This window comes from Marinagarivorans sp. (assembly GCF_982758155.1).
In genome coordinates this window covers 6,274-63,944 of record NZ_CEXWTU010000004.1, presented here as the reverse complement: position 1 = coordinate 63,944, position 57,671 = coordinate 6,274, and the positions used below count along the sequence as shown (strand labels likewise).

The following is a 57,671-nucleotide window of genomic DNA, read 5'->3' as shown; positions in this document are numbered from 1 at the left end:
ACCAATACCTATGCCGGCGTCAGCATCGGTGGCATTGCCAGCCAAATGAACCTCAACGATACCGACACCGGCTCTGTTGCAGGCTCCGATTACGGCAACGGTAGTAAAACCGCGGCCTCCATATTGCCCAATACTGCAAGCGGCGGATCGATTAACTTTACCCTCACTCTGCCCGACGGCTATTCAGCCTCCAGCACCGGTGCTAGCGCGCGCTTAGTCTTAGAATCAAATTCTGGCGACGACATTACCATCAGCCGAGGCCAAACAGGGCAACTCGCCGACCTCAGTAATTTGGGCCTGCAAAGCATGGGCAAGCCGGGGGTTATTGAAGGTGCCGGTATTACCGCACCAGAAACCGCTTGGGGAAGCGGCGACATAAGCATTAACAGCATCGAAATCGACCACAACAACACCGATAGCCTCAAAGGGAAAATCGACGCCATAAATGCCGCAAGCGCCCAAACCGGCGTAACAGCAGAAGCTTACGCCAACGCCACACTCATCATGGACGGGTTCGACTTCGATCACTGGTCAACCACCAACTATGGTGATTTCGGCATTAACGGCACCACCATAGTCGGAATTGGGGATGATACTAGCGCCCAAGAAATGGCCGATACGCTAAACAGCTTTAGCGACCAAACGGGTGTAAGCGCAAGTATTCTTGGGACAGATATTTTACTTGAGGCTAATCGCGGCATCACCTTTCATGATGTTCCCACTATCGGCCCAGATGCCGCCACCGCCTTTGGCCGCGCCGACCTCGGGAATGCCTTACTCCTAAATTCAAGCAGCGATGCTAGCAACGGCGCCTCGGCAGCCGTAGAAGACAGAAGCCACGTTAATGCAGGTATTGTATTACGTGCAGAAGGCGGTAACCGTATTGCACTGGATGTTGGTGATGCCGCATTCAGCACTACCGGCTGGAAAAACACCAACAGCAGCCAAAGTAACGGAATTAGTGGCGCTGCAATCAATCAGCTCGATGTCTCTACGCAAGGCTCGGCACAACGTGCAATTACCATCGTCGACAACGCCTTAGAAACCATTAACGACACGCGCTCACAGCTGGGCGCAGTCAGCAATCGTTTAGACTTCACCATTTCAAGCTTAACCAACATACTCGAAAACAGTAGCAGTGCCCGCGCTCGGATTTTAGATGCCGATTACGCAATGGAAACTGCACGTCTCAGCTCTGCTCAAATCATGCAGCAAGCCGCCTCGGCCATGCTCGCACAAGCCAACGCCCGACCTCAGCAAGTATTAAGTTTACTTCAATAGTCTACACATCAAACCATAAGTACTCGAAACTCCTAACAACCCTTTATCGGTTAAAAGCAAAATTGTTACAAAATATTTTTGTAACAATTATTATGGCGCCCCAAATGTGCACCAGAAGAACCTCGCCCTCTGCCTACATCAAAATAAAATGGAGGGGTTGCTCCGCTGAGGTGTTATTCAATCACAACACACAATTTCCTGCGTTAAACACGACCCGATACAAGAGAGCACTCTACTTATGTTTCAAAAAACAATGGCAACTTGGAAAAGCTCGTCATCTTCATCTAAACCGATGCGCAAATTCGCGCTCATCTTATTAACAGCAACCGCACTGATTGGCTGCGGTAGTAATAGCGATCGCATCTCAAGCGATACTCAAACTGGGAATAGCGTTGACTATCTCGCACCCGACATCTCAGCACTCAATAGTCAGTACGTTGAAATAAGCATCTTGAATGTGAATACCGGCACCTTCCAATGGCAACAAACCGCAGGCCAAAAAGCCACCATCATCGATGGCGAGAACAGCGCTTCACTGCGTATGTTAACGCCATCAAACGTGGTGAACGGCGAGCAATTAACTTTTCATGTTGAGCACAGCGAAGCCGGCACAGTCACTACTGGCGCTATCAACATCAAACTGAATGCCTGCGACGCAGGCCCAGACGATTTATTTATCGACTGTGTCGCCCCTACCTATGGCGCACTGCGTAGCTATGAAGCCGAAAGTGACCACCCCGACGGCGTTGTCGACGGTATTCATTTTAACGGTAACGGTTACCGCCACATTAATTGGGAAATGGTCGACACTGGAGACCCAGCACACAATACTGTGATTCAAGTTCATTTCGGCGCAAACGATCCACTCAACGAAATAAATACAAACGGCTGGTTTGGCATAGGTACACCAGACGACTTAGGGCCGCCATCGGTAAAGCGTATAGATTTATCCCACTACCAAGACGGTGCAATCAGTTTTGATGTTCGCCAAACCGATGCTGAAGACGGAATCATTAGTTTAGGTTTAGAGTGTGGCTGGCCGTGCACTAGCGAGCAAAAAATAATTACAACCACCTATGACTGGCAAACGGTTACCGTCGCTTTGGCAGACTTTGTTGAAAGTGGTGTTGACCTTAGCCAATTGGATGTCGCTTTTATGTTTCGCGAACCTTGGTGGGCACAAGATGCACATACCTACCAAATCGATAACATCCGAATGAGCCAATCCTATAGCCGTCCGGTCATCAACGAACCGCCACGCCCAGACTCAGCAGAAACAATTAATCTTTTACAGGCGAGTGAATCACTTGAAATTGGTAAAGGCATGGGGATTACACTGAGTAATATAGACTCGGGCATTCAAGCCGATTTCGCGAGCAATGGTGGTTACTCATGGCTTTACACTCAGTTTACTGATCCATCTAACAATTTTTCATCCTTTAAAAATTTATCTGATTATTTTCATGGTGAAGTAGTTTTAAATTACAGCGTTAACTCATGGGGCGAAGATACTACAGGGGGATTCATTGTTGACGCCGACTGTGGTCGAGCTTGCAATTTATTTCCAAGCATAGCATTACCGCGCATAGCCGCTGGCACAACAACAGAAGTAAGAATTCCCATCAAAGAAATGGTCGCAAGGGGGTTAGTGTTGGAAAATGTTAGTCGAATATTCCAATTAAAACTCTTTAACAGCCAACCTAACGGTATCTCCATAACTATCCACGATTTATATCTCGAGCTGCCCTAAAACGTAAAAAGGGGCGCAGGCCCCTTTTTTATCGATGTGTGAATTATAACTTCGCTCGGTAAACCCTCAAACCAAAAATCCCTAGCAACATCCATAAATAATTCAACGAGAAAAACCCCGCTTTCACCGGTTCCGCCGGCGTAGTCGTTTCCTGCGTTCGTACTTGAAGGCTTTCGCTTACCGCAACACCCGCCTCGTTCTGCGCTTCAACCCAGAAACGATATTCTGTATTCGGTATTAATACGTCCGTCATCCACTGAGTATTAGCCGCACTTAACATAACAGCGGGATTATTCGGCTTTACACCATCCGCTGAAAAGTAAACCGCATAGGTCGTAGCCCTATTATTCGCGCTACCACCCTCAAACCATTTAAGTGTAACGGTATTTTCACCGACCAGTGCCGCGGTTAAATTAACGGGTGCAGACGGTGCACTCACCACCGGCTCAGAAATGCTATTAATCGGTGAAGCCGAAAATAGCACAGGCGCAACCTCTGTTGTGAAATACGCTACTGGCACCAGCGAAGCATTGGCATCAATGGAAATTTCACGGGACGACCACCCGGTACCCGTCAGTGAAAACATTTTCAAACCCGGTTGTGAACCAAAAACAGGCATCGCACCATCACCCGCATTGGTCCAATTATTTGGCCCTAATACCAGTTTCCCAGGCCAGCTATCGCTAGGGTTTGCGCCATCATGGGTGCGTGTAACTGCATGCTCGAATTGGGCATACCCCGGGGTGGTGAACATCGCAACATTAATAGCATTCATGCCCGCCATATGATCCAACACGCTAACCGCACCTCTCGCATAGGTTGCGGCAGCATCCGCATTACTGCGTGCCGATTCCACTTCAGCCGCCGCCATTAATAGGCGAGCATCATTTAAAGCCATGCGATTCGAACCCCAGCGCACGTTATTATCGACAGTATCTTGATCACCCGTATTCCACTTCGTTGAATTCGGGTCCCAAGTCACGCCCGGATACCCTACCGACTGAAAGCCCAAAATAGAATCCGCTTTGGATAGCAAATCGTTTTTGAAGGCTTCCAGATTAATGCCATGTAACGTTTCATTGGCTAACAAGGAAAGTCCACCCTCCATAGCAACAGCGCCCCACCAATAAGACGACACTTCGTTAAAACGTCGATGATTCATTACCTGTGTTTTGTAAGTAGCAGCATCAGCAGAATTATTTAACTTTTCAGCCGCTAGATACACCTCCACCAATGCCGAGTATTGGTCGTCCTCAGTATTATCTTCGTGTGCAATACAATTATCATTATTCGATTTCGGATCACGAATTAAGCTCGTATTATCATTATCCGGGTAAAAACCTCCCTCACCGCCAAAAGCATCAGCTTGGTTGCACACAACAGGATTATTCATGGCTCCGTTTAATGCCGTCAACGCTTGTTGGTACGCAATATTTGCATCTTGAATACTGCCATAATCCACGTGCAAACGAGCCATTGCCGCAAGTGTACGCGCTGTAGCGTAAGTCGCTTTGGTTTCCGGTTCGGCAATACAAGTTCCGCTAATGTACGGCGCGCAAGCGGCCCAAGTGGCATTAACATTGGTGTGAAACTTAGGAATAGCCAAATGACCATTGTGATTTAACACATATCGAAATTGATCCGTTAAAACCAACAATTGCTCATAAACCGTTTTTGCCCCGGCCATATTTTCACTGTAATACGTATTAATAGCGGGATAAGTTTCCAATATATTGATTAATGCCCAAGACGCTTCTGCCGTATTGGTTGGATAAGCCCCGTTGTCGCCAGCATCTTTAACATAGGAAAAAGTTAAACTTAAACCCTCCTGCCAATTATTTTTAGCATTACTAAAAGTGGCGCTTGTTTCGTGATCTTGAAAGTAGTCAAAAAATTCGTATTTGATATTACCGTAAGGGTCTGGAGAAATATCAAACGGCGCCGACTGATCCGCACCCACAGTCAACCTTAAACCCACGCCCATCTCGGTACATTGTGAAAAATCGATACGGTAAAAGCTATCGTCCGAACTTTTATCGTTGGCGACAAAAGTATCTTCGCTACCGCTGCAGCTAGCCCCCGCTAAAGACCAAGAAATAGGTCCGCTGTTATCACCGGTTAAATACAATGCCGTTTTACTGGCTTGTGGTAAATAGCCTGCAAAGTTAAGCCTAAATTTATCGTTCATTTGGCTGCCATCATCAACAGCCAATACCACATTAGGGATAAAAAATGCAGCCGCGGCCGCCTGAGTAAACACCTGTTTCATATTCATGATTAAGCCTGTGATCTTTAAGATCTTATAATTTTTGTAAAGGCATCCATACCGTATACGCTATAAATAATAGCATCCCGATACTAGCACTTGCCCCTAAACTTATGCTGCGAACCATGCCCTAAAAAAGACACCAATAATTAACGCGTTCCACTTAAGCCATCAACCCCTTACGCCAGAACATCGCTGAATTAGGCTATTCAAACTAAAGAATCAAAGCAACGCCGAGCGTACTCTATAAATGCGTTAAAAAATGAGCATATTACAACGAACCAATGGGCAATCCGCAATCCATCAAGTTCAGGCGCCTTGCCAAGTCCAATAACTACACCGCGCCCTTGCGATGAGTTTTATCGTTACTTTAACGATAAATCACGACTAAGCCTCGATTGGCCTCTGTGAATGTGCGAAACTTCAACTTTGAACAAAATTCACCATAAAACGACTGAATTACTCCATTACGGCATCACAAACCATGCCTGTCTTCACTCGAACAGAGCCATCTATGCCGACAAAATCCCTCCCAAACCTTATTATTTTGACGGCAATTGTGGCCGTCGGAATAATGGCCTTGCTTAGGCCCACCACTAAAACGGCTTCACATATTGAATGGACATTCCAAACATCGGCCGCTGCGGGCGATGACTTTTTTGCCATCGAGCAACAGTGGGCTGACGATGTAAAACGACGCTCTAATGGTGAGATTGTTATTCACCTACTGCCAGCAGGTGCCGTAGTGCAATACAACGAAACCCTCGACGCCGTGGGTGCAGGCATTCTCGATGGTCATATTGGAGACCCTTCATATTTCTCGGGTAAAGACCCTGCTTTTGCGATGCTTGGCAATCTCGTGGGCGCCTGGAGCGCACCAGATCAGATGTTAGATTTTATCGATAACGGAGGAGGATATGAGCTGTACAACACCCTGATTAATCCCTATGGGCTGCAATTTATTGGCGCTTCTGCCACTGGCTTAGAATCTTTTTTAAGCAATAAACGTTTAACGGGCGTAGCCGATTTAAAAGGCTTAAAGCTTCGCGCCCCCGAAGGTATGGTACAAGAAATTTTCGCCGCTGCTGGCGCAAGCCCTGTTAACTTACCAGGGTCAGAAGTTTATACCGCCTTAGAAAAAGGCGTCATTGATGCCGCCGACTACACCGTCTTTGCCAGCAATCACAGCCAGGGCATGCACCGCTTTGCACGCTACCCCATCTACCCAGGGTTTCACTCGATGCCCATGGTCGAAATCTCGATGAACCGAGAAATATGGCTATCCTTATCCGACAAAAATAAAACATTATTAATACAATCGGTTAAGTTGTTAGCCATCAACATGGTGCAAGAACTTGAGGAGAAAGACCGCGTTGCCGTGGCACAAGCGCAGCAAGACCCTAACATTGAGGTTATTAACTGGTCACCCGAAGAACGCAAAGCCTTTCGCGATATAGCACAATCCCAATGGCAAAACTGGGCAGGCAGAAGCCCTATGGCCCAGCAGGTGTTCACCACAGTTACCGCTTATTTACGTGCGAACGGTTTACTGACTGGTGAGGCGCAACAATGAAAGATTCGCTCATAAAAAATAATTATTTAGGCTATTTCACCGGCTTTAGCGGGGCCTTATTTTTTCTGGCGTTTGCTGCCAGCGTTTGGGAAATTATTGCGCGCCATGTTTTTCACCAACCCACCCTTTGGGTGCACGAGAGTGTTATTGCCTTGGTAGCCAGCGGTTATTTGTTAGGTGGCATTCAAGTTTTCATTCGCCAACAACATATTTCAATTCAACTACCTATAACACAAGAACCCAAAGCACTCGCTAAATTGCAGCTCTTCGCCAGTGTTGTTACCGCCCTATTTTTAGCCGCGATGATTATCGCAAGCTTGCCCGCTGCCATAAATAGCTGGGTAACGCCCAGTGGCTTTTGGCGTATTGAAGGCACTGGCAGCGCATGGAACCCTGCAACACCCGCCATTATTAAAACCCTACTTTGCATTACCTTTGCCATACTCTTTACCGTGGCAATGCGCCAGTGCTGGCAACGGCTACGGATTTACTTAACTCACAGTTCACTGTTAACCGGAACAACCAAAAACGAAGCGATTCTACCGGCACTACTTATAGCCATTACACTCCTCGTAGCGGGCGCTGTGTTTTTTTGGGGCGAGCAACTCGGTTTAGGCTTAGGTTCTTTTTTGTTCGTCTCATTGATTATGCTGTTTGCATTGTGCGGTGTTCCGTTAGCCTTTGCCACCGGCGCAACGGCGCTACTGGTTACACTGGGCTGGTATGATTGGCACGCTGCACCACTACTTACCAGCCGTGTATTCAGCTTTATAAATGAATATATTTTAGTCGCAGTGCCGATGTTTGTTTTTATGGCGTCGCTATTAGACCGCACAGGCTTAGCAGCAGAGCTGTACAACGCCATGCGCGCAAGCACGCCTAAATTAGCCGGTGGTTTAGCACTGCAAACATTACTCGCCGGTTTATGCTTAGCCGCAGTGTCAGGCATTATCGGGGGTGAAATTGTTCTGCTCGGGTTAATCGCCCTGCCGCAAATGTTACGCATGGGTTACAGCCAAAGTATTGCGATAGGCACCGTTTGCGCAGGCGGCTCACTGGGCACCATGATACCGCCCAGCATTGTATTAATTGTGTATGGCCTAACCAGCCATACGCCCATTAACGACCTATTTATTGCAGCTATTATTCCCGGTATGCTGTTGGCCGGAGCTTACCTTGTTTATATTTATTGCCAATGCCGCTTCAACCCCAAACACCGCCCAAAAACGCCAGCTCACGAAAAATTTTCGATGTCTACAGCCGATAAATTAAAAGGGTTTATCGGACCTTTGTTGGTGATGGGATTAGTTTTAGGCAGTATTTATAAGGGCATAGCCTCCATAACAGAAGCAGCCTGTTTAGGTGTTGCTGCAGTAATGCTTGTTGCCCTAATGCGCCGCCGCTTAAAGTGGGCAGATATTCAAAGTGCGCTAAAGCAAACCCTTGAGGCTTGCGGCATGATCATTTGGGTCGGTATCGGCGCAAGTTTACTGGTGGGTATTTATAACTTAATCGGCGGCAGCTTATTTATTCAGGATTTAATTTTAGGCATAGATGCCCCTCCCATTGTTATCATTATCACAATGATGGCCGTCTTATTAGTGCTAGGGTTATTTATGGACTGGATCGGCATTGCCTTATTATGCATGCCTATCTTTGTCCCTATCGTGGTGACGCTAGGCTACAACCCCGTCTGGTTTGGTGTTTTATTTGCAGTGAACATGCAGATGTCTTACCTTACGCCGCCCTTTGGTCCCGCCGCCTTTTACTTAAAGAGTGTCGCGCCCGACTCAATTTCCTTAGGCACAATTTACCGATCAGTGTGGCCCTTTGTGATCATTCAATTAATCGTTTTAACCTTATTGATCGCATTCCCCAATTTGGTTTGGCTACCCAACAAAGGTTAATCATCATGCGCAAAGACCATCGCCCCTTTTGGCTCAAAAAATTACTTGCACGCGTGAATCGCTGGTATAGCCATTACCATGTTCGCCCTCACTTTGACCAACTCGGTAAAGGCGCGCGTTTTTTAGCCCCACGAACACTGCAAGTAAACGGCCCGTTTATTAAAGCCGGTCGTTTCTTACACCTGATTAGTTCGGCCAACAAACCCGTTAAACTCACCACCTGGGGCGACAAATCCCACCAGGGTAAAATTACTATGGGTGACTACTGCTTAATTGCCCCCGGCGTAGAAATTACATCGATGGTTCAAATCGATATCGGTGATAATTGTATGCTGGCCACTGAAGTTTTAATTCACGATTCAGACTGGCACGGCCTTTATAATCGTTTACGCCCGTTTCGCTGTAACGCCGCCGTAACACTGGGCGATAACGTATGGATTGGAGCCCGCGCAATAATTACAAAAGGTGTTAGCATTGGGGAAAATAGCGTAATTGGTGCTGGCTCAGTCGTCACTAAAGACATCCCTGCCAACTGCGTCGCCGCAGGCAACCCTGCCAAAGTCGTCAAACAACTCAATCCCAAACGCCGCATGTTAACGCGCGCATTTCTCTTCAAAAATGGCGACCAGTATTGGCAGCAGCAAAGCGAGATTGATGCCTACTTCACGTTGGATAATTCTACAGCGCATTGGTTACGAAGTTTGATTAAACCAACGATGAAGGACTAAAAGGCGAAGTTAGGAACCAATCAAAAATTTATCCCTTAGCTAAAAGGGCCTGCAAGGAAGTCGATTATTTAAATAACCACAATATGGATGGAAATTTTCAGAAAGATGCATATTTTATATTTAGCATTAACCGTGGCTCGGATAGACTGTAAGCAAGAGGGTTATTATCAAATTCCAAATAACGTGTTTGTGATTCCCCCGTGATATTACTCAAATCAAGCGATACCGACACCGAAGAGCTCAGCTTCCTTTTTATACGAGCATCCCATCGGCCGAAGCTATTTTGGTGATTTGCAAAATCATAGGTTTCCCGCGAGGAGCCCGACTCTTGAGGTGAGTACCGTATAGATCGCAAAGTATTCTGTGGCGAGAGATACGCTGAAACCCAAGAATACGCCAAGCGCACACTCCAATCCGAATTTTCATAAATCCCGACAAAGTTGAGTACTTCATCTGATATACCGGGCAAAGGAAGATCCTTTTCGCTGAAGCTTGAAAGCTTTGTTTTAGAGTCAGATAGCGTAAAATTAGAATGGATACCGAAGCCAGTGGACCACATTTTTTGTAACGCTAGTTCCAAACCGACCACCCGACCACCCTGCTGATTTTCCGGTTCAGTAATATTTGCCCCCGCATTACCAAAACCTTCGCCCATAAGCACTTTTTCTCTTGAATAGATTAGAGATTTAATATCTTTATAAAAAGCTCCTGCAATAAAATAATTCGCTGGATCACCATAAAATTCGTACCCCACATCAGCCTGAGTAATAAGATACGGCATAAGCTCAGAGTTCCCCTGTGCTCCATTCGAAACAGAGGAGTTAAGGCCACCCCAATCCTCAGGTGAAATACTCAATTGTACTGCCGGACTATTCTCCCAGGAATTTACAGTCAAGCCACGACCTAAATCCTGCAAACGAGGTCGAGACATGACTTTAGCTGCACTTAGACGCACCCGACTTTTACCGTCAAGATCCCAAATCACATTAACTGCCGGAAGATGATTCCAATAATCCCTACGCTTTACCTCCTTATGCCAAGAAAGTAAAACGCCATTAGAGCCGAATTCTTCACTGGTAATACGCCAGCTCTTAGTCGTTGAATCCACAACATTTTTTTCAATAGAAAGCTGCGTTCTGACAGAGCGCACACCAAGATTTATTTCGAGGGGGTAGTCAGCCAAACTAAAATCACCTTCAATGTAAAATGCTTTAGTTTTTTGATTTACTATCCACGAATCGAGCGGCGCCAAAAAATGTGTTGTCGGGGCCCCTGGTGTAACGGCGTCTATCCAGGCTGGTATATTAGATGACACACGATTAAGGTCCGGCAATGTAATGTTCTGTAAATATCCTCCAGAAGGGAAAAAATTTGACTCCTTGCGAGTACGCCCTTCTTGCTCCGTATAAGTATGCTTTGCGGTAAAAGATGGGGAATTCATAGTGCCGACTCGAGCAAGATCTTCACCGTATAAAACTTCTGCCAATGATAAGCCGCTCGATGTACTTAGATTAACAGCGGCAAGCCACCCAAGGTAGGCTGTGTTGTAGCCGTACGGTCCAATCGGATGGTTATCATCTAAACCGTCGCCATCAATATCACAGATATTACCCGCCAATAGCCCCCCGTTATTACATAAATCCAAGTAATTTGCTTCCCGAACGGCACCGTTATAATTACTCAAATCTGGCGCTGCCAGACGATTAAAATCTGACAGAGTTACAATTCCCCCATTCATATCATAAAGGTTCGGCGAAGCGGCACCTACCGTTTGGCTGTAGTCGGTCAAATAGCGAATTTTGTCATATTGAGCATCATCTTCCTCAAGCCGTAGACCAAATTTAATAGAGTGAGTCCAAGCATACCCTTGCGGCACATATTTCATATCATAACGAAAAGAATAAAGTCTTTCTGACGACTCGGCACCATGTGCAAAATTATTGTTAAAATCCAAATAACGTGGATCTTGAAGCCATTCAGAATTCACATAACTTAATGAGGGCCGCCTCCCCGACTGATAATGAAAATCACGTGAAGTTGCATCATCTTCTGTATTCTCTCTATTCCATAACCACCCTGTAGGGCTTGTCATTTCAAAGCCAAATGGTGTACCGGTACTATCGCCAATCCACTTCGATACAAAATAGGGCGAAAAAATTGATGTTATACCACCAACACTCTGGTGAAGTGACGAATCAAGTACCTGCATTTTTGCATCGATATGCCACTGATCACCCAAGGCCGCATCTAAGCGTAAAGTAATGTTGTTCGCTGAGACTTCGTTATTCTCTGCACTCGAGTCGATAGTTGCGTCAGTAGGGGTAAACCTCCCGCTCGCAAGAACACCTAGCGGACCACTGTAATCAATTATGGGCTGATCATCCTCAGACACCGTAAAGTGATGATTAATTTTGTCCTGATGGACGACGTAATTAGAGTGCAATCCAACCCAATCAAGATTAACCGTCGCTCTCTCGCTGAACTTATAACCTAAGTTCAGCACAACCCCCAACTTATTTACCTCTTGCTGAGCACTAGCAACTTCAGCATGCGTTGGCAAAAGAAATTGCTGCCCAGCCACATTCGAATCTTTAATACTAGCGTGCCCGCCAGGTGAAAATAAAGCGATGTGGTCCGTATTTGATACGCGACTGTCATAAGCAACAGAGAATATGCCTGCGACTTTATCATTCCAATTATTTCCCAGCATAAAAAAAACAGACGGACTCGTCTTACTAGAATACTTCCCGTAATCGCCCCCCAACTCGGATACAACAAGAAAATCATCAAGATCAAGACCACTTCGACTCACAAGATTAATTGTTCCGCCAACGGCGCCTTCTATACCAGAAGCCACCGGCGTTTTATGTACTTCAACCCGGGTGAGTATATCGATAGGTATACTTTCAAATGAACCTTCATAATTCCCCCCTCCCGACTGAAACAACTCCAAGCCCGTTAGGAAACTTTGCCCATTGAATAATATTTTATTTTGATTGAAACCACGAACACGAACAATACTACCTTCGCCACCTCGACGCTCCAATTGCAAGCCAGGCAATCGCTGTAAAGCCTCTGCGACATTATTATCTGGCAACTTACCAATATCTTCCTCAGAGACCACTTCAACAATATTGGCTGCCTCTTGCTTAAGTTGTGTCGAGACAACAAAAGCGTTACGGATACCCTCCACCAACAACTCTTCATATAAAACCTCAGGCGACGAGTAATACTCGGGTAAAACGGTGTCTAGACTCGCCAACTGATAGGCTTCCGCCTTTGATAACTTAAGTCGACCTTCAGCTGTAACGCGCGCTTCCAACCCAGAGCCATCCAATGCAATTTTAAACGCTTCATCGACACTATAACGACCAACAATAGGCCTGGACTGCAGCCCCTCAAGTATTTGCATCGGTAAAAATAGGGTTAACCCAGAGACACTGGCAATTTGAATTAGCGTAACGTGCAGCGCATCCTGCCGAACCTCAAAATCAAAATACTGATCACCGAATTTTTGACTGACACTATTTAAGCTTGAAGCAACACCGTCTTGAGGCAGGCTTGCTGCCAGCCCCACTGGTGTACCGAAAGCGTCAGCAGCCGAAGAGAAAGGGGAGTAGCATAGAGCGGTGACAATAAATATTTTGACAGCAGCCCATCTAAGAATAAGACGGCGCCAGCACATTCGGCCATCCATTCGACCTAGAATAACATTCAGACAGGAAACGAGTTTTTTACAGATAGCACTTATATAAAAAACAGATAATTGACACGAAACCATAAATCTCTATAAATATCAAATGAATCGTCAATGACGTTTATTAGAGCTGGGAGGTTCAATGAAACCAAGAGAAACACCAAGGGTCACTTTGTGAATTTTAATTCAAGGAGGTATCTATCCACCGCGCCAACTCAATCGGCAGCGATCCTATACAACTAAAAACATAATTGAAAGTAAAAACAGTAGCGATCAGCCGATATTGATCACTAGTTCTTAATTACAATTTTATAATACGCTACTCACATCGCCCACCCGATTATAAAACTTAATTTTTTTCTAGGCGTATATTCGTTCGGCTTAGAAAGATATTACGAACACCCAAATTTTCGTCGATAGATGCCAAAAAACCGTCGACATCACCTGCTTGAAACACCCCGACAACCCTCACATTTTTAAGTTTATCATTCGAAACCTCAAACCGCACAGGCGTATACCGCTCAATTTCAACCAAAACATCTTGTAGGGTTTCACCCGTAAAAACCAAATTCCCTTGCATCCACGAGAGTGTTCGGTTTACATCAGAAATACTCAGCGATTGCCTATCGTGACGATCCCCGTCAATAACCGCAACATCCCCACGACGCAAGGAAAGGTCATCGATATTTTCATACTCACTATTCAGTCGAATGGCTTCATCAAAGTCAATGTCTTGCCCGCTAACAATGACTACGCCATCTGAAACCGTAACCTCCAGCGTATCCGAGGTTCGCAAACGCACATTAAAAGCTGTACCAACTGCTCGCACCCAATTGTCACCCGCAAAAACAAAAAGGGGGCGACCTTCATCATGAGCCACTTCAATATGCAACTCACCCTTCAGTAATTTTATTTTCCTTATTGATGGCTCGAATGAAATTGAAACGTCAGAATCGGTATTAACAGTTAAAACGGAACCATCCGGTAGTGGCGCAGACAAGTGTTCGCCAACACCAGTACTAAATTCGGCAGCATAGTGCCCCGCCTCGCCGTTTGAATATTCGTGACCTAGCCCATCACGAAACAAACCAAAAAAACAAGTCAACATCATTAATAGAGCTGAAGCCGCTACCGGTAAAATCAAGAATTTTGAAACGCGAATCTCGTTAACATTTCTTTTAATCAGTGGTTTATTTTTTGCTAACTTACTTAGTACGTCAGACTCATCCCAGTAACTCGCCACGCCATAGAAAATCGTATTATGTGTTGGCGTTGTATTTAACCAAACCAAGAAACCCTGCTCTTCCTCTGAATTCAGGCCGCGATCCAGACGCGCAACCCATGCGCAGGCTTCGTCTTCAATACTAGAATACGACAATAATTCTTCGTTATTCATTTACCACCGCCTAACGTAGAAATTTTATTACTAACCACAACATTTTCTTCACAATCTATCGCTTTCATATAATCGCGAGACCGCTTCAGCCCAGTAGCAACGTGCTTTTCGACAGCGCTTTCGCTAATATTTAGACGTTTGGCGATTTCTTTCTGGCTGTAACCATAGACTTTTTTAAGTACAAAAACTTTCCGACATTGCTCCGGCAGCTCTTTTACAGCGCCGCAAAAGTGAGCAAAGCGCTCGCGTGAAACGCATTCGGCCAGGGTTACATCATTACTTATGAGCGTTGTACTCAATAAATCAGCCGTCTCATCGTCAATTGAATCACACAAACGATTATCCGCACGCTTAACATGATCAAGCGCCAGATTACGAGCAATTGTCACCAAGAACGAACGTGGCTGATAAACCTCATAATCGGTTTGGCACGCACGAATATAGGTATCCTGAACAACATCCTCAACATCCTTATGCGGTACAACCCTAGACACCAGCCTCATTAAGAGGCGACGACAGCCGACAAACTCCCGGCTTAGAACCTCAGTACTCGACATCTATTATTTCCCATACAACAAACGTAATTCGCACAAACAGTGAATCCGTACCGAAGAAGCTCAACGGCAACGTGGTAAAGTATTTAGCCAATACACTACTACCCACTCTTTGAGGCGCCCTAGAACTCAATTACCCACTAACACATAAAGACGATTGAGCAAAAAATTTCCTCAGTACGATCAAAAAAATCCCCACCCTTTCAACACAAACATGTAAATAAGGACGCGGCAATACTTGATCATTGTAGCGGTAACACTAGATCTGTTCACTCTAAGACAGGGTGCTTTTTATTAAAGGCCACATAGGCGTCGTGCTGCTCAGGAGCAAGTGAAAAGCGCTTCAATGTGGCAGCCAGAACCTGTCGCAACTCCACATCCAAACTAGCATCAGCCATACGAGCCACGAGCACATCCCGTAAAACTACTGAAGATACTGGACTCTCATATAAAGCAAAAGCAGCATCGATAGCATTTGGACCGTCTAAATTTGCTAGCACTGGCTCCAACCCCTCCATCGTCTTAGCCATGCGACCAAAAGCTCGAAGGCTTTCTGCGCGAACCCCCTCATCTTCGTGCACCAGCATTTGACTCATAACCTCCAAAGTCTCACCCTGATCCTGAAGACTCATTGGGGCTTCCGTAAAGCCAGTTAACGCAGCAATAACGACCTCAGCATCCTCAGCGTGCATAAGGATTGCGTTACGTCCGACATAAGTAGACCCAGAATCTACACCATTTTGCTGCTGTAATATCTCCAACCCCATCAGCAACTCGTTTCGATCCAAAGACTGAGCCAATGCTATGGCCATATCCTCGACATGAGGACTTGATACGCGCTGCAACACAGCTTTTAATGATTGCCCCATATCACCAGCGGGGTCAGCCAAAAACAAATCAATCACCTCTGCTTGTAATGCCCCGTTATTTTCTAACTCGCCCACTAAACGCTCTTTTAATTCATATATCGCATTACTTGTTATAAAATTAAGCTCATCACCCTGCAATAAAGCAGTCAGCTCTTCAAGCGCCGTTAAGGTTAAGGGTGCCGGCAAACTTTGTGCTGAAAGCGTTGAGGCATTCAACACAGACAATGGTATTGATGCGCGCCCAGCCCCAACCTTCGCAAGATCTTCAGAATAGTCCGCTACAGCCCCCCCAGAGATCGGTGACCCAGCAACGGGCGCATCCAACTGTGAAGCACAGGCGCTCTCAGCGGGATTTAAAGCGTTTGTCGACGCCACACTCACTGACGGAGAGTCGACATCATTGGCATACTTTAGCCATAAACATGCATTGACCACTACAGCCAATAAAATAGAAAAAATCCAAGTAGGTTTCATAAGTCTCAATCATTGTTTAGATTTAAACGCCGTCCAGCTGGCCACTTAGCGCAACCACTTGTAAACTAAAATGCGATTACACATAAATAATCGCAAGCTAGTTCATCGTCAATGATCAGCATTCCATTTTCATAATATTCTCTAATTTTTTCTACACATGGATCATACTTTTAATTGAAGCCTTTAACATCACACACAACATTGCATGATGGCGCCACTCGCTTCGAAAACTGCCAACTTTTGGGTCGCTTATCAAAACCATATTCAACTCTAAACGTGGCCCCGCCAGTTTTACAAAGACTAACTTCTTGAGCCGGAGAAAAAGAAAACCTATCATAAATAGCGCTATTTAAAGCATATTTATCGATAGCCTCTTTACATTTCTTTTCACGATCAACAAATATATTACCCGATTGCTTCCAACCAGGCAGAGTAAATGACTGACTAGAACCCGTTAAAAAAATAGTAGCATGGCAAGTCCAGTCCCGCGCTGAAGCAAATTGACTAGCGACCAATAACGAACCTGCAAGAGCTATCTTCGGTAACATTTTCATAAAAACACCTAATGGATAAATTAATTTTAATTTTGTATTTTTTTGACAAACAAATACGACTTCCCAATAAAAGCCATCATTCATTGCGTGTCGACTATTAAAGACGCCTGACAAGAAAAAATCCTCAGCAAGCGAAAATTTTAGCTTTAGATAATGAGTTAAATATTAAGAAAAAAGTTACAACGAGAATAATGGTGGCAGGGGTATAGAAAAGAAAACGAGGGAAGTCAAAAGCACAATTTACAATACAAAGACGATCCTCACCCACTTAGCTAAGTTCAAGTCAGAGTAATTATCAGTGGCGCAACAAAACCCGATTGAGTCTTGAACATTCCCTTTCCACAGCGACTAAATCAACAGTTAATTCGAACCGATACTCGCTAGCCCTACAACACTCACGGGATTAATTATTTCACCAGAATTGGCTAGCGATACACCAAAACGAAAGTGCGGTCGATGACATGGCGCGATTTGATTTATGACTAACGCAACAAAATTCAGATCTCATCGCCCCACTTACATCCCGCACCGCTTTTTTAGGCAGTCAACTAGCGATCGCTTACGACGTAAACATGCCGAACGATCCCCTCTTTATGCAAGGACAACAAGATCACCTCGACAACCATCGCGCTAATCTACACACCCACCTAGGCAACTTAGGCTTGGGGCCAAGGCGAAGCACTAAACCTACCGTACGCGGAAAACACTTTAGACAAAGTATTTTATGCCAGAGTATTCCATCACCCGGTGCCGGCATTCAAAATAATTGTCTCATTTTGCCCTCGCTAGTTTCGCTAACGGAGGCCCAAAAGCTGGAGTAATACCACCTTACCGTGGACGGCTGCAATCAACTGTTTGAAGCTACACCTCACACCTCACCCCACCCCCCCTATCTTCCATAACACTTGACCCACATGAAGTAACACGCGCAATTCACTGTGACCCAGTCTCCATATTGTGCACTTATATTATTTGTCTATTGACTCTCACCACCGTCACACGTAAATTATTTACTGCATATGTTTATATTTACACCATATACAGAATATAATTTCAAATAAGAATAAACATCGCCAGCCAGCAGAGCTGAAAAGGGTCAATCATGAAGCTTAAATCCATGCTTATCGGCTGTAGCGCATTGCTATTAGTCGCTTGTGTTGCAGAACCAGAAGGCAACACCTCCAGCAACACTACCTCTAGCGCTACACCCGAGCCATCAAGCAGCATGCCCTCATCCAAGGACGCGCACTCTTCAGTACCGCAAAGCTTGGATGGTAAAAGCCTCTATGAAATGACCTGTGCTGGCATTTGCCACTCAACCGAAGGGACGGGTAGCTTATTCCCGCTTAAGCATGACCAACTGAGTGTCGCGCAAATGATTGCCGTGATTCGCGATGAAATGCCCGACGGCAAACCCGAAGATTGCGGCCAAGCCTGCGCCGAAGCGGTGACCGATTACATCAAGAATAGTTTGTTTAAAAATACGCCAAGCAGTGCCAGCTCAAGCAGCCAAAGTGATGAATCCTCTTCAAGCGAAGCGCCCGTTGTAGGCACAATTATTGAGCGTGGGGAAACCTTATATTTTCGCGATACCGCTGCAGGTTCTTGTGCTTCATGCCATGGCGATGACGGCGAAGGTATTGCCAACAAAGGTGGCGCCTTAATAGAGCGCGAAGGTGATGCCTTTGAATCCTGCTCCAGTTGCGGCTCTATTGGCGGTTTAACGCAGTATATCGATACCAAAATGCCCAATGGCGGCGCGCATTTATGCCAAGGCCAATGCGCCGAAGATATTGGCGCCTACATAATGGAAACCTTTAACGGAGGCTACCAAGCTGCCAACTGCAACGACCCGATCCAAAAAGCATCCCCTATGCGCCGATTAAATAAAATTGAAATAGCCAATGCCGTCGATGATGTTTTTGGCACAGGTGCGATGGCGATAATCAACGCACTGCCAGAAGAAACCGAAGTCATTGGCGGTTTTGCCACCGTGGGCAGCGCGTTAAGTACCTCCGAAGATTGGACCAACGCATTACTCGAAGGCGCGTTGACTGCTGCCGAAACCATTGTAAATACAGGCAGTTTTCCCGCCTGTAACGATGCCGTAGCCCTCATCGAACCACAACCCATTCTGGGCGAATGCACCACAACCAATCACTGCCGAGAAAGATACGCTGAAGCAACCGACTGCAACAACAGCGCTGGCGGTGTGTGTTATTGCGGTACGGATTTATGCAACGCCAATCCCCACCCCACGCCCAGCAATTGTTTTGAAAGCGCCACAAAATCTGCTGCGCAATTAATGTTCCGTCGCGATTTAAGTAACGCCGAATTCCAGCGCTTTGACGATTTACGCCGTCAGGTGAGTAATAAAACCGGCAACGATAACGACGGTTTCAAAGCCGTAATTTCTTCAATGATTAGCTCACCGCGCTTTATGTTTGCTTTAGTCGCCGACAATAAAACATTAGCGCGCGATTTAACCCCTGCGGAATTGGCCGATCGATTGGCCATGGCCCTGTGGGGTTCCATTCCCGATACCACACTATTAAATGCTGCAAAAAATAATCAGCTAAGCGGGCCACAACTTGACCAACAAATTAATCGCATGATGACCGACACCAAGTTTAATCGGTTTGCCAATGTGTTTGTCGATTCATGGATTGGCTTTGGAGGCTATAAACAAGAAGGCTCAGACCTCAATATAACCGACTCTGCTTGGCAACAATTATTAGACGACATGCAAACGGAAACACGCTTATTCGTTAGCCATATCATTCAAAACAATTTACCGATCAACGAACTTTACACCGCTAAATATTCGTTTTTGAATGGCCGCCTACAACAACATTACGGCTTAGCGGTAACCACAAATAACAACACCTTTATACAAACAAACTTCCCAGTCGGCAGTAGCCGACGAGGCTTGATGACCCACGCTTCTGTTTTAGCAAAAGCTTTTGACGGCGGAAAAACATCGGTTGTTGTTCGCGGTGTTATTCCGTTAGAAGCTTTTACTTGCACAGCACCCGAGCCCCCCTTAGATAATCCTGCTGTAGAAGATGCAGTAAACCAACAAGCTAACTCCAACCTTTCAGAAAAAGAAAAAGTTGAAGATCGCGCCAGCCGCGATGCCTGTAAAACCTGCCATGCCGAAATAGATCCTATTGGTTGGGTATTTACTGAATTTGGCCTAGCAGGACAAACCGTTAATTTTGACCCAGACGGTGACCCACTTAGCGTACACGGCGAGCTTTACGGTAAAAGCTTTGGCAATGCCTCTGAAATGATTAGCGTAATTGCAGAAAAAGATCATTTCGCACCCTGCTTCGCAACGAAATTTTTAATCCATGCCATTGGACGTAAGGTTCAGCCAACACGCAGCACCGAGGATCAGTGCGCAATTGATACTGCCGTGGATATAGCGACCATTGATGGCGAGGTCGGCGCTCGGGATTTGCTAAAAGCTATTCTCACCAGTAAGACAAGCACCTATACCGGAACTATCCAATAACAATATCCGTCGATACAGGAGCCATACCATGAAAATAACATTAAACCGCCGGACATTTTTACGCAGTAGCACCACGGGCATTAGCACTGCCGTGGGCTTGCCGTTATTAGAAGGCATGTTTCATTCACCAAATGCTTTCGCCGATGCGCCAAACGCCTTCCCACGCTTTTTTGCCATGTACGTACCTAACGGCATTATTGAGGAAAAGTGGTTCCCCGAAAGCGGCACCAAAACCGATTTTGACCTAAGTAATTGTTCGTTGCGAGAATTCGATCGCTTAGGTTTAAAAAATGACATTAGCCTTTACCGCGGAATGGATAACGCTTGCGACAAAGAAGGTAGTAATGGCAATACACATATGATTGCTATTTCTAGCTGGCTAACAGGCGTCGGTATTAAAAACGACGAAAGCCAAACACACCGCCCTTCGCTAGACCAAGAGGTGGCCGAAGCCCATAACGCCCTTGCCCGCACCAAAGTGCATTCACTGCAATTAGCCGGAAATTCCCAGCTCGACAAGCCCAACAACAACCGTTACTACAACCCCCTTAAAAATGCACTTAACTGGGGAACTAACAATCGCCTACTACCTTTGCGCTCGGCTCTAAGGGATGAATTCGACAAACTCTATGCCGGCGCAGATGCAATACCTGGCGCAGGGCTAGATCGCCGCAGTCAAATGAAGCTCAGCATATTGGATGACATAAAAGAAGATAGGCTTCGCCTTAGTAATCAACTGGGGGCAGATGATCGCGCACGCTTGGAAGATTATTTTGATCGACTGAATAATTTAGAGCAAAGCTTAATCGCGCTGGAAAATAACAATAACGACTCACAGTTTTGCCCAAAACCCAACGTTAACAATATTCCAAACCCAAATAACGGCAGCTTAAATGTTTCTATTGGCGATCATGCGCGCATTGCCGCAAAAATAGCGGCGCAGGCATTTGAGTGTGGACTAACGCACGCCATTACTTATTGCGCTGGTGGAGAAGCCGCCGGATGTGAATATCGAGATATTGGAATAGGCACACACTTCCACAACTCAATTAGTCATAACCGTGCCGGACGCTATAACGACTGGGTAAAAATTGATACTTTCCACGCCGAGCTATGCGCAAATTTCATGCGCGAAATGAAAGATACGCCTCACGGCAACGGCACCCTGCTCGATGGCACCGCTGTATTATTTGGCTCTGGTGTTGGTAATGGCGATAGCCACAAACAAACCGATATTGCCTTAATGGTTGGGGGCAATTTCGGCAACTGGAAACATGGACGCTACCATCGTTTTAATGGACGTAACCACGGCGACCTTATCGATACCCTGCGACAAGAAATGGGGCTCCCCAACAACTTAGGACGAAACACAGTACCTATTGCCTAGTTTTTATTAAGGGGCACAACTTCAATACGTCGATCCCGCTGCCCCCTAGGCGCTATAGACCCCAAACCATAAACCTTAAAGGAATAATCTTTTAAGGTGCTTTTTAGTACGGACAACAAAGCTTGAGCATCACGCAATGAATGCGACTCTTGCTCAGACAAAGAATACCTCAACACTTCATTATGTCCCACAACAGCATACTCGCGATGCGGCCGAGCATCGAGCCAGCGCAATAGTAACTCAATATCTTCTGTAGAAATTGCATCTGCGCCTTTAGCTTCACTCAAGTCTAATGTCTGAGAAGGCAATAGTGCAAAACCTTGATTTTCCCAGATAAGCAAAGTGCTTTTAGCTAAAGCATCCAGTGGCGCCTCATCGGTTAAGGACAATTCCAGCCACTGCAAATACACCCTGCGATTTCCACGCTCAACAATAAAAGCACTGTACCAAGCATTTTTAGTCTGCCAAACCCAATAGCGCTGACTACTATCGATCCCATGCAAAGCCTTATTGTTGAATATTTCACTCCAACCATAACTTCTACCGCACGCTAAACCCTCACAGCCAAAAACCGTTTTCCATTGTTTATTTAAACTAAGCTGGTCAATTTTTTCAGTTAACGACTTTCGGTCAACACCATTAAACTCATAAGTTTGCTTGAACATATCCCCTTGAGTTTTTGCACTTTCATCATAGCGCCAACGGCCGTTGATTTTTTTAATTGACGATAACGTCCACTGTAACTCAGCATTTTCTTTATATTGATTGAATACCAAACGGTGATCACTGGGTAAAAACGGAGTAATAGCCGATTCGCCACCACCGGAAAAAGCCGGTAAGGCATAAAAAACACTAACGAAAATAAAAACTCTCAACATTATCAATCTTTCATCCTTTCAACATCGTTTAACCATTGAGCAATGGCATCGGCTTGAACACTCATATGACAATGGTGATCACCCACCAAATATTGCTGCTCCCACAAAGGGTGTTTAGCCAAAAGAGCCTGCACCCCAGCATCGCCATGAATGATGCCCTTATCGGCAACAAATAACATCAAAGGACATTTTATAGCCGCTGCAAAAGCCGTTAACTGCAGTAAGGTTAATCGTAATTCTGAAGGCGCACCTACCTTAGTGTCATACCGCCAAGCATAGCCTTCTTTAGACTTAATTACGGCACGCTTGGCAAAAGAGATGGCATCTTCCTGCAATAAAGGGAACATTCCGTTTTGCCTTGCGGCAACGGCAGCATCAAATGTAGGGTAATGATGGGCTGATCGCGCCATCTGTTTTCTAACACCATTAATCGAATTGAATAGTTGTTCCGGTGCTTTTTCTGGCTCAGAAATTAATGGGAAAATGCCATCCAAGCAATACAGGTGCTCTACACGTTTAGGAAAAGTTGCTGCCAAAATAAACGCAATCGCTGCACCCCGTGAATGCCCCAGCAACTCAAATGTTTTCCAACCAAGCTGATCGGCAACGGCTAAAATTTCCGGTACATCCAACCAAACATTATACGCACCCAAGTGCTGCCTAAATCCCGACAACCCATGGCCAGCCAGATCCAAACATAAAATATCGGCATTTAGTTTTTCAGCGATGCCATCGAAGCTTGCACAATTATCTAACCAACCATGCAAAGCAATTATTCGACGAGGAGTCTTTTGCGCAGACGTTTCTTGCGAGAATTCAGACGACCAAAGTTTTGCTTTTAACGTTACGCCTGCTACATCATACGAACATTCCTTCATTGATCTAGCCGAGCATTTACCCTCCATTATCGCCATGCACTACACACTAGACTGATGCAACCATTGCAGCTCACCAAGCCCAGGCGCGATTAACGGCAAAGAAACAGCGGCGATGTTCGCGGTGCCCATGAAATAGCGTCCCGACTCACAGCCACACAGTGATTCTAATAAGCCACCCACAAAAGGTTGATGGGTAACCAGTAATAAACGTTTTGCATCGCTTTGTTCTAACTTACGAATAACAACATCAATCTGCCCATCAGGCGTAATGGCAGATTCTGTGGAGACAATCGGTGAGCAGGACAATAGCGCTTTCGCTTCATGCCATGTTTGTTGCGCGCGAAGATACGGGCTGACCCACACTGCATCTAAAGATGCCAACGCTTCTTTGGATGCCACAACGGTATTACGAACCTCTTGACGCCCACGAACAGATAGCTCGCGAAGGGCATCACTTTGAGCATAAGCATTTGCATCGCCATGTCGCAGAAGATAAAGCTCCATTACGTATCCTGCGAAGGTTTTCCGATCGAATTATCGCCCGGTTTTTCGACCTCATCACTAGAGCTTTCGGTAATTTCCGCAGTTTCAGGCTCTGTAACCTGCTCGGCAGTATCTGCAACCGGCTCAATGGGCTCAGTAGCAGAAATATCATCATCAACTGCGTCCGCCTGTGGCCAATCCGCAAACGGGAAAGGCTTGTCTTCGGACTTACAGGTTACAAAATTAAAGATAGTGAATATGTATTTGGCCAAACTGCCACCAAAGCTCACCAACCGATCATTCGGCCGAGCCGTGACTAGCGTAAAAATTATCTGCGCAAGAGCAATTAATAAAATCAGAGTTCCAGCAATTTTAGCGCACAGTAAAAAAAACAGACTATAAACAGCACGAAACCAATACTCTGCACTCGATAAGTTTTTCTTTAACTGTGAGTCCATATAACTCTCCTATTTACAATATTCATCTTTGAAAAAAACAATATGAGTGCAATTGCGTTAATAATTTTTTTCTAGGAAGTCTTGCGCCAACTTCGCCGCAGAAGAACCGGATGAAACCACTGCCGTTAGCTGCTTTTTAGCTTCGTCCAAGTCACCCTGCAAAAACAGAACCTTAGCCAACTTAAATTTAGCTTCAGGCGTTTTCTGATGACTGGGGTGCTCACGAACCAAAACGTCAAACCATTGGTGCGCATTATCTAAATCATCACGCTGTAAATACACTTGACCCAACCAATATTTGGCATTAGCCGCATAAACACCGGTAGGGAAATCACGTAAATATGCATCAAAGGACTCTATACCTTTGTCGTAATCACGCTGCTTTAGCACCGCGTCAATACCGGCTCGGTACAAGGCTAGCTCATTTTCAGCCTCACCTTGCACTACCGTATTTTGAGCTGGTATTGATATAACAGGCTCAGAGGGCCTAGAAGATAGCGGTTTAACAATACTGCCATTACTCGCCGCTTGTGTAAGGCCGCTAACTCGACGATCTAAATCCAAATAATCATCAAGCCGTTGCTGTTTGAGTTTTTTCAATTGGTAACTTTGCTCTTCCACAATACCGCGCAGTGTTTGCACTTCTTGTTGCAGTGTTTGCAATTGAAAATAAAATTCCGTCATGCTGGCAGGTGTTGGCTTGGCCGCACGAGGAGTATAACCACCATCGTTAGGATTTACGCTATTGACATTTTGATCACCGGGGAACCGTGTCGACGGCACTTCGAGATCAACCACTTCAACCTGAGCATAGACGGGGGCTATTACTGAAAATGAAACTGCCGCCATAAAGGCGGCAGTTAAAGCATTAAACTTATGCATAAGTTTAATGCTTATTTAAGCTCTACACGACGGTTTTTAGACCATACCATTTCGCCAGAACCCATTTGGGCAGCGCGCTCTTCACCGTAGCTCACTGTTTCAATAGAAGCAGCGCTTACGCCTTGAAGAACAAGGTAATCACGAACAGCATTAGCACGTCGCTCGCCCAAAGCCATGTTGTACTCACGGCTACCGCGCTCATCAGCGTGACCTTCTAAACGAACTGAACGAGGGCTAGCAGACAATTGCTCTGCGTGAAGCATTAAAGCGGCACGTGCGGCAGTTGTTAAAGTCGCTGAATCGAATTCAAAGTAAAAGGTTGTAACAATAACAACCGCTTCTTCAATTACTGTCTCTACTGTTTCAGCTTCTACTGGCGCTACCACTTCAGGAGTAACAGTTTCAGTGGGCTGATTTGACGAACAACCCGTCATTAAGCCGAAAGCAGCAGCAAATGCGATGGCGGAATACATTTTTTTCATGGATTTACTCCCAAATGGTATTTATAAAACTAAAGATGTTCAAAAAATAAACAGAAATTAAAAATACGGCGCCCAAGCCGGCTCTCTCACATCACCTTGACTAGACGGTAGGCGGAATTTAACGCCAGCATCCATAGAGACCGCACCAAGTACGCCCTTTCCATTATGCTGCGTAGCATACAACAACATTGCTCCGTTGGGTGCAATACTTGGTGATTCATCTAGCCAAGTTTCAGTCAGTATCCGCATATTACCCGATGCAATATCTTGTGAGGCAATATGAAACACCCCATTTTGCCGATGAACCATCACAAGGCTTTTACCGTCGGGGCTCACGCGGGGGCGAGCGTTATAGTCGCCCTCAAAGGTTAAACGCTCTGGACGGCCACTTTTTAAATTAACTTGATAAATTTGTGGGCTCCCTCCCCGATTAGAGGTAAAGATTACACCAGAACCATCGACCGACCAATTCGGCTCGGTGTCGATATAACTATCGTTGGTGATACGCTGCAAGCGTTTGTTTTGAATATTCATTACATAAATATCAGGACTGCCATCCTTTGACAAAACCATCGCCAATTGATTACCGTCCGGCGAAAACGAAGGCGCTCCATTCAGCCCTCTGAAGCTTGTCATTTGCGTTTTACGACCCGTAGCCAACTCCATGATATATATAGCTGGCCTAGTGGTCTCAAAAGACACATACGCAATGCGCTTTCCATCAGAAGCCCAAGTGGGCGAAAGGATGGGCTCCGAACTTGCTTGCAACGTTCGAGCTCTAGCACCATCGACATCGGCATATACTAAACGATAACGGCTTGCGCTCGGTTTACGCATATCTTGAACATATAACATTTTAGTCGCGAAAATCCCGCGAATCCCGGTCACCTTTTCATACACCGCATCGCTGACAGCGTGGGCAATATCACGCAAACCATTAACGCCAGCCTTCACAGTGGCGGTATGAATATTCTTTTGCGCTAAAACATCATAGAGTTCATAACGCAGAACATACTTATCACCTTCAGTTACCAGCTTGCCGATGACTAAAAAGTTGGCCCCTAGCATACGCCAATCTCTAAAAACAACCTCATTGCGCGAAGTCGGCATGGCCAACATGTCGGTGGTCGGTATTGGATTAAAAAAACCACTGCGCTCTAAGTCCGCAGCAACAATTGCTTGAATATTTTCAGATAAGCCCCGCGATTGACCAAAAGGCACAATAGCAATCGGTGCAGGATTATCATTCCCACGGTTAATCTCAATAAATAAACTAGCGCGGGCATTCATTGCAGAAAGAACAAACAGCGCAGCTAACGCAATGCGAAAAATCACAGGCGACGATCCTCGGGATTGAATAAAAGATTAATAGTTCTGAAATTGCGTTCGAACACCGCAATATCCATTTTTTGTAACTCTGGAATTTGGTCAACCGCGCGCACAGCCTGCTCGGCTGAACGATCAAAGGCATCATTACCGCTGCCCTTTACGACATTCACCGTAATGATTTTACCCGTTGGTACCAACTGAATCACAAGCTCACAAAGCATTCCTTTTCGTGCCGAGGGTGGCCGACTCCATTTCTGAGCAATACGCTCCATAATAATGGCCTTAAACGAATTTACCGTTTGCGCTTCAGCTTGTTCAGCCAACATCATCTCTTCTTCACGCAGAGCTTTATCGACAGCTTCTTGCTGGCGCTTACGCGACTCCTCTTTGGCGCGCTTTTCGGCGGCCGCTTTCTCTTGTTTTTCCTTTTTCTTCAATGCCGCCTTTTCTTTCGCCGCTTTTGCCTTCGCATCAGCGGTTTTCTTTTCTTTTAGAATTTTTGCTTTCTTTGCGGCGGCTTCTTTTTGTCGACGTTTTTTCTCAGCACTAGCATCTTTTTTCTTATTGGCTGTCAAATCAACCTTGTTCACCTTACTGCCAGACACCTTCTTTTCAGGCGCCTTTGTTTTCAGCTCAACTAATGTGGCTTTAACAAATTCAGGGCGTTTGAAGTTCGCCTCTTCTTTAGCGGGCTGCCAAACGTGCACCACGGTCCACACTAAAATTCCGTGCAAGACTACAGCGGCCAGAATGGGTAAGGTGTATTCTCGAATAGAGCGAATCATTTTTTGCTTGAACCAGGCTCCGTCACCAAGCCCACGCTCGGTGCGCCGGCACCCTGCAGCTCACTCATTAGATTAACAACCAAACCATATTCAATCTTTTTATCACCCCAGACTAATACCGGTGTTTGCGGCTTTTGCCTAAGGATCTTCGCAACCTGATCAATAATTTCAGTAAGCGGTTTTTGCTGATCACCTTTTTCGCCCAAGTTAATAAAATAAGAGCCGTCGGTTTTAATCGAAACAATTAACGGTTCTTCGTCTTTATTATCTAGGGGGCTTGATGGCGCTTGAGGTAATTCCACCTGAACACCCTGCATCAATAACGGCGCGGTAACCATAAAGATGACCAGCAAAACGAGCATGACATCGATATAAGGCACCACATTAATTTCAGCCATTGGCTTACGCTTTTTAGCCGGTAACAGTGTATTCACTTGGCATTACTCTGCATGGACTTGGCGGTGCAAAATTGAAGAGAACTCTTCGGTGAAAGTCTGGTAATTAGCACTAAGGCTTTCGGCCTTGGCCACAAAACGGTTGTAAGCCAAGACCGCAGGAATGGCCGCAAATAGCCCCATCGCCGTTGCAACTAAGGCCTCCGATATACCTGGCGCCACTGTGGCTAAAGTTGCCTGGTGCTGGTTCGCCAAACCGCGAAACGAGTTGAGAATCCCCCAAACGGTACCAAACAGACCAATATAGGGGCTAACAGATGCCACACTGGCTAAAAATGGTAAATGAAGCTCGAGCTTTTCCTGCTCTCGCATTAACGCAACTCGCATTGCCCGTTGCGTGCCCTCCATGACGGCAGCCGAGTTCTTTTGCTGACTTAAACGTGAGAACTCTTTAAAACCTGCGCGAAAAATGGCTTCAATACCTTGAGCATTTTGGCTATTACCTTGTCGGTAGAGCTGAGCCAAGTCACCTCCGGACCAAAAACTTTTTTCGAACCGCGAGAAACTAGTACTTGCCTTAGAGTGATAGATAAAGCGCTGAATAATCATCACCCATGAAGCTACCGAAGCAGCGAACAGCACAAACATGACCAACATGACCACAGGGCCGGCATCGGCCACTAAGTCAAAAATAGAAAGGGGTTCGGTTGGAGTCATAAAAAATTTCGTTACCCAGTAGCTAGCGAGATGGATTGTGTAATGCAAACTAAGTGAGCACTATAGATTGTCCCACTATGAACGCAAGAGTCATGAAAGATTCCACGAATATTGCTGTGCCCGATTTAGGCCACCTAAGTATCTTGCGCCATACTGGCCGGGGGCGTCAATCCAAAATGATCGTACACTTTTTGCGTGGCTACTCGCCCCCGCGGTGTACGCATAAGAAAACCTTGTTGAATTAAATAAGGCTCCAAGACATCTTCAATGGTGTCTCTTTCCTCACTAATAGCGGCAGCTAAGCTATCGACACCTACAGGACCACCGCCAAATTTATCAACCAGGGCTATTAATAACCTACGATCCATATGATCAAAACCTAAAGCATCAACATTCAACATATTGAGCGCTTTATCAGCCACTTCTTCAGTCACAACACCATCAGCTTTTACTTCGGCATAATCACGCACCCGGCGTAACAACCGATTGGCGATACGTGGCGTACCACGCGCGCGACGTGCAATTTCCTCGGCGCCCAAACCCTCAATACCAACCCCCATCAAACTTGCCGAGCGAGTGACGATATGCGTGAGATCTGCCAAGTTGTAAAATTCTAAACGCTGAACAATGCCGAAGCGATCTCGTAATGGCGAGGTTAACAAACCCGCCCGCGTCGTGGCGCCGATCAACGTAAATGGAGGTAGATCAAGTTTGATGGAGCGTGCTGCCGGCCCCTCGCCAATCATGATATCTAATTGGTAGTCTTCCATCGCCGGGTACAGCACTTCCTCAATCATTGGGCTTAGACGATGGATTTCATCAATAAACAGAACGTCACCGGCATCTAAATTGGTCATTATCGCTGCTAAGTCACCAGCCTTCTCCAACACAGGGCCGGATGTACTTTTTAGCGAAACACCCATTTCGTTAGCAATAATATTCGCCAACGTAGTCTTACCAAGCCCCGGCGGGCCAAAAATCAAACAGTGGTCTAACGCTTCGGCGCGGCCTTTAGCCGCACCGATGAATATTTCCATCTGCTCACGGACATGGGGCTGGCCAATATAATCAGCCAGCATTTTCGGGCGAATAGCGCGATCAACTTGCTCTTCTTTACCTTGAACGGAAGGCTGAATAATGCGCTCTTGTGCTGCAGGTTTAAGGTTGTCAGGTTCTATCATGCAAGGCGTGGTTTCTTAATGAGTAAAGGCGCGGCTTCATTGCCACATAATCGCAACCCGTATATTTAAGGGGCTTATTTTAGCCCGGTAACATACTGCGCAAAGCAAGACGAATCAATTCTTCGCTACGCGTCACTTCATTTGTTTTGAGTACGCGCGCAATTGCTTTGGTCGCTTCTGCCGGCTTATAACCCAGTGCAATCATCGCACTTTCGGCTTCAGCTAATATATCGCTGTTGGTAGATCCTGCAGAACCGTAATGAGTTGCCTCACCAGGTAACTGCCAATCTTTGACGCGATCACGCATTTCAATAACTAGACGCTCGGCCGTTTTTTTACCGACGCCAGGTACTTTAGTTAAAGCGGCAACATTGTCGTTTAAGATAGCCGCCACAACATCGTTTGGATCCATGCTGGATAAAACGGCAAGTGCCATTTTAGGCCCCACACCGCTCACCTTAATAAGCTGGCGAAATAAACTACGCTCCTGCTGGCTTGCAAAGCCAAAGAGCTGGTGGGCATTTTCGTTTATGGACAAATGCGTATGCAATACCGCCACACCCGATTCCGGCAAATTATAAAATGTACTCATCGGGGCCAGTACTTCGTAGCCCACGCCCATAACATCAAGCAAAATCATCGGGGGTTGTTTTTCTAGAATCTCCCCCTTCAAGCGCCCTATCATACTAATCGACCTCTACGAAATTGACGCGCGCCAGCAGTGCGCACCAAATAATGCTGTGTATTTGCGTGGCACAATGCTACAGCTAAAGCATCCGCGGCATCTTCCTGCGGTGAACCTTCCAACTTCAATAATGATTTAATCATATGCTGCACCTGTGTTTTATCTGCTGCACCGGTACCGACAATCGCTTGCTTGACCTTTCGTGCCTCATATTCCGAAACCGGTAAGTTGTGGTAACAAGCCGCCACAATTGCAGCTCCGCGAGCCTGCCCCAACTTCAAGGCCGAACTTGCGTTGGAAGCCATAAAAACCTGCTCAATAGCAAACTCCTGAGGCTGGTAACGCTCAATAATTTCAACGACACCCTCAAAAATCACCTTAAGACGCTCAGGTAAAGTCAACTCAGCTGAGATGCGAATCACCCCGCTACTCACATAGGAAGGCTTACCATTGAGGTAATTAATAATGCCATAACCCGTTTTACGTGAACCGGGATCAATCCCAAGAATAAGCGCCATCAAAAACCTGTATGTAATCACAGTAAAGTTGCACTGTGCCAACTCCTACGTCATAGGTCAAGCCGATCTCGTAAATGCTTATCCAATCCACCACGAAATACAATTGTCATAAACCGCTGAACGTCCATGATATTTATGCGATAAGCGCCTTTAGAACCCACCATTGAATGTGTAGAATTAACGCTTAAACGCCCATACTCAGCCAGACGAGACGAAACATGCGTACAGTGATTAAGCAAAATGACATCATCGCCAGCGTGGCCGATGCACTGCAATATATCTCTTACTACCACCCTAAAGATTTTATCGACGCCATGCATGCGGCTTACAAAAAAGAAGAGAGCCAAGCAGCGAAAGACGCCATCGCACAAATATTAATCAACTCACGTATGTGCGCCCAAGGTCACCGCCCCATTTGCCAAGATACGGGCATCGTGACTATCTTTGTTGAAGTGGGCATGAATGTAAGCATTGATGGCGATATGGCGCTAGAAGACATGTTAAACCAAGGTGTTCGCGAAGCTTACCAGCATCCCGATAATGTCTTGCGCGCTAGTATTTTAGCCGACCCGGATGGCGCCAGAAAAAATACTGGCGACAATACCCCAGCAATCATTCATTACAAAATTGTGCCCGGTAATACTATTGATATTCATGTGGCGGCTAAAGGGGGCGGCTCGGAAGCTAAAACAAAATTTGCCATGCTAAACCCTTCAGACTCCGTCGTAGATTGGGTACTAAAAACCGTACCATTGATGGGCGCGGGCTGGTGCCCTCCGGGCATGCTCGGCATAGGCATTGGTGGCACAGCCGAAAAAGCGATGCTATTAGCCAAAGAAGCATTGCTAGAGCCTATTAATATTCAGGCACTAATTGATAAAGGTGCGCAGTCACGCGCAGAAGAGCTACGTATAGAACTTTACGACAAGGTCAATCAACTCGGTATTGGAGCACAGGGGCTAGGCGGACTAACAACCGTTTTGGACATTAAAGTTAAAGACTTCCCTAGCCATGCGGCCAATAAAGCCGTAGCCATTATTCCCAATTGCGCTGCGACAAGGCACACCCATTTTGTACTCGACGGCAGCGGTCCCGCCAGCCAGACACCACCGTCCCTCGAAGATTGGCCCGAAATAAGCTGGGAAATTGGCGACACTGTTCGCCGTGTTAACTTAGATACAGTAACGCCAGAAGAAGTACAAACATGGAAAAGCGGTGAAACCGTATTACTCAATGGCAAACTCCTGACGGGTCGCGATGCAGCACATAAACGCATGGTCGACATGATTAATAAAGGCGAAGAATTACCCGTCGACCTAAAAGGCCGCTTTATCTATTACGTAGGGCCCGTCGACCCAGTGCGCGAAGAAGTTGTTGGACCCGCAGGACCAACAACCGCCACACGAATGGATAAATTTACCCGTACCGTTATCGAAAAGGCCGGCCTATTAGGTATGGTAGGTAAAGCAGAGCGCGGCGATTCGGCGATAGAGGCTATTAAAGACAATAAAGCTGTTTACTTAATGGCTGTCGGTGGGGCCGCCTACTTAGTATCAAAGGCCATTACGCACTCTAAAGTCGTCGGCTTTGAAGATTTAGGCATGGAAGCGATTTATGAATTCGAAGTCAAAGACATGCCGGTGACAGTCGCAGTCGACAGTACAGGTGATTCCGCACATAAAACTGGACCCAAGATCTGGCAGGCTAAAATTGCCGAGCAGGTTCTCGATATTAAATAAGAAACAGCTTTAGCCGCCCCGCTTTATTTTTGTAGCGTCAAAAGTAAAACGAGGCAACTAACACGACGGACAATTAAATGAACAAGCTCGCTGACCAACAATGCCAAGCGTGCCAAGTCGGGGCTACAGCTCTTATTGGCGAAGAACTTACCAAGGCACTGCACGAACTGCCCAACTGGGAAGCTCACCAACAACCCCAACCTACGCTAGTTCGCACTTACGTATTTTCAAATTTCAGCGCAGCACTGATTTTTGCCAACAAAGTAGGCGCGCTTGCCAACACACACAATCACCACCCCTGCTTAATTATTGAATGGGGCAAGGTGACAGTACAGTGGTGGACACACAAAATTAATAACATGCACTTTACCGATGCCATTCTGGCGGCAAAAACAGACAAGCTATTTCTAACAAATGAGTAATGTTTTAGCGTTTAAACGCCCTAAACTCAGCGAAAAGCATAAAGGTAAAACCCTGTGCAAAAATGGTTTTCATCAATGGAAAATCGTGACAGAAAAAAAGTTTGACGTAAAACAGGGGAAGCTAGTAACACAATACCGCTGTGGTCGCTGCGGACAAGAAAAAATTACTGCGCACTAGAATCACGCTGGTAGAGCATCAAATCAACTTCATCACCGTAGTACAACAAGTGCTGAAGTTGCGACCAACCTAGCCCTTCATAAAAGACTCTTTGATTGGGGGTAAACAAGTACATCTGATCAACGCCCATCTCACTAACTGCACAATTAACAGCATGCGCAACCAACGCTGAAGCAATACCCCGCCTTCGCATTTCTGGCAACACATACACACTGGCAAGCCAGGGCGATAATATTGGCTGACAATCCATATCGTGCAGATCCAGCGCGGCTGTTCCAACAGGTTCACCTTCGGCATTTAAAGCAATAAATAACGTTGGCGAAAAGCTATCGGGGGATAACACTGAAGCGTCGAGATAAGACGCCATTTTTTCAATGCGAACTGATAGTGTTTGCCCTGGATTCAAATGCGCCCACTCTTGGTGATGCCATTGTGCAACAGCAGGGATCATTGATGGAAAATCACAGGCATTAACAATATCAACTATTGGCTTGAGCATAACATCCACATTTTACAGTTATAAAAAAACCCGCCAAGATTACTCCTGCGGGTTTTTGAACGACAAAACGACTAATAGGGTAAGAAATTAAAGGTATGCCTTAAAGTCGTTTTCAGAACATCGTCGGCACCAAAATTAATACCGCGCAAGCGCGCCATAAGTTTTCGCTCTAACTTTTTATCACCTAAATCGCTAGAAACAATCTTAACGCTGGATACATTACCTGCAGGCTCAATAACTAACTCGAAAACCACCTTACCCTCAAGGGTTGGATCTTCATCGAGAGCGCGCTGGTACAAGCCAAAAATACTCGCTTTATTGGCATCAATGGTTTGCGACATCGCCACTTTACTACGGGTACCTTTAATTGCTTCAGCATCGGTAGTGCGCTCTTCAGCCGCCGCGGCACTCACTTCAGTCAACTTACTATCTACGGCTGTAGTTTCACGGCCAGAAAGCGCGGCCCCGCCAGTGTCGGTACTTAATGCCGCTGTATTAACACCACCACTCATTGTTTGAGCGCCGCTATTAATTAAGTTGCGATTAACCGCTGCCGCCTTGCCTTGAGCACGCGTAACTTGCTGTGTTCTAACATCGCTAACATCAAGTGTATCTCGCATTGCACTAAGATCATCAGCAAAAGCGAGAACCCCACTCTGTTTAGCCACTTCTTTAGCTTTTTTCAGCTTTATTGGATCAGGGTCTTTTTTCGGCTTAGGCTCTTCCTTTTTTGGCTTAGGCTTCGGCTCTTCTTTCTTGGGCTTTGGCTCTTCCTTTTTAGGTTCTTCTTTTTTGGGCTCAGGCTTGGGCTTAGGTTTGGGCGGAGGCGGTTTAGGCAGCTCCTTTTTTTCCAAAACAACACGCGCCAATTGAGGCGGTAATTTAGCGCGCTCTTCCCGTGTTTTTTCCGGCAAGTGTACTTGAGTAACAAGGTAACCCAAGATAACAAAAGGAATAAACAGGCCAAAAAATATCTTCCAGTAGCGCTTGTTATCTTCTAGCTCGCTGGACCAAGGTAAAACCAGGTTTGGCGCTAATATGAGTTTTGCATTACTCATGGAGCCTCCCCTGCATCAGTAGCGTTAGAAATCTTACTCACAGCTAATGATATGTTCCGATAATCAGTTTGCGCACACGTCGTCATAATCCGCTTTAACAACGTATACGGGATCGAATTGTCCCCCATAATTGTTACGTCACGCCCTTTTTTTGCCTCACTATCATTGGTGTAAGGCTTACGTGTCGCCAAATATTCCAATTCTTTTTTCAGGGCTTTAATTTCATCGCCCTCTTCAGCCAACACCGACTTCACATTAACGATGGATCGGCCAGAAATAATAATTTCTTCGGCGCTAACCATTACAACCAATGTGTTATCTGGTTTTTTCTCGGCGACTGAATCGGGTAGTTTTATGGCTTTATTACTCTGCAGTACTTCCACATCAGATGAGTTCACCAATAAGAAAAATACAAGAATCGTAAAAATATCCATTAACGATACAAGATTTAACTTTGGCTGCCCTTTATGTCGTCGATGTAAACGGGCCATTCTGCGTGCGCGTAAGGATTGCTTCATTGCATCACCTCCGCATCCGGCATGGCATCATAGGGGCGCTCCTCAATAGGCTGCACAATAGGTGCATCACCGAGAGAGATCTCTGGAAAAAGTTCTGCATCAACAACCGAAGCAACGACAACAGCCTCATAGGAGCGAACGGTATCCATCGTTGTTACGATAGTCTGGTAATCCGTATCCTTCTGCGAAAGGATGAAGATATCGCGTTTCTCTTTACCTTTTTCAGCTAACTGCCGCTTAATTTCCTGTAAGACGGTCGACAACATTTTAAAGTCGTGCTCACCGTCCTTATGTGGGACAGTTTTTAACGGTGCCCCTGCAGGATAATTAACAACCAGTTTATTCGAGTGAATGACCACCTCTAGTGCTTCATTTTGCTGCGGATCATCATTGGCGCTATTGGGCGCTAAATCCGGCAGTTTTAAATCCAGTACAGTAATGTGTGAAAACACCATACTCATTAACAAAACGGGCACGAGAATGATCATCAGATTCATAAAAGAGGTAATGTCGAGATCGGCATCCTCTTTTGCTCTACGTCTGATTCTCATATTTTATTGCAGCCTAATTATCGAGCAGGGCTTTTAGGAGCGCCAGGTGAAGCGGCGGCCGGTTGTGGTTTAGCCGCACCTGAAAGTGCGCTTGTCGATAATATATTCAAGCATTTCACACCTGCCATCTCTAAACTATCGATAATTTCGTTAGTTTTATTCTGAATAGATGTGTGCAAAAGCAAGAGTGGAATAGCCGCCATCAAACCAAAAGCAGTTGTGTTCATCGCTACAGAAATACTCTGTGAGAGCAGCGTTGCTTTTTCAGAGGGATCTGCTTCTGCAACCGCGGTAAATGCTGCGATTAGGCCCATAATTGTTCCCAATAAGCCCAGTAGGGTTGCGATATTTGCGAGCGTGGCAATATACGCCGTACGCTTCTCTAGGCGGGGCACAGCCTCCATTACACCCTCCTCCATCGCATACTCAATCTCTTCACGACGTGGGGTCTGCTGCATACGCGCCAGACCAGAAGCAATAATTCGACCTACAGGCGCCTGAGAGCTACGAGCAATTTCGACAACGCCGTTATAATCTTTTTTGCGAAGCAAAGGCAATATTCGGTCGAATGCTCGACGATTTGAGCCCTTAGCTACGGTTAAAAAAATCCAGCGTTCAATGGCAACAGCCAAACCAACCACCAACACCAAACCAATGGGGTACATGAAAGGCCCACCATTTTGAAAAAAGCCAATCGCAGTATCTAACATTTTATTCTCTCCGCCGTGCGTTGTTCTTAAAAATAATTAATAAAAAGGGAAATGGAAAACTTATTCTGTAGCGTTATCATCAATATCGTAAGCTACCGGTGCAGCTCGCATTTGCACAAGGTAAGTTACTTCGCGTTCATGTTCTACACGCTCGACATGATCAAAAACATCACCTAGTCGTGTGCGCGTAGTAAATGGCATTGTTAAAGCATTTTCATCTGAAGCTTGTCGCCAAGGAATAATGTAAGTCACACTCGGGTGCTCTTGGTTGCCTTTCACCGTTGTGCTGATACTGACCACATCATCGGCAACAACATTAAAGCTTAGCCCGAAAAAAAGGGCAGCCAGTGCAGAGTTCAAGGATAAAAAGGCTCTCATTGTGCCCCTCCTGCTTGTGCATTATTAGACTGTAGCTTTGCCTGTTCGCGTGCAGCTTTCGCTTGGCGCCGCTTTATATCAACAATCCAGCCTTTTAATTGCTTATCGGGCTCGCCCATTATTCGGGCGCTCATTTCAAAGTGCGCAAGCGCATCGTTAAAACGCCCCATATACATGTCGTAAAGCACACCGAGATTACGATGCACTACAGCACTATGCGGCCAGACGGCAATCGCCTTTTTGTAGAGCTCTTCAGCTTGCGTGAACTGACCTTGCTCGCGCGCCATTACGCCATAAGCGTTGTAAGCTTCAATATTTAACGCGTTGGCATTAATCGCTTTATCAAAAGCTTGCCCTGCCGCATCGTATTGCTCTTGACGCCAAAGCGAAATACCCAGGTTGACCCACGGACCAGATAACTGCGGATTCGATTGAGTCAATCCATCAAAGTGCAGTTCGGCTTGCGGCCAATTTTCTGACTCCATTAAAACCACGCCTTGAACAAAGGCAGCTTTTACACCGGCAGAAACTTTTACTTTTTGCTGATCATATGGATTTGGCAGCAATACAAGCGGCGCAGTCTCACCAGGCTCGTAAACAATATCAGCTTCAGGCTCGGCACGCGAACCACCACCGTTAGTTGCACAACCAGTAGTTATAGCCATAACTACTGCAAGGCACAGGATAAAAAATGCTCTGTAACCCTTTTGGAGAGGCAAGCTGCTAGGTTTTTTAATGGACACCTTTGCTTACCTCGACAATAGTTTCTTTTTTGCCATAGCGCGCAGGCAGTAATTTTTCTAGTGCGTCAAAGCTTTGTTTAACCCACTTATCATAAAAACCATCCCATGAACGCTCGGCATTAATCACTAGCATATCAACGGCTTTTCCTTTGAATGGGTACGCCTGCTCTTCCAGCATGATTTCGTACTGCTCCATCGTCAACTCATCCAACCCTTTAGGGCGCTCAGAGTTAAGTAGCTCTTGATAAAGGTTCGCGTAAACCTCACCAATACGGTGATTCGCCTCAGTCGCAAACTCCGCAACGCCATAATCAATTACAGCCTTATAACTTTTGAGGGTATTATCCATGGCCTTGCGCTTAGCTTTAAGGGTCTTTTTGATCGGCGCCCGCAACTGAATCGCTTCAAAAGCTTGTAAATCTTTGCCGGCAAAATAGCTCGCGCCTTGAGCGGCAAGATAGGTTGAACGTGCATTGCGGCTTGAGCCCGCCTTGGCGTCCACTCGAATCAATTCTTGCATCCAACGCTCTTGCGTTCGTATTGACCCTCGTTTTTCAGCCATAGTCATTAATTGAACGCGAGCCTCTAAAGCAAGATCAAAAGGAGCTGGATAACGTTTTATATAATCTTCGTAGGTTTTTTCGGCCAACGGACTATTACCCGACTTTTGATACAATTCTGCGGAAAGGTACAGCGCGCTTCTTCGGGTATCGGGGTCGGCATCACTACCAGACATAATCACCAATTGCTCTGCCGCTTTATCCCACTGCTGTGTTTCTTGATAAATAACAGCGAGTTTAGGCGGGATTGTTTTAACTAACTTATTAGCGGGAAAGCGCTGCTGAAAATCGATGAGCACACGCTCGGCACGTGTCCACTCTTTCATTTCAATTAAATAATTGGCTGCATCATACTGACCATTAAGTGCAAGCTCGGTTAACGGCGCAATTAGGGCAATACTAAGTAAGCGATTAACCCCTTGCGACTTCGCACCCACAGCAATTTCTTTCTCGGCACGCTTATACATACTAGCTGCAATTCGATCTAAGACTTGCACACGATCTTTATCCGTTTGCGCAACAATCGTTAAGAGGTGACGATAAGCTTCTTCTGCAGGCTCGTACTGTTCCAATTCGAATTGACTATGCGCCAACACCAACCACGCTGTTTTTTGTAAAGCCAAAGACTGCACAGGCTGCCACGTTGTTAAACGCGTAGCGACCACAATAGCCTGCTCTTTATTGCCTTCGCGATACAATCTTTCAGCCGCATTCGTTAAAACAGCAACGGCACGCTCATCTGCAGGATAATAATCGGCAAAACTAATCGCACTATTAATACGGTGCGTTTGCAGTGCGATTAAAGCATCGTTGTTTTCTTGCGCGGTGCCTTCATACTGCTGCAGCATAAAGTCTAAAGCTAAGATTGCAGCATAGCCTGCCGTTGCCCCTCGCTGCTCATCAAGAAAACCGTAAGCGACTTGCTCATAAGATGCGACCGCTTCAGGCAGATTACCCGCATCATTTAATGCTTCAGCCATCAAGAAAGTTAACTCAGACTTGCGCTTGTTTTCGGGGAACGTTTTTAATATTTCACCATAAAAACCGGCAGCCTTAACAAAATAAGGTTCTGCAGCTTCAGGAGCTTTTTTCAACGCACCGGCTTTATACTTTTTATTCGCGGCGACCAAAGCCTGTGCCTCAGCGTGATAATAACTAGACACCTCATCCAAATAGGTTTCTAAAGTATCTGAATAAGTACTGCGTAGCTCTGGTGATCTGTTTTGCCAATAAGCCGAAGTTAAACCAAAGCCTTGAATGTAAGCCTCTTTGGCTGGCAGTACGTCTTTCGGGAAATTACCCTTTAAATAAACGTCAATAGTTTTAACGGCAAGCTCTGGACTAAACTGGCTTTCGGGGTAACGGCTAACGAAAGCAGAATAAGTATTGGCCGCATCCCGATAACGCTTTTTATCAAGATACAAATCACCTAACTGGCGATAGATAAGATGCTGGTATTCCCGCTCGCCTTGAGTATCCGCAAACTCAGCAATAGTGTCGGGCCCATCCAGGTAAGAGAACGAAAACCCCATTACTTTCAAAGTATCCGCAAGCAAACTTTTTTGTGAGTCGCTCAAGTCACTAGTGGCAACACCTGGCGGCAATACCTTATCCATTACAAGGCCAAACGGTACAAGTGATTGATGATATCTATCTTGCTTGAAAAGCGCCCAACCCTGCATATAAACAGCATTGAGAAAAAACGGAGTCTCTTCGCCAAAATCGACAACCGCCGAATATAGCTCATACGCCTGGCGATAATCTTGCTGGCCAAACGCTAGCTCCGCACGCCGAAATTGCGCCTCGGCCGCAAATGGCGAGCTCGGGTTAGCGGCTACGAGCGCTGCTAAACGAGTATCAGATTCGCCCATGCGGGCATCCAAAGCATAAGCTTTAGAGACACGGTATAACAATCGCTCATCCGCTACGCCAGCTTGCGCTGCCTGTAACTGAATTAACTGATCATACATATCAATCGTATCGCTAAAGAAAATACCGCCCGTTTCACTCGTGATTTGAGCATCTTCGTTACGGGCCATTGCAATGTCGGCTAAACGAATTTGTATTTGATGACGAAGTTCAATATCTTCGGCTACACTAAGCGCTGACCGATACATGGCCTCAATTTCTTCGCGCGAAACAACCGCCACAGGCTCTAGCACAACAGGAATTTCTGCTTCAGGCAAATCGGCAAGCGTTGGACCTAAGTCAGAAATTTGCTGCTTAAATGAACCACAAGCTACAAGAAAAGAAACCGCGAAAGTAATTAACGCATAACCAAATACAGATCGAGTGACTTTTGAAGAAGAAAGCTTCATTAGTAGTCCTCTCCATCAGCTTCATCTAATAAACGTGCAATCGCTAATCGGCTTTGCGCAAGGTAATAGCGTAACCTAACGCGTTGATCATCTAATGCTGTCGCAACTTCTCCACGCAAGACTTCTTGTGCATTTAATATCTCGCCATGGACTTGCTCTAGCTGCAAATCAATACGCGCACGCGAATCATCAATGCGGGCACGATAAGGCGCTAAATCATTACCGTTAGCCACTTGATTTTGAATTCTATCTTGCGCTTTTGAAGCGCTCTGAATATTTTGATCCAACTCGACTAATGTTTTGCGACCACGCCAAAGACGTTCGGAAAAAAATTGTCCCGACTGCCATTCCAGCAAACCCCGATGCCTACGCACTTTCTCTTTTGCATCGGTTACGTCTTCACCGGCCGCTTCAAGTAAAGAAATGTTACGCTCTGCCCGCTCAATACGCTCTAAACGAGACAGCTCATCACCTTGCAGTAATGCTGTGAAATCATTGCTTTGCTCGACAGCCGCGAGGTAGCTAAAAATATCAGCTCGCTCGGCATTTAATGCGATTAAACGCGAATAGGCTTCTTGCTGCGCCATAAAATCCATTTCAGCCAAACGATTCGCTTCGCGCTCGACTAGCATGTCATTATAAAAGTTCATCCGACCTTGCCACTCGACTAAACGGCGCTTTAAATCCAGTAAGTCTCGCAGCTCCTGAATAAGACCACGAAAGGTACTACGCGAGAAAAGCTCAGTCAAATAGGTTAACTGTGGTGCCAAATTACTGCTTTGCGCATAATCGAGCCAGTTAATATCTTCGGACGGATCAATATTTAAAGCATCTAACATGGCATCGCCACGCAGATCTTGCATATAGATATCGAGCGTTGCTATTTCAGATTCGAAACTTGCTTCTGCTTCACGGTATTTTTGTAAAGCTGCAGGTTTGAGATTCATTTTTTCATACGCATAAGGAATCGCTACCATAGCTTCCTGCGTATTTTCGTCAATCAAAGTGCGCTTAGATAAAGCCTGCCAAGGTGTCAGTGCCGCTTGGTAATTTTCGCCTTCAACTTGCGCCCAACCAAACCCTAATAACGCACGATTTGAATAAGGCCCCTTAAGGCGAACCTGCTTAAACTGTTCAACCGCCAAATCATTCTGTTTGTTGTATAAATAAGCAAAACCTGCCGCTGTCATGGCCTTATCGTAAAGACTAAGGTGAGCTTCCGAGCGTTGTCGCATTTGAGCAATTCGATTGTAGAATGCAACAGCCTGCTCATAGTCTTGATTACGCGCATAGGCACCCGCCATATTAAAATACAAATACGGCGCACGATCTTCACGACGATTAACTTTATCGACTATAGCCCTTGCATCTTCCAAGCGGTTTTCTTTGATATAAAGATTAACTTGAAGATATTCGAGCTCTTCAGCCGCGGTACCTGTAGGGTTTTCGCTTATGCGATCAAGGGCATCATGTGCTGCCGTGAGATCCCCACGAAGATAACGCATTTGCGCTAAGTATAACCACGCGGCATCGCGTGTTTTTTGCGGTCGATTACTATCAAGTAAGCGCTCAAAAATATCACTGGCTGTGCGCTCAAGACCATAGGCCATATAGAAGCCACCCATCATTATTTCTGGGTTGTCGCCATGTCCCTTAATGCCCCCCTGCTTTTGCGCAACTAACAAATCGCTTAAAGCTAGAAAGTGCTGGTCTTGATAGTAGTGATATAAAGCAACCCCGTAGCGCAAATCGGCGACGGAGCTCAACGGTTCTTCTTTAGCTGCGGCAGTTGAACAAAAAGTGCACAATATCAACGCCCACCAGAGGCGTGCACTCATAGATGCCACTCTTTGAATTTGAAAGTCGGTTGCATCCGTGTAATCCAATCCTGAATTTGGATTTCTAGCATGGTCGGGGACTGGTCTTTATTCAACGTAAAACTAGCGCCACGCTTATACTCACGCCCTTCAGGGCCATAGCCGTGAAAGAAGGCTGTAATTTGGTGCTGGCCGGTTTTTAAGTTGCCAAGATATAGACGCTGCACACCACCGCGAACCAAAGCACTATTTTGCTTTTCGGTGTAAAGGTGACTCGAAACCATTTCGCCATCGATCATCAAGCGGATAGCATCTAAGGAGAAGAATTTTCCGATATCAACGGATACGTAAATAGCCACTTGCGTATTCGCAGGGAACAGCAAATCTTCCTCTAAAATTAGCAGGTCGCGATTGAGCTCAAGGGCCGATTTTTTTAAGTCTTCGACTCGCTCACTTAAAGGAGTGGCATTTTCTTTGCGCTCTACAAAGTTTTGGCTACTTTCTTCGTGCGCAGCTTTAAGGTCACTCGTATCTGAAGCTGTTGCCTCAACAGTTGTGACTTCCGTGTTGCTATCGCTAATACTCTCAGCATCAGCGCCTTCTTGTGCATTCAGTGGTAAACATAGACTGGCAAGCAATGCCATCAGCACCAATGCGCGAGGGTTTGTAACTGTGTTTAACAAGTGCGTCTCCCGTTCTACAACGACCCGATATCAGACGAATGAAGCAGTACCACGTGGGTAGGCATAAATGCGCCTCTATTGTATTTTCCTGAGGGTGGCCCCGCAGAACTTCCTTTAACAAGCACGGCAAAGTGGCTTTGCCAAGCTCCTCACATGCTACCGCCTTGGTTAATTTAAGGAAGGATAGCACTCCATGACTCACTTTTAACTTAATACCGCTAGGAAGCAGGCGGCATTAAACCATTGCTATAGTGCACTTGGCCAGCCCTATCAATAATGACAGCGTCATAGTTTTGCAACTTATTGATTAAGTTGATGCCTTTTTGTACACCCAACACGAAAACGGCCGTAGAGAGCGGGTCACTTCGGACCCCTTCAGTACCGATAATAGTCACGCTCATTACCTCAGAAGCGCTGCGCCCCGTTTTCGGATTAATAATATGATGGATACGTTGGCCGGTATTTTCATCAATAAAGAAACGTTCATAATCACCTGAAGTGCTAACGGCAACATCTTCTAGCGGCAAGGTAATCACCGTTTCTTTATCGCTACCCTTTTGTAAGCGAGGATTCTTAATACCTATTAACCATGGCCGCCCACCACGATCACCCATCACTCTGCTATCACCACCAGCGCTGACGTAAGCACTTTTAATCCCTTGCGCCTGCAAGTATTTAATCGCCAAATCGACAGCATAGCCCTTAGCAATACCCCCTAAATCGATCGCTACACCAGCATTCAAGAACTGTAATGTCTGATTAGCGGTATCAAACGCTAGATGCATTGTATTAAGTGAAGGTAATAGGCGTTCGATATCTTGGCTAGAAGGCGTCGTCTTTTCGCGGTAGTTATAGAACTTACCAACCGAAGCATAGGTAATATCGAAGGCACCATCAGACAACGCAAACATGGCTTGTGATTGCTCATAAAGAAACTTCATTTCGTCAGATAATATGACGGGTTGAGCAAAAGCCTTTTGGTTTAAGATCGAAAGCTCAGAGTCTTTTTTATAGGGGGAAAGGCGACTATCAACGCCCCGCATAATATCCATAACACCAGCGATAGCTGACTCACCGTCAGAACGTGAAGGCGACCATAGGCTGACGGTAACGGGCGTGCCCATGATGTTTTGGGAGTCTTCGCACCACTCACCCCATACTAACGAAGGTATCGCTAGCAGTATAAGAAGGGTACTACGGCCAAAATTAACAGGCACTCACAACTCCACAGATAATAAGGCAGAACATTTCAAACTCCACCCATAAAGTTTTAGCTACCGATTGGATATGAAACCGCAAACGCACCGCTATCCTGCGGAACGGCGAATAGACCCAAGGCATCACGAATATCATCCGATGCATCTTCTCTTGGATGAACCTCACCTTTAACCTTAGGTGATGTTGCAACACCAAATTCTCCGTTTAAACGCACCCCATACGGGCCCGCCAAATCGAATATGCTCGCCTGCACGCCACCGTTGCCCGCAGCGGATAAATCTGCAGCAAAATCACCCAAAGTAAACCACATACCCTGAAAATTTAATCGGGCACCACGCCAAGTGAAATTCCCTTCCAATGCAGATACCTCACCTAAATCATTCACCGCACCTTTAGCGATAATTAAGCTAGCAACACCTGCGAGCTTTGCATCGGGCAGTGACTTGTTTGCCAAATTAGCAGGAAGTTCAACCTGTAAAGTCTTGAACTCGTTCATCCCGCCGATAGTACGGCACACATTGCCATTTACAATATCGCTTTCAACATCAACACAGGCTTTTAGCGCAAATAGAGATAAAGGCCGAAACGTCCAAGACAAGGAACCCAGCTCTATAACCTGCCCCTCAATATTAAGGTGTGCAGCCCCTGCACGCCCTTTCCAGGCAGTGCCGGTAATTGCGGCCAACTGAATATTGGGCGCAACCTTAACAAGATTGGCCGTAACCAATGTTGCAGGGGTACGCACAATAACTAACGTGCCGAAATAGCCTACAAGCACTAACCCCAAAACCAACTTTAATAATTTAGACATGCTAGTTCCTGTGCAATTTCACGGTGACATTATTAAGCATTCCATCCACATCACCTGCCGTTATGGAAACCTCTGTCACTTGAACACTTTCTTTATTTTCTAACTCGTCGAGCCACGCCATTACCCGATTAAACTCAACACTAGCCAGCCTCACGCGAACATCACTGTCGCCAGTAGGCTGAAAATCGTCCATGCGCAAGCCATGGTTTCGAAGGCTTTGGTTGGTCACCTGAGCCAAGCTTCTTGGCTGCGCTGCTCCACCTTGCTGCTGCCCCAGTACAATCGACGCCAGCCGGCGTACTTCAGCCTGCTGAGCCAATACCGCATTATTATTCGTTATTTGCTTATCTCGATCCGTCGTCATCGGAGCAAGTAGCCCGAGATACAAAATGGTTAACGCAATCGCGATCGATCCAATTGCCAACAACAGCTGTTCACGAGGAGAGTTTTGTAAGAACCAGTTTTTAAATTCATTCATATCTAGCTATCCGTTACTCGAATTTGCGCCTGATGAATATCGCCAGAAACACGAGAGCTTTTAATTTCCGCAGTCAAACCACTTTCCGCAATTTTTCCGCGCAGCGCTTCAAGCATCGCAAAGTCTTTAGCCTCAATATTAAATTGCAGGGATGAAGTATTGTGCGTATAGCGAAAACTGGTAACACTCAAATCGGCATTAGCTCTAATTTGAGGCGCAACCTTAGAAACCAAATACACGATATTCGAAGGCTCGGTCGTTGCCTGCGTCCCGACCTTCGCTTTAAGCTGGCGCACAGGGTCACTAATCGAACCCGATGAAACGACCTGCCGAAATATCGCATCACGTTCGGCAAAAAGATGCAGCGATGCTTTTTTAGCTTGATGCAATTCGCCCCACGTAGTCCCTACCGCTAACACAAAGGCAACCGATGCCGCTATGGCGGGCACTTTCCATTCATTCCACCACTGAGCAAAGGGTAGCTTGCGCGCCAAATTACCCGACCGATATTCTAATATAGGTAAAGCACTCAGTTTAAGAACGTCCCAGAAGCCTCCTTCTTGCTCATAAAGGCTTACCGTTTCAGAACTTTCTACATGTTCCGGCAAAAAAGCACGCAACTTAATTAGCGCTTCTTCGCTTTCCGCAACAAGATGGATCGCCGCAGGGAGATTATCAACGTCATAACGCTTGCATAGCGCCAATATGAATAGCTCAGCATTTTCAGCATCACAACTAAACCCGGCATATGGGCTTGTTTTCGCATAAAAATTTTCGCCATCAAGTAGTAAGACCCAGCCTTCACCCTGATCTAACTCGAGATAATCACATACAACTGACTGCACTTCAGCGCCGATACCTTCAAGCTCTTCAATTTGCTCAGCAATAGTATCTTCGCGGGCGTAAGAGGCATCCACATCACCCTCGATCAAAGGACCATATGCAAATACCAGTTCATCGATAGGTGTAACGACAGCCTCTTCCACCTGATAAGGTACGAGCTTAGATAAAACCTTACGGTCCTTTACACCAACATCTACGCGCTGAGTAACCACTTCGCAGCCATCAAGCACTAACCAGCAGGTTTTTCCGGTTACAGACTCTGCCAGCAAATTAATATCGCCAGTATAGAAAGAATCTCCCACCCACTGATTTTGCGGCGAGACATGTCGCCACTGCCAAAGACCTACTGCAATTTTGCGTACCAGAATTCGATCTGCCACTGCATCACCTACTCTTTTATTATTGAGCGCAACATAAAGTGTTGCGACGTTTTTACCTGACCATGACACTGAGTGTTAAGTTAGGCAAGCTCTACCTAAAAGTTAGCATCTGTGCGCCAAAGTGTTTTGACTTTAGTACCATCACGACGCAGTAAACTCTTACCTCGGCGGGTTTTATCGCCAATCATTACATCGGCTGAATATATAAAATAGTTCGTACTGATAACTAATTGTTCGGCATCAAAATCGTTTTGATTAAGGTTTAACTCAACAAGCACCGCATCATTCACAAATTCTTCAGCTGTTTGATACCCCTGACCCGGCCCAAAGTTGAGGTCAGCCTTTTCGTTTCGAGCCCTGACCAATAGGCTACCCATATCAGGATCCAGAGCCTCTTGCAGCTCTTTAGCGTTAAACATGCGGAACATGATATCCGGCATGGTATTAATATTTAAAAACGCAGCCTGATCACCATTAGCTGGCAGCGCTATCACATAAGGTAACAGCTTCTCGTATAGCTCGGCAGTTATACCCTTAACCAAGCTAAGTTCACTGATTGTGGTCATGGGGGCATTACTGAGTACAACAGGCACCTCACTACCGCTGTAATAACTCTGCTCTGCACCACCAAAACCAGAGACCTCGTTATCCGGGTCCACCCAATCGATAATAGCTTGAGTTATCGCCAGCGCTTCTTCCGGTGTAAGAAGTTGTTCATTAAGCGGAATGACTTGCAAGAAGCGAATAAAGCGGCGCTGAGCAACAGTGAATAAACAGTCGAAAAGTTCAGGGTTGTTTTTGCATCGGAGAGCTTCCTGAGGACCGCTATCTTTAGGGTCCCCTTTCTTCGGGTCACTCTGTATTATGGGTGCTTTAGGAAGTGCCAGCAGGTTAATATTAAATCGACCTTGGGCATCCTCTAATTCAACCGTAATTGCCCCTCCATCAATAGGCACAGTCTGTGGCGCACTCCACATTTCATTGAGATGATCCGCCTCACCGTCATCCGTAGGATCATTAATGTCTTCAACCAATAATAATTTTCCAACTAAGCGCTCACCACCTTCAAGAACCATACGCCCCTGCAAGCCGTGCCAGCGGTTTTCATTCCTCGACATACCAAGTTCGAAGCGCCAGCTAGTTGACACCACGAGTGACGTTACCAACACCACAATCAGCATCGCAAGAATAAGAACGATGCCAGATTGGCGACGAGGTAATTTTACTCGATCAAACTTCCTCATGGCGTGGGGGGCTCGGCTACAAGGCTATTGTCAATTCCGGGAAGTATAGAGTAGACACGCTTCACCTCACCAAAGTCTTCAGTGATTAGCGTTATTTCTACAGCCGCCGGAAGTGTTTGAGGCTTTTGCCCACTTGCTGGCCAACGCTCTTGCCAAGGACCGCCAGACACACTTGATCGGCCGCCACCCGGCAGCGCCTTAATAAATATATCCTCGACTCCTTCTAATATTTTTTGAGGCCGTGCTTTACGCTCGTCATTTTCTGCAATATTGAACCAAGTATCTCGCCAAATGGCATTATCCTCAAAACGGTAACCAACACGAACAACTTCGGTTCTAGGAAGCCGGAGCGGATTAGCATAGCCCGCGCGCAGCAAGGTTATTCTATACTCTTCACTTGGGTCTATAAAAACGGGAGGAATCGGCTTGTCTCGCGAAACCTTAGGCATAGCAGGTATTACATTTCGCATATCAGTTTCGAGTAAAACCCAGATACGATCTACAGCCGCAATGCGGTCAATGGCCTCTTGAGTAGCCTCGGAACTAGTAATAGCCACTGAAAAAGACTGACTTGTCATTACCGCAATCATAGCCATAATCACAATTGCAACCATTACCTCAATAAGCGTAAAACCATTATGGCGAAGCTTTTTAGTAGCCTGTAACAATATCATCAGGGCTTAACCATAATAGACGAAATCTCAACAATAGGATCTTGCCCTTGAGGCCCGACTCGTATCCATACACGTAAAGTGCCGGCATACATGCCTTTTTGCTCTTCTGCTTCGATTTTCCAATCCCAGATCATCCCAGCCATTTCAATATCGCCGGCCTGACGACCTGTTGGAACAATATTTTGCAGACTTTCAGCTAAATACATTTCTTGCACTTTATTTTCGGCAACCCAGTGGGCAATTGTAAGATCGCGGCTGTAGCCCACGGTATTAGCCATGGTGCTCATGCGCGCCATAAGTGCGGGCAAGGCCAAGCCAATAATCATTAAGGCTACCATCACCTCGATCAGCGTAAAGCCAGCACAGAGTGAAGCGATACGGCTTTTACTTACGCTCTTCACGGGCTTCTAGCTCCTCGGCGAGCTCTTTCCATTCAAGCTGACCGTATTCATTAATATGAATCGTTTGCAAAAAATCAGGAAGGCGCTCATCCGTAATTTGAATTTCGATGGATGAAATATCACCCGTCGAATAAAAAGCAGTGACCGGTGTTGATCGATCTAAAAGCTCTTCCCACCGCCAATCAAGATCATCAATTAATATGTGCAGCTTTGTTTCTGGGTCAAATGAAATAGCTTCTAATTCAGGGACGTCATTCCAGCCCTGAAAACTGCCAGCCTGCCAGCGATAACGCCAGCCGATATTTTCCCATTCGGGTTCAGAGTCAGATTGCCACTGTGGCGGCTCCATCAAAAGACCCATCGGGTCACCAGAAAGAACCGCACGGTCGGCAGCAAAGCGGCTAACCGCCATAAACTGTTCGATTTTCTCGGTAACGGCGCTCTCAGGACCGCCACGGCCTATTGTTAAAGTCACAGAGGCCAAGGCTATACCTAATACAGCAATAACTGCCAATACTTCTAATAAGGTAAAGCCTGCCTTGCTCTTTAATAGGCGCATTAATTAATCTTCTTTCTCATCCCAAAAGCTAATATCAGCCGCCTCGGCTTCACCACCTTGCAGGCCATCAGCGCCATAGCTGATAATATCAAAACCTTTACCGTTATCAGAAGGGCTCAAATAAACATATTCACGCTCCCAAGGGTCTTTTGGCATTTTTTCCAAATAGCCACCTTCGCGCCACTTACGAGGTTCAGGGTCACCATCAGGCTTATCAACCAACGCACCTAAACCTTGCTCGCTCGTAGGATAAATGTAGTTATCTAACTTATAAGTCTGTAGTGCCGTTTTAATCGATGCAAAGTCATTAACCACGCGCTCGCGCTGCGCCTCCGCAATATTGCCAAACAATGCAGGCCCTACAACACCGACCATTAATCCAATAATCACAATAACTACCATGATCTCGATCAGGCTGAAACCGCCCTGTTTTTTACGAGTCATAAAACCCCCTAATAGATAATAAAAATAATGGCCAATTAAACCATTTGATTGAGTTGAAACATGGGCTTAAGAATAGCCATAACAATAAAGCCTACCATGCCGGCCATAAACAAAATGGTAATAGGCTCTAAAAGGCTCATCATTGTTGCTAGCGTAAATTGCAGCTCCCGTTGTTGGTTAGATGCAGCATGAAGCAATTGTTCCGAAAGCTGTCCATTTGTTTCACCACTAGCGACCATTTGTACCAGTAGCGGCGGAAACTCATCAACTTGATCCATAGCTTTAGCAACCCCCATCCCTTCTTTAACCGAGATAGCTACCTCTTTGCCCGCCGCTTGAATATGGCGATTAGTGAGAACCTGCGCTGCTATATTTAGAGCCTCGAGCACGGGCACTCCACTTTTCACCAGTAGCCCTAGCGTGCTTGAATACCGAGCGGCTTCAGCCGTTCGGTTGAGCTCGCCAAATAGCGGAATGTTCAGCAGCATTTTATGCCACTTAAGTTCGTTCTTAGGCTTTTTAATGTATTGCTGTAAGGCAATGACAAGGCCCGTAATAATACCCACAGACAGCAAACCGTAGCTGAGGATAAAATCACTCATAAAAATTAATAACTTTGTCGAAAACGGCAGCTCTGCTTTTTGATTTTCAAATAAACCCACAAGCTTTGGCACTACAAACGCCATCAACGCCGTCACAACCCCAAGACTCACCATAAATAAAATTAATGGATAGGTCATCGCGCCTTTGACTTTCTGGGTTGTTTCCTGGCTATTCTCGGTATACTCAGCCAACTGCTCTAGTACCGGCCCGAGAAAGCCCGCACCTTCACCGGCATTGACCATGGCCCGGTAAAGCTCATCAAATGTTCGAGGATGCTCAGCCATAGCTTGCGTCAGAGATAGACCTTCAAGTACACGAGAACGTACCTGAAGAATCATGGCTTTAATTTGTGGTTTACGACTTTGGTTCGCACACGCCTGTAAAACTTCATCAAGCGGCAGCCCCGATTGAATTAAAGAGGCCAGCTGACGCGTAACTAGGGAGGTGTCTTTAATGTTGAGCTTTATACCATTGGTTTGACGAAAGCTATTAAGCAGGCCTGCCAAACCACCACTGCTTTCATGGCCTTTTGCTTTACCGGCTACTGCTCTTTTTACAGAGCTTTTTACCTCAAGAGGTCGTAAGCCGCGCTGCCGCAATTGCGAACGAACCTGGCGTTCGTTATCGCCTTCAATAATACCTTTTACTGTTTTCCCTTTTGCATCAAGGGCCTGATAACTAAACGCTGCCATAAAAAACCATCAATGTGAGGAGGTGACGCGAAGAAGCTCTTCCACCGTTGTGATACCTGCCAGCACCTTGGCGCGGCCATCAGCTTCGATCGGCTCACAATATTGGCGAGCGTGAGCTAGCATTTGTTGCTCCCCAACACCTTCATGAATCAGCTGCCGCAAACCATCATCAACAGTAATAAGTTCATAAATACCTGTTCGGCCGCGATAGCCACCGTAATTGCATTTTTCACAACCCACGGCCCTAAATATTTTACTATTTTTCGGTATTTTGATGCGCTCGCACTCCGATGCACTCGCATCGTGTGGCTCTTTACATTCGGAACACAGTACGCGCACTAAGCGCTGAGCGATTAACGCTTCTAGGCTTGAAGACAATAAAAAGGGCTCAATACCCAAATCGCCCAATCGAGTAATAGCACCGATAGCCGTATTCGTGTGAAGAGTTGATAATAGTAAATGGCCCGTTAAACTCGCCTGTACAGCAATGGCTGCAGTCTCTTGATCTCGAATCTCACCAATCATTACAACATCGGGATCTTGACGTAAAATAGCGCGTAAACCACGCACAAACGTCATATCCACTTTATTATTGACCTGTGTTTGGCCAACACCTGCCAGTAGATACTCGATGGGATCCTCTACCGTTAGAATATTTCGACTAGGGCTATTAAGATAGCTTAAGCCGGAATACAAAGACGTTGTTTTACCCGAACCGGTAGGCCCTGTTACCAAGATAATGCCATGCGGCTTGGCCAGCGCAGCTTTAAAATGCTCAAGCACTTGCACAGGCATATTGAGCTGATCGAGCTTTAGGGCTCCAGCCGAGGAATCCAGAATTCGCATTACAGTTCGCTCACCATGAGCACTTGGTAATGTGGATACACGAATATCAACAGCATGCCCGGCCAATTTAACCGTAATACGACCATCTTGAGGTATACGCTTTTCAGCAATATCCAAGCGCGCCATCACTTTTAAACGCGAGGTCAGTACAGGGCCAAGCTGAGCCTTAGGTGATAACACCTCCTTCATCACACCATCAATACGAAAACGTACAGATACACGGTGCTCAAAGGGCTCGACGTGTACATCTGAAGCGCGCTCTTGTACAGCCTGAGATAAAATTGCATTGATAAGACGAATAACAGGCGCATCACCGTCACCACTTAACAACTCTCCATCATCAGGAATGTCTTCCGCTAGAGCCGACAAGTCGAATTCGGCACCCATATCGTCGACAGCCTGCTGCGCTTCGTTATCACCACTTTGATAATGATGCGTTAATCGCTTTTGAAACACTTCTTTTTCAAGTGCCTCTAGTCGTAAAGCATTACCGGTATAACGACGAAGCTCTACCAGCGTTTTAAGCGAGGGAGTGCCCGTATAAAAAACGGTTCCATCTTCAATCAGTACAGAGTTATCGGACGCAAAAGCAAAAGGCAAACGCCCCAGTTTAATAGCTTCCTCATCCTGAAGGTCTGTAAAAGCAGAATCCTCAAACTCTTCCGCTAATGTTTGCTCTAAATCGCTCACGCCAGACACCCCTACTCTGCCTTTATTGGAACAGGGATCGATGCCGGAACCGGAAGAGATAGATTATACTCGGACATATCGGGTAACAAAGGAGCGCCCTTGTCCTTAGCACGTAAAAATCCCCTGTCGCGCATTTGTAATTGCTGATCGCGAATATATTGGTATTTTTCTGCTGTTGCACCAATTAAAGCTTCATCATCACGAATAACCGTTGCGCGGATAAAAATCATCAGATTTGTTTTATCATTACCTCTTTTACTACTTCGAAATAAACGCCCGATCAGCGGAATACTTCCAAGTATAGGAACTCGCTGCTCACTGTTGGTCGCACGCTCTTCTATAAATCCACCCATCACAACAATATCTCCGTCGGAGGTCAGGACTTTAGTTTCAATCTTACGCTGATTGGTCACAATATCCGAGGCGCCATTATTGCTCTCTGAGATACTGGAAATTTCCTGAGATATATCCAAAACAACTTTATTACCCTCATTAATTTGCGGTGTCACTTTTAAAGTAATACCCACATCTTCACGCTGGATGGTTTGGAAAGGACTCCCCCCCGCAGTACCTGTATTTGAGAAGCTGCCGGTTACAAAAGGCACATTTTTACCAACAGTAAACGATGCCTCACTATTATCTAAAGTCAGCAATGTGGGTGTCGACAAGATATTGGTCTTAGAGTCACCTTCCATTGCACTAATCACAGCATTAAAATCCAAATTATCATTAGTACCCACAAGGCCCAAAACCTGCCCGCCGGCTGCTGTCGCCTTTGCTAATTCAGTTGCCAGAGCAGTAAGAGTGGAGATCTCGTTTTCGTCAGTATTTTCTATAGCACCACCTAAAGCAGCCGCACTAACTGCACCACCGCCGCCTTCAGATGCGCCATATGCACCTTTGTTATTTCTAAACATCCAAGCGACACCTAAATCCAATGCAGCCCCATCTTGCATCTCTACAATAATGGCCTCTATCAATACTTGCGCTCGGCGAATATCAAGACGATCAACAACATCCAGCAACGAATTCAAGGTATCACCTTCGGCCGTGATAAGAAGCGCATTAGTGTCCTCGTCAGCCTCAACCGTTGCACTAGCACTTGCTGTATCGCCTTTACCACCGCCAGGACCCAACTTGGATAAATTAGATACAATTTTGGTCAATACTTCAGCTGTCGGCTTAGCTTTTGCGTAATCTAGATAAATAACACGCACATTACCTGTTTGCGCTTTTGGCTTATCAAGCTTGCGTAAAAGAATTTTAATGCGCTGGCGTTGTAACTCTTCGCCCGTAACCAAAACTGCATTATTTCGTTTATCAGCAATTAAGGTTACTTTGTTTTGCGAGCCGCTACGGGCCTTTTCGTCTTTATCAATTTTAGTGAGCGTTGTCACCATTTCATCAGCACTGGCATAACGTAACTCAACCACATCAGTAACCGGAGTTGCAGACTTATCAATACGCTCAATTAACGAACGAATACGCGCTATGTTATCTACAGAGTCAGAAATCACGATTGAGTTCGACGGGTCATAAGCCGCTAAATGTGAATGCTGCGGAACCAACGGTCGAATAACAGGCAGCACTTTTGCAGCAGCGATGTTTTGCAGCTGAATCACCTGCGTAACAAAACCCAACTCTTTCGTTGTTGCATCCGTAACCGGAACCGGTGACGAACGCGCATCTTTTAACGGGACAACACGAATAACATCATCAACTTCAACCAAGGTGAAATCATGTATCTCCAAAACTGTTCGAAAAAGAGTCAGCAACTCTTCCTCATTTAAGGGTTTTGAAGATATGACTTTTACGCGCCCTTTAACCCGCTGATCAATAACGGTCGTTTTCCCCGTTACATCAGCAACAAATTTAATGACTTCTTGAATATCAGAATCTTTGAAATTCACTGTCCATGTTTGCTCTGCCCAGCTTGAAACACTCAATGCTGTAAGCAACGAAAACACCGAACCAACTTTTATTATACGTTTAAGCACCCACTCGTCTCCTAACCAGAACTCATGCGGATTTGGATAAATTGCGTACTACCGTCGCGCATCACCTCAAGGTTAGCCTCTGTGGCCGTTTTTAATGCTTGGTAGACTTCCCGAACTTTTTGAGGTTCATTTACCTCAATTCCATTTACGGACACAACAATGTCGTTGTTTTTGAGGCCAACTTGATCGAATAGTTCACGCTTTCGACCAGGCCTAACCTTATAACCTATCATTTGACCATTTTCAGTCGCGACCATAAAACGTACGACATCACCAATAGACTTAATATCCTTAACTGCGTTTTCGTCAACCTCAGTTTTAGTAATATTTTCATCGGGCTTAACAACTGGCTTAGGAGCTCGAGGTGAGGGCCTCGCACTAATCTTTTTATCACTCTCGCCATATAGCCAAAGCTTTTCAGCTTTGCCGTTGTTATCTAAGATAACCCAAAGATCAGCAATACTTTTTAGCGTAACACCTCTCACACCAGGAATAGCATCACCCATTTTATAGAGCGCCTGAGAACTAGCTTCGCCAATAATCGCCCAAGACTTTGAAGGTTCGTTACTTGAAATAACACCCTGTAATTTTAAATTGAGCGTGGTTTCGGTTACCGGCTGATTAGCCTCTTGATCTCTACGTTGCGCCTCAATTTCAGCCATTCTGTTTTTCTCAGCATCGACATCATATTTACCGAACAAATCATTAATGGCGGCAAGATCAACGGTGACACCAGCATTGCCGGCCTGAGAAACTCCAGATTTCGGTACGACATCAGCCACAGGCTGAACAGGTACAGGAACAACAACCCAAAAAAGACGCGCGAAGCTATGACAGACCCAAAATGCAACAAACACCAGCATGAGTAGGCGCCAACGACTAACCGGCACTTTTCGAATGACATCGCCGGCTTTAGCTAAAGAAGCTATAGCGGCTTGCACAATTGGCGCTGCTTTTAGTGATTCTGCAGTCACCGACTCTCTCCATTATTATTGATTACTAGTTCAGCCAAGTGTTTAACCCTTAAACAAAATGCGTAGATACCAGCGAAACATCGGGCTTGGCGCCTCTGCAAGCCGCACAATATCGCGCATATGTTGTTTACATGCAAATAGTTAATATTAAATATAGCCTGTTAAAACCAACTTTTGGGCAGCAAAGCACAAACTCATTCAGCAAGAACTTTTTGTGCCACTTGTCCTCTATAAACGAGGCCGCTATGCTGCCGTACATGTTGAATTTTCACACTCACCTTCCAACAGTTTAATTGACAGTCAACCATGACAGAAGTTTACCTTTTACAAAATAATGACGGTTTATTTTTAAATAAGCAGCAAGAGTGGGTTGATGGCAGCGACGCCAACAGCCTCTACAAAACAGCTTACAAAGACGATGCGATCAACACTAAAGTCGAACTTACCGTCAAGAACCCTCAACTCAGAATCAAAACGCTTTTGTGCTCAACCAGCGACAGGGGAACTCCTTGCCTACCTGAGTCCGCACCAAAAGAGGATCAAGAGCCAGAATGAGCACTCCAACACTCGCCCCATGGGCCATACGCACACTTAATACTCTAGCAGAAAAACACAACCAGCCACTGACCTGTGGTTTACTGCGCGGGATTGAAAAGGAAGGTCTTAGAGCTACGAGAGAGGGGGAATTAAGCCAAGAACCACACCCGAAAAACTTAGGCTCTGCACTCACACACCCCCACATCACAACTGATTTTAGCGAAGCCTTGCTTGAGTTCATTACACCGCCAACACATGTTAGCCAGCACACGCTTGAAGACCTTTGTAATTTACATAACTATAGCTACAACAACATTCAGGAGGAGCTGATATGGCCACTAAGTATGCCCTGCAAACTCCCCAATGATGACAGCATCCCTGTAGCGCAATACGGCAGCAGTAACCGTGCGACCATGAAAACAATTTATAGAGAAGGTCTTGGGCTTCGCTATGGAAGAACAATGCAAACCGTCGCGGGGCTT

53 protein-coding genes and 1 pseudogene (1 of these 54 running past the window's edge) are annotated in these 57,671 nt (G+C 45.9%); 12 read left to right on the top strand and 42 right to left on the bottom strand.

What is annotated here, in order from left to right:
* Together AC3A8L_RS01215 and AC3A8L_RS01210 are read left to right on the top strand one after the other, a co-directional pair.
* Positions 1–1,281, top strand: partial view of a flagellin gene (locus tag AC3A8L_RS01215; RefSeq protein WP_487960389.1) — the 3' portion only. It extends 729 nt beyond the left edge of the window; only the last 1,281 of its 2,010 coding nucleotides appear in the window; its start codon lies beyond the left edge, outside the window; the stop codon is at positions 1,279–1,281.
* 238 nt (positions 1,282–1,519) lie between these two features.
* Positions 1,520–3,031, top strand: coding sequence for a putative glycoside hydrolase (locus AC3A8L_RS01210; RefSeq protein ID WP_487960386.1), 1,512 nt, complete (start codon positions 1,520–1,522; stop codon positions 3,029–3,031).
* 43 nt (positions 3,032–3,074) lie between these two features.
* Here AC3A8L_RS01210 and AC3A8L_RS01205 read toward each other — a convergent pair whose 3' ends face one another.
* On the bottom strand, positions 3,075–5,306 hold the full coding sequence (locus AC3A8L_RS01205) for a cellulase N-terminal Ig-like domain-containing protein (RefSeq protein ID WP_487960385.1): 2,232 nt from the start codon (positions 5,304–5,306) through the stop codon (positions 3,075–3,077).
* Positions 5,307–5,811: 505 nt separating this feature from the next.
* Here AC3A8L_RS01205 and AC3A8L_RS01200 point away from each other — a divergent pair.
* Genes AC3A8L_RS01200 through AC3A8L_RS01190 form a run of 3 tightly spaced genes read left to right on the top strand, consistent with a single transcriptional unit; the run spans position 5,812 to position 9,505 of the window.
* Positions 5,812–6,870 carry a TRAP transporter substrate-binding protein gene (locus tag AC3A8L_RS01200; RefSeq protein ID WP_487960384.1) on the top strand — a complete coding sequence of 353 codons (1,059 nt, stop codon included), beginning with the start codon at positions 5,812–5,814 and terminating at the stop codon, positions 6,868–6,870.
* The gene (locus AC3A8L_RS01195; RefSeq protein WP_487960383.1) at positions 6,867–8,777 is read left to right on the top strand and encodes a TRAP transporter large permease subunit; all 1,911 of its coding nucleotides are present in this window, start codon (positions 6,867–6,869) and stop codon (positions 8,775–8,777) included. The genes AC3A8L_RS01200 and AC3A8L_RS01195 overlap by 4 nt, the downstream gene beginning before the upstream one ends.
* Before the next feature lie 5 nt (positions 8,778–8,782).
* Positions 8,783–9,505, top strand: coding sequence for an acyltransferase (locus AC3A8L_RS01190; RefSeq protein ID WP_487960382.1), 723 nt, complete (start codon positions 8,783–8,785; stop codon positions 9,503–9,505).
* Positions 9,506–9,602: 97 nt separating this feature from the next.
* On the opposite strand, the gene AC3A8L_RS01185 is transcribed toward AC3A8L_RS01190, so the two are convergent.
* The 5 genes from AC3A8L_RS01185 to AC3A8L_RS01165 form a co-directional block, all read right to left on the bottom strand.
* On the bottom strand, positions 9,603–13,190 hold the full coding sequence (locus AC3A8L_RS01185; protein ID WP_487960381.1) for a TonB-dependent receptor plug domain-containing protein: 3,588 nt from the start codon (positions 13,188–13,190) through the stop codon (positions 9,603–9,605).
* Between the two features lie 361 nt (positions 13,191–13,551).
* A complete protein-coding gene (locus AC3A8L_RS01180; RefSeq protein ID WP_487960380.1) occupies positions 13,552–14,598 on the bottom strand; it encodes a FecR family protein in 1,047 nt (348 codons plus the stop codon).
* A complete protein-coding gene (locus AC3A8L_RS01175) occupies positions 14,595–15,155 on the bottom strand; it encodes an RNA polymerase sigma factor (RefSeq protein WP_487960379.1) in 561 nt (186 codons plus the stop codon). Before AC3A8L_RS01175 ends, AC3A8L_RS01180 begins: the two co-directional genes overlap by 4 nt.
* Before the next feature lie 266 nt (positions 15,156–15,421).
* On the bottom strand, positions 15,422–16,495 hold the full coding sequence (locus tag AC3A8L_RS01170) for a hypothetical protein (RefSeq protein WP_487960378.1): 1,074 nt from the start codon (positions 16,493–16,495) through the stop codon (positions 15,422–15,424).
* A gap of 170 nt (positions 16,496–16,665) precedes the next feature.
* Entirely contained in the window at positions 16,666–17,133 is a 468-nt protein-coding gene (locus AC3A8L_RS01165; protein WP_487960377.1) for a hypothetical protein, read from the bottom strand.
* Positions 17,134–18,151: 1,018 nt separating this feature from the next.
* Between AC3A8L_RS01165 and AC3A8L_RS01160 the strand changes: the two genes are divergently transcribed.
* Complete coding sequence (locus AC3A8L_RS01160) at positions 18,152–20,566, top strand: DUF1592 domain-containing protein (protein ID WP_487960376.1); 2,415 nt, start codon at positions 18,152–18,154, stop codon at positions 20,564–20,566.
* Between the two features lie 28 nt (positions 20,567–20,594).
* Positions 20,595–21,953: a DUF1552 domain-containing protein gene (locus tag AC3A8L_RS01155; RefSeq protein WP_487960375.1), complete on the top strand. Its 1,359-nt coding sequence runs from the start codon at positions 20,595–20,597 to the stop codon at positions 21,951–21,953.
* On the opposite strand, the gene AC3A8L_RS01150 is transcribed toward AC3A8L_RS01155, so the two are convergent.
* From AC3A8L_RS01150 to ruvC, 13 genes are all read right to left on the bottom strand, one after another.
* Complete coding sequence (locus AC3A8L_RS01150; RefSeq protein WP_487960374.1) at positions 21,950–22,831, bottom strand: DUF4892 domain-containing protein; 882 nt, start codon at positions 22,829–22,831, stop codon at positions 21,950–21,952. The two genes, AC3A8L_RS01155 and AC3A8L_RS01150, sit on opposite strands and share 4 nt — an antisense overlap.
* 2 nt (positions 22,832–22,833) lie before the next feature.
* Positions 22,834–23,709: an alpha/beta fold hydrolase gene (locus tag AC3A8L_RS01145; protein WP_487960373.1), complete on the bottom strand. Its 876-nt coding sequence runs from the start codon at positions 23,707–23,709 to the stop codon at positions 22,834–22,836.
* 39 nt (positions 23,710–23,748) lie between these two features.
* Positions 23,749–24,213, bottom strand: a complete 465-nt coding sequence (gene sixA / locus AC3A8L_RS01140; RefSeq protein ID WP_487960372.1) for a phosphohistidine phosphatase SixA — start codon at positions 24,211–24,213, stop codon at positions 23,749–23,751.
* Positions 24,213–24,650: a DUF4389 domain-containing protein gene (locus tag AC3A8L_RS01135; RefSeq protein ID WP_487960371.1), complete on the bottom strand. Its 438-nt coding sequence runs from the start codon at positions 24,648–24,650 to the stop codon at positions 24,213–24,215. The genes sixA and AC3A8L_RS01135 overlap by 1 nt, the downstream gene beginning before the upstream one ends.
* A gap of 57 nt (positions 24,651–24,707) precedes the next feature.
* Positions 24,708–25,532, bottom strand: a complete 825-nt coding sequence (gene ybgF, locus AC3A8L_RS01130) for a tol-pal system protein YbgF (RefSeq protein WP_487960370.1) — start codon at positions 25,530–25,532, stop codon at positions 24,708–24,710.
* Between the two features lie 11 nt (positions 25,533–25,543).
* A complete protein-coding gene (gene pal, locus AC3A8L_RS01125; RefSeq protein ID WP_487960369.1) occupies positions 25,544–26,014 on the bottom strand; it encodes a peptidoglycan-associated lipoprotein Pal in 471 nt (156 codons plus the stop codon).
* A gap of 57 nt (positions 26,015–26,071) precedes the next feature.
* The gene (gene tolB, locus AC3A8L_RS01120) at positions 26,072–27,349 is read right to left on the bottom strand and encodes a Tol-Pal system beta propeller repeat protein TolB (RefSeq protein ID WP_487960368.1); all 1,278 of its coding nucleotides are present in this window, start codon (positions 27,347–27,349) and stop codon (positions 26,072–26,074) included.
* On the bottom strand, positions 27,346–28,128 hold the full coding sequence (gene tolA, locus AC3A8L_RS01115) for a cell envelope integrity protein TolA (RefSeq protein WP_487960367.1): 783 nt from the start codon (positions 28,126–28,128) through the stop codon (positions 27,346–27,348). Before tolA ends, tolB begins: the two co-directional genes overlap by 4 nt.
* A complete protein-coding gene (tolR, locus tag AC3A8L_RS01110) occupies positions 28,125–28,526 on the bottom strand; it encodes a protein TolR (RefSeq protein WP_487960388.1) in 402 nt (133 codons plus the stop codon). Before tolR ends, tolA begins: the two co-directional genes overlap by 4 nt.
* A gap of 42 nt (positions 28,527–28,568) precedes the next feature.
* The gene (tolQ, locus tag AC3A8L_RS01105) at positions 28,569–29,240 is read right to left on the bottom strand and encodes a protein TolQ (RefSeq protein WP_487960366.1); all 672 of its coding nucleotides are present in this window, start codon (positions 29,238–29,240) and stop codon (positions 28,569–28,571) included.
* Positions 29,241–29,374: 134 nt separating this feature from the next.
* Positions 29,375–30,421, bottom strand: coding sequence for a Holliday junction branch migration DNA helicase RuvB (gene ruvB / locus AC3A8L_RS01100; protein WP_487960365.1), 1,047 nt, complete (start codon positions 30,419–30,421; stop codon positions 29,375–29,377).
* A gap of 79 nt (positions 30,422–30,500) precedes the next feature.
* On the bottom strand, positions 30,501–31,106 hold the full coding sequence (gene ruvA / locus AC3A8L_RS01095; RefSeq protein ID WP_487960364.1) for a Holliday junction branch migration protein RuvA: 606 nt from the start codon (positions 31,104–31,106) through the stop codon (positions 30,501–30,503).
* Complete coding sequence (gene ruvC, locus AC3A8L_RS01090; RefSeq protein WP_487960363.1) at positions 31,103–31,624, bottom strand: crossover junction endodeoxyribonuclease RuvC; 522 nt, start codon at positions 31,622–31,624, stop codon at positions 31,103–31,105. The genes ruvA and ruvC overlap by 4 nt, the downstream gene beginning before the upstream one ends.
* Before the next feature lie 218 nt (positions 31,625–31,842).
* Between ruvC and AC3A8L_RS01085 the strand changes: the two genes are divergently transcribed.
* The 3 genes from AC3A8L_RS01085 to AC3A8L_RS01075 all read left to right on the top strand — a co-directional run bounded on the left by AC3A8L_RS01085 (position 31,843) and on the right by AC3A8L_RS01075 (position 33,963).
* Entirely contained in the window at positions 31,843–33,363 is a 1,521-nt protein-coding gene (locus tag AC3A8L_RS01085; RefSeq protein ID WP_487960362.1) for a fumarate hydratase, read from the top strand.
* Between the two features lie 77 nt (positions 33,364–33,440).
* Positions 33,441–33,785 carry a 4a-hydroxytetrahydrobiopterin dehydratase gene (locus tag AC3A8L_RS01080; protein ID WP_487960361.1) on the top strand — a complete coding sequence of 115 codons (345 nt, stop codon included), beginning with the start codon at positions 33,441–33,443 and terminating at the stop codon, positions 33,783–33,785.
* Positions 33,778–33,963, top strand: coding sequence for a hypothetical protein (locus AC3A8L_RS01075; protein ID WP_487960360.1), 186 nt, complete (start codon positions 33,778–33,780; stop codon positions 33,961–33,963). Before AC3A8L_RS01080 ends, AC3A8L_RS01075 begins: the two co-directional genes overlap by 8 nt.
* Here the strand turns inward: AC3A8L_RS01075 and AC3A8L_RS01070 are convergent.
* The 23 genes from AC3A8L_RS01070 to gspC form a co-directional block, all read right to left on the bottom strand.
* Positions 33,950–34,462 (bottom strand): GNAT family N-acetyltransferase, encoded by a 513-nt coding sequence (locus AC3A8L_RS01070; RefSeq protein ID WP_487960359.1) that lies wholly within the window; start codon positions 34,460–34,462, stop codon positions 33,950–33,952. The two genes, AC3A8L_RS01075 and AC3A8L_RS01070, sit on opposite strands and share 14 nt — an antisense overlap.
* A gap of 71 nt (positions 34,463–34,533) precedes the next feature.
* A complete protein-coding gene (locus tag AC3A8L_RS01065; protein WP_487960358.1) occupies positions 34,534–35,520 on the bottom strand; it encodes an AgmX/PglI C-terminal domain-containing protein in 987 nt (328 codons plus the stop codon).
* On the bottom strand, positions 35,517–36,038 hold the full coding sequence (locus AC3A8L_RS01060) for an ExbD/TolR family protein (protein ID WP_487960357.1): 522 nt from the start codon (positions 36,036–36,038) through the stop codon (positions 35,517–35,519). The genes AC3A8L_RS01065 and AC3A8L_RS01060 overlap by 4 nt, the downstream gene beginning before the upstream one ends.
* Entirely contained in the window at positions 36,035–36,589 is a 555-nt protein-coding gene (locus tag AC3A8L_RS01055) for an ExbD/TolR family protein (protein WP_487960356.1), read from the bottom strand. Before AC3A8L_RS01055 ends, AC3A8L_RS01060 begins: the two co-directional genes overlap by 4 nt.
* Positions 36,590–36,606: 17 nt before the next feature.
* The gene (locus AC3A8L_RS01050) at positions 36,607–37,299 is read right to left on the bottom strand and encodes a MotA/TolQ/ExbB proton channel family protein (RefSeq protein WP_487960355.1); all 693 of its coding nucleotides are present in this window, start codon (positions 37,297–37,299) and stop codon (positions 36,607–36,609) included.
* Positions 37,300–37,359: 60 nt separating this feature from the next.
* Positions 37,360–37,677: a hypothetical protein gene (locus AC3A8L_RS01045; protein WP_487960354.1), complete on the bottom strand. Its 318-nt coding sequence runs from the start codon at positions 37,675–37,677 to the stop codon at positions 37,360–37,362.
* Complete coding sequence (locus tag AC3A8L_RS01040) at positions 37,674–38,342, bottom strand: tetratricopeptide repeat protein (protein ID WP_487960353.1); 669 nt, start codon at positions 38,340–38,342, stop codon at positions 37,674–37,676. Before AC3A8L_RS01040 ends, AC3A8L_RS01045 begins: the two co-directional genes overlap by 4 nt.
* Before the next feature lie 67 nt (positions 38,343–38,409).
* A complete protein-coding gene (locus tag AC3A8L_RS01035) occupies positions 38,410–41,298 on the bottom strand; it encodes a tetratricopeptide repeat protein (protein WP_487960352.1) in 2,889 nt (962 codons plus the stop codon).
* Positions 41,298–43,136: a tetratricopeptide repeat protein gene (locus AC3A8L_RS01030; protein WP_487960351.1), complete on the bottom strand. Its 1,839-nt coding sequence runs from the start codon at positions 43,134–43,136 to the stop codon at positions 41,298–41,300. The genes AC3A8L_RS01035 and AC3A8L_RS01030 overlap by 1 nt, the downstream gene beginning before the upstream one ends.
* A complete protein-coding gene (locus AC3A8L_RS01025; RefSeq protein WP_487960350.1) occupies positions 43,133–43,798 on the bottom strand; it encodes an AraC family transcriptional regulator in 666 nt (221 codons plus the stop codon). Before AC3A8L_RS01025 ends, AC3A8L_RS01030 begins: the two co-directional genes overlap by 4 nt.
* 218 nt (positions 43,799–44,016) lie before the next feature.
* Complete coding sequence (locus AC3A8L_RS01020) at positions 44,017–45,015, bottom strand: FAD:protein FMN transferase (protein WP_487960349.1); 999 nt, start codon at positions 45,013–45,015, stop codon at positions 44,017–44,019.
* Between the two features lie 53 nt (positions 45,016–45,068).
* On the bottom strand, positions 45,069–45,827 hold the full coding sequence (locus tag AC3A8L_RS01015) for a type II secretion system protein N (protein WP_487960348.1): 759 nt from the start codon (positions 45,825–45,827) through the stop codon (positions 45,069–45,071).
* A 1-nt stretch (position 45,828) separates the two neighbouring features.
* Entirely contained in the window at positions 45,829–46,305 is a 477-nt protein-coding gene (locus tag AC3A8L_RS01010) for a type II secretion system protein M (RefSeq protein WP_487960347.1), read from the bottom strand.
* A 2-nt stretch (positions 46,306–46,307) separates the two neighbouring features.
* A complete protein-coding gene (gspL, locus tag AC3A8L_RS01005) occupies positions 46,308–47,528 on the bottom strand; it encodes a type II secretion system protein GspL (protein WP_487960346.1) in 1,221 nt (406 codons plus the stop codon).
* Positions 47,529–47,623: 95 nt separating this feature from the next.
* Positions 47,624–48,772 carry a type II secretion system minor pseudopilin GspK gene (gspK, locus tag AC3A8L_RS01000; protein ID WP_487960345.1) on the bottom strand — a complete coding sequence of 383 codons (1,149 nt, stop codon included), beginning with the start codon at positions 48,770–48,772 and terminating at the stop codon, positions 47,624–47,626.
* Entirely contained in the window at positions 48,769–49,446 is a 678-nt protein-coding gene (gene gspJ / locus AC3A8L_RS00995; protein WP_487960344.1) for a type II secretion system minor pseudopilin GspJ, read from the bottom strand. The genes gspK and gspJ overlap by 4 nt, the downstream gene beginning before the upstream one ends.
* Positions 49,446–49,847, bottom strand: coding sequence for a type II secretion system minor pseudopilin GspI (gspI, locus tag AC3A8L_RS00990; protein WP_487960343.1), 402 nt, complete (start codon positions 49,845–49,847; stop codon positions 49,446–49,448). The genes gspJ and gspI overlap by 1 nt, the downstream gene beginning before the upstream one ends.
* On the bottom strand, positions 49,831–50,406 hold the full coding sequence (locus AC3A8L_RS00985) for a pilus assembly FimT family protein (protein ID WP_487960342.1): 576 nt from the start codon (positions 50,404–50,406) through the stop codon (positions 49,831–49,833). The genes gspI and AC3A8L_RS00985 overlap by 17 nt, the downstream gene beginning before the upstream one ends.
* A 3-nt stretch (positions 50,407–50,409) precedes the next feature.
* A complete protein-coding gene (gene gspG, locus AC3A8L_RS00980; protein WP_487960341.1) occupies positions 50,410–50,850 on the bottom strand; it encodes a type II secretion system major pseudopilin GspG in 441 nt (146 codons plus the stop codon).
* Positions 50,851–50,885: 35 nt separating this feature from the next.
* Complete coding sequence (gene gspF, locus AC3A8L_RS00975) at positions 50,886–52,145, bottom strand: type II secretion system inner membrane protein GspF (RefSeq protein ID WP_487960340.1); 1,260 nt, start codon at positions 52,143–52,145, stop codon at positions 50,886–50,888.
* A gap of 9 nt (positions 52,146–52,154) precedes the next feature.
* Positions 52,155–53,606, bottom strand: coding sequence for a type II secretion system ATPase GspE (gspE, locus tag AC3A8L_RS00970; RefSeq protein WP_487960387.1), 1,452 nt, complete (start codon positions 53,604–53,606; stop codon positions 52,155–52,157).
* A gap of 86 nt (positions 53,607–53,692) precedes the next feature.
* Complete coding sequence (gspD, locus tag AC3A8L_RS00965) at positions 53,693–55,678, bottom strand: type II secretion system secretin GspD (protein WP_487960339.1); 1,986 nt, start codon at positions 55,676–55,678, stop codon at positions 53,693–53,695.
* 11 nt (positions 55,679–55,689) lie between these two features.
* A complete protein-coding gene (gspC, locus tag AC3A8L_RS00960) occupies positions 55,690–56,652 on the bottom strand; it encodes a type II secretion system protein GspC (RefSeq protein ID WP_487960338.1) in 963 nt (320 codons plus the stop codon).
* Positions 56,653–56,958: 306 nt separating this feature from the next.
* On the opposite strand from gspC, the gene AC3A8L_RS00955 reads away from it, so the two are divergent.
* Both AC3A8L_RS00955 and AC3A8L_RS00950 read left to right on the top strand, forming a co-directional pair.
* On the top strand, positions 56,959–57,207 hold the full coding sequence (locus AC3A8L_RS00955) for a hypothetical protein (RefSeq protein WP_487960337.1): 249 nt from the start codon (positions 56,959–56,961) through the stop codon (positions 57,205–57,207).
* Positions 57,204–57,671, top strand: a pseudogene (locus tag AC3A8L_RS00950) (glutamate--cysteine ligase); the annotation flags it as partial. The gene AC3A8L_RS00955 and the pseudogene AC3A8L_RS00950, both read left to right, overlap by 4 nt.

Bases quoted from the DNA above. Each gene is read 5' to 3' on its own strand.
- AC3A8L_RS01150 (WP_487960374.1), bottom strand. From the start codon at position 22,831: ATGTTGAGAGTTTTTATTTTCGTTAGTGTTTTTTATGCCTTACCGGCT.
- AC3A8L_RS01060 (WP_487960357.1), bottom strand. From the start codon at position 36,038: ATGAAGCAATCCTTACGCGCACGCAGAATGGCCCGTTTACATCGACGA.
- AC3A8L_RS01190 (WP_487960382.1), top strand. From the start codon at position 8,783: ATGCGCAAAGACCATCGCCCCTTTTGGCTCAAAAAATTACTTGCACGC.
- AC3A8L_RS01040 (WP_487960353.1), bottom strand. From the start codon at position 38,342: ATGGCTATAACTACTGGTTGTGCAACTAACGGTGGTGGTTCGCGTGCC.
- AC3A8L_RS01195 (WP_487960383.1), top strand. From the start codon at position 6,867: ATGAAAGATTCGCTCATAAAAAATAATTATTTAGGCTATTTCACCGGC.
- AC3A8L_RS00955 (WP_487960337.1), top strand. From the start codon at position 56,959: ATGACAGAAGTTTACCTTTTACAAAATAATGACGGTTTATTTTTAAAT.
- AC3A8L_RS01155 (WP_487960375.1), top strand. From the start codon at position 20,595: ATGAAAATAACATTAAACCGCCGGACATTTTTACGCAGTAGCACCACG.
- AC3A8L_RS01145 (WP_487960373.1), bottom strand. From the start codon at position 23,709: ATGAAGGAATGTTCGTATGATGTAGCAGGCGTAACGTTAAAAGCAAAA.
- tolA (WP_487960367.1), bottom strand. From the start codon at position 28,128: ATGATTCGCTCTATTCGAGAATACACCTTACCCATTCTGGCCGCTGTA.
- ruvC (WP_487960363.1), bottom strand. From the start codon at position 31,624: ATGGCGCTTATTCTTGGGATTGATCCCGGTTCACGTAAAACGGGTTAT.
- AC3A8L_RS01175 (WP_487960379.1), bottom strand. From the start codon at position 15,155: ATGTCGAGTACTGAGGTTCTAAGCCGGGAGTTTGTCGGCTGTCGTCGC.
- AC3A8L_RS01135 (WP_487960371.1), bottom strand. From the start codon at position 24,650: ATGGACTCACAGTTAAAGAAAAACTTATCGAGTGCAGAGTATTGGTTT.
- gspG (WP_487960341.1), bottom strand. From the start codon at position 50,850: ATGACTCGTAAAAAACAGGGCGGTTTCAGCCTGATCGAGATCATGGTA.
- AC3A8L_RS01035 (WP_487960352.1), bottom strand. From the start codon at position 41,298: ATGAAGCTTTCTTCTTCAAAAGTCACTCGATCTGTATTTGGTTATGCG.
- ruvB (WP_487960365.1), bottom strand. From the start codon at position 30,421: ATGATAGAACCTGACAACCTTAAACCTGCAGCACAAGAGCGCATTATT.
- AC3A8L_RS01210 (WP_487960386.1), top strand. From the start codon at position 1,520: ATGTTTCAAAAAACAATGGCAACTTGGAAAAGCTCGTCATCTTCATCT.
- AC3A8L_RS01055 (WP_487960356.1), bottom strand. From the start codon at position 36,589: ATGAGAATCAGACGTAGAGCAAAAGAGGATGCCGATCTCGACATTACC.
- AC3A8L_RS01185 (WP_487960381.1), bottom strand. From the start codon at position 13,190: ATGTGCTGGCGCCGTCTTATTCTTAGATGGGCTGCTGTCAAAATATTT.
- tolQ (WP_487960366.1), bottom strand. From the start codon at position 29,240: ATGACTCCAACCGAACCCCTTTCTATTTTTGACTTAGTGGCCGATGCC.
- gspF (WP_487960340.1), bottom strand. From the start codon at position 52,145: ATGGCAGCGTTTAGTTATCAGGCCCTTGATGCAAAAGGGAAAACAGTA.
- AC3A8L_RS01160 (WP_487960376.1), top strand. From the start codon at position 18,152: ATGAAGCTTAAATCCATGCTTATCGGCTGTAGCGCATTGCTATTAGTC.
- AC3A8L_RS01180 (WP_487960380.1), bottom strand. From the start codon at position 14,598: ATGAATAACGAAGAATTATTGTCGTATTCTAGTATTGAAGACGAAGCC.
- AC3A8L_RS01050 (WP_487960355.1), bottom strand. From the start codon at position 37,299: ATGTTAGATACTGCGATTGGCTTTTTTCAAAATGGTGGGCCTTTCATG.
- AC3A8L_RS01200 (WP_487960384.1), top strand. From the start codon at position 5,812: ATGCCGACAAAATCCCTCCCAAACCTTATTATTTTGACGGCAATTGTG.
- AC3A8L_RS01070 (WP_487960359.1), bottom strand. From the start codon at position 34,462: ATGCTCAAGCCAATAGTTGATATTGTTAATGCCTGTGATTTTCCATCA.
- AC3A8L_RS01165 (WP_487960377.1), bottom strand. From the start codon at position 17,133: ATGAATGATGGCTTTTATTGGGAAGTCGTATTTGTTTGTCAAAAAAAT.
- AC3A8L_RS01015 (WP_487960348.1), bottom strand. From the start codon at position 45,827: ATGTCTAAATTATTAAAGTTGGTTTTGGGGTTAGTGCTTGTAGGCTAT.
- AC3A8L_RS01080 (WP_487960361.1), top strand. From the start codon at position 33,441: ATGAACAAGCTCGCTGACCAACAATGCCAAGCGTGCCAAGTCGGGGCT.
- AC3A8L_RS01085 (WP_487960362.1), top strand. From the start codon at position 31,843: ATGCGTACAGTGATTAAGCAAAATGACATCATCGCCAGCGTGGCCGAT.
- AC3A8L_RS00985 (WP_487960342.1), bottom strand. From the start codon at position 50,406: ATGCGCCTATTAAAGAGCAAGGCAGGCTTTACCTTATTAGAAGTATTG.
- AC3A8L_RS01075 (WP_487960360.1), top strand. From the start codon at position 33,778: ATGAGTAATGTTTTAGCGTTTAAACGCCCTAAACTCAGCGAAAAGCAT.
- pal (WP_487960369.1), bottom strand. From the start codon at position 26,014: ATGAAAAAAATGTATTCCGCCATCGCATTTGCTGCTGCTTTCGGCTTA.
- ruvA (WP_487960364.1), bottom strand. From the start codon at position 31,106: ATGATAGGGCGCTTGAAGGGGGAGATTCTAGAAAAACAACCCCCGATG.
- AC3A8L_RS01045 (WP_487960354.1), bottom strand. From the start codon at position 37,677: ATGAGAGCCTTTTTATCCTTGAACTCTGCACTGGCTGCCCTTTTTTTC.
- gspJ (WP_487960344.1), bottom strand. From the start codon at position 49,446: ATGATATTGTTACAGGCTACTAAAAAGCTTCGCCATAATGGTTTTACG.
- ybgF (WP_487960370.1), bottom strand. From the start codon at position 25,532: ATGCATAAGTTTAATGCTTTAACTGCCGCCTTTATGGCGGCAGTTTCA.
- AC3A8L_RS01205 (WP_487960385.1), bottom strand. From the start codon at position 5,306: ATGAATATGAAACAGGTGTTTACTCAGGCGGCCGCGGCTGCATTTTTT.
- gspK (WP_487960345.1), bottom strand. From the start codon at position 48,772: ATGAGGAAGTTTGATCGAGTAAAATTACCTCGTCGCCAATCTGGCATC.
- tolR (WP_487960388.1), bottom strand. From the start codon at position 28,526: ATGGCTGAAATTAATGTGGTGCCTTATATCGATGTCATGCTCGTTTTG.
- AC3A8L_RS01030 (WP_487960351.1), bottom strand. From the start codon at position 43,136: ATGAGTGCACGCCTCTGGTGGGCGTTGATATTGTGCACTTTTTGTTCA.
- AC3A8L_RS01170 (WP_487960378.1), bottom strand. From the start codon at position 16,495: ATGAAACCTACTTGGATTTTTTCTATTTTATTGGCTGTAGTGGTCAAT.
- sixA (WP_487960372.1), bottom strand. From the start codon at position 24,213: ATGGAGCTTTATCTTCTGCGACATGGCGATGCAAATGCTTATGCTCAA.
- AC3A8L_RS01065 (WP_487960358.1), bottom strand. From the start codon at position 35,520: ATGAGTAATGCAAAACTCATATTAGCGCCAAACCTGGTTTTACCTTGG.
- AC3A8L_RS01010 (WP_487960347.1), bottom strand. From the start codon at position 46,305: ATGAATGAATTTAAAAACTGGTTCTTACAAAACTCTCCTCGTGAACAG.